The organism is Neobacillus sp. PVCKKU3, assembly GCF_058323225.1.
Map to the genome: position 1 here is coordinate 1 of NZ_JBLVQN010000034.1, position 57,671 is coordinate 57,671.

The window sequence follows — 57,671 nt, forward strand, 5'->3', positions numbered from 1 at the left end:
AGAAACATAATAAAAAAGACCTATCAAAGTTTATTTTTCCTTTGGTTTTGGTTGGTATCATAGTTCCAATATGTTATATATCCCTTTACAATTTCCTTCTTCATCTAAAAATGCAAAAATGCTTGTAGAGGTGTAAATACCTGCTACAAGCATATAAAGTAAAAAATCAAACTATCTTTGTACTATCTTCCGGTAAATATAATATGGAATATACGAGGCAAAAATAAAAACTAACGGCATAAGAGGTAAATTGTATCGATCGTAAGCAAAATAATAACTATTTAACAAAGTGAAATAACCTAAAATCAAGATAATAAATAAAATTTCTACCCTTGAATATCGCTCTTTGGTAAATGAAGTAAGCACTCCTACAAATCCAGCAAACAACATTATTTTACTTAGTTTATTTATAATATCCGCTTTTACACGAAATATTTCTATCCAATAAAATTGGGTTTCCCAAAGTATCCTCGGTTTTAATACAAACAAGCTATAAAGGAAGTCTTTTGGATTAGTGGTAACCCATTCCTTTATTCTTTCCTTTGCAACTTTTTCTTGTTCCTTCATATTATAATAACTATTTTCCCCTTTGGTTTTTTCATCAATCCTTTTTAAAATTGGATCTATAGGCTCATCGGGAAATCCTCTTCCCTGATAAGTACCTAACAATAGCGGATTCCCTGAGCCGCCAGATAAAGGGATAAATTCGTCAAATTGGATGTAATTTCTAATCCACCACGGGCCTAAAAGGACTAATAAAAGAATACTTGCGACCCCTACCTGTTTCAACATTAATTTCCAAGGGTATTTAATTACTAGTAAATAAACAAATAACAGTATTGGAAATAAGGCTATTGTAGGTCTAAGATACAAACATAAAAAATAAAAAAGTAACACTAAAGAAAAGGATTTCCAATCCCTTCCTTTACCCAATTTTATTGAAAAATAAATAAGAAATAATGACAAAGCAGTATAAGGTGACTCCGTTAGTAATAAATTATCTACTAATATTTGAGGAATAAATATAGCCAGTAAAAACGCTGCTGTCAGTCCCACCCAATCATTAAAAATTATTGCGCCTAGCTTAAATGTTCCATATATAGCAGCTAATCCAAACAAAATCATTGTAACTTTTGCAGCGTATAATCCAGCAAGACCTTTTCCAAATATGAAAAAAACACTCGCTAGTAGAAAGGTAAATCCTGGCATAATATGAACAGTTGGCACGTTAGGATCGTGATAAATTAACATAAATTTTTCTAATAATATATACGCACTTCTTTTATATCCCTCATCATCACTATTTAAGCTTAAATTAACACCATATTTGTATAATGCAAATAACCTGAGAGCAGCAGCTAAAATTAATATTCCACATAAGATAATAACCGTTCTTTTCTTTGATATAACAGATATCTCTTCCAAATAATTCACTCCTAATTAAATAAAAAAGGGTTCCTTGATTTATTTAGCTAATAAATATACTCCAAATAGAATGAAAACTAACCCAAAAATCTGGCTGATATTTACACTTTCCTTAAAAATAAAATAGGCCCCTATTATCCCAAATACATACGATAAACTTTGAGCTGGATAAGCGATACTTAGCGGTAATTTAGATAAAATAACCAGCCATACGCCTGTTGCTGCAACATACAAAATTCCCCCTAGAATAAAATAGGGGGATAAAATAACATGAATTATAGTGTTCATATTCCAAGTTATTATACCTGATACTGCAAATTTCCATAAAAACTGACCAGAAACTAATAAAACAACATTTAACCCTAATAAAATATATGGAATCATTTCCCTGTTTCCTTTTTATTTATTTCTTCCTTTAAAAGAGCAAATTCTTGAGCCAACGATACTAATTGTCGATTTAATTTTGCATTTCTTCTGGTCAAATCAAAAATCATTACTAAACTAAACAAGAATCCAAAAAGGAAAAGTAAAGAGGGCGCATAAAAAATCCCCAATTGTTTAGCCATCCAATTAATTAAACCAGAATTTAAACTTAAAATACCAATAACAATACACGTTCCAAACCATAGAAGTGAATCTTTTGTCTCTAATATTCCTCTTCTAACTGATTCAAATACAAATAAAAAAAGTAAGCAGATAATGACTAATGAAAATGGGATTACTTTCATTTTATTACTCCTTAACTAGTCTTTGAACTAGTATAGACAAAGTTACTTTCATCATGTAATAAACTGACTTTAATGGTGTGATAGAGCTAGTTCCCCCTTGACGTTCTTTCATATTCACGGAGACCTCTTGAACCTGTATACCTTTCCTATGCAAGTTTATTAATACTTCAGGTTCTGGGTAATCTCTGGGATACTGTTCAGCAAATTGCTCAATAACTCTTCTGTTTTTTGCTCTGAACCCAGATGTAGGGTCTGTAAATTTCTTCTTGGTCAGAAGAAATAGCAGCCATGTAAAATAATAAATTCCAATTCGTCTAGAAAGAGCTCCTTTATAATCCGTCTTTTTAACAAAACGTGAACCCACCACCAAATCAGCTTGCCCATTTAATATTGGTGATAGTAGTGTTTTTAGATCTAATTCATTATGTTGGCCATCAGCATCAAATTGAACAGCAATGTCGTAATTGTTTTGGAACGCATATTTATAACCCGTTTGCATTCCTCCTCCAATACCTAAATTGATTGGTAAATCAATAAGTATTACACCATATGATTCGACGATTTCTGCCGTGTGATCTTTTGAACCATCATTTACAACACAGATATCTAAAAAAGGGATTTCTTTCCGTACTCTCATTAGCTTTTCTAGAGTTTGTCCAATTGCTTCTTCCTCATTATAAGCTGGAACAATTATTAGTATTTTTTTTTCTGTGAAAATATTGTTTGACAAGAGGTATCCCTCCCCCTACATTTATTGTATCACTAAAGTATTATATATAAATGATATGGTTTATTCAATAAATAAAGGTCGTTTTCCTTTTCCCTAAGATTTGATAAATAGACTCTTTAAATTTCAACATCAATTCATTATATATTCTGTTATTATTCCAAAATTTTATTAAAAAAAATGAAATGACCATATTTTCAAAAGCTTCCATTCTAAAAATACCATAAAAAAAGGAACCGTATGGTTCCAATCTATTTTGATGGTAATTCGTCTCTAAATAATAATATTGCAAATATCGGTACTGTTCAAGTGCTGTTTGTGTCCATCCCGCCTGTTGCTGATAGTTTAAAGGAGGCAATTGGTGTATTCCATTATTCAATTTATCTTGTAAAAATGAATGCAAACCATTTCCATTAATTCCATTTTCTTTTAAAACATAAGGCATTAGAAATGATGAACCCAAGTTAATATTTTCTTTACCTTTATTTTTATAGTTATCCCAAATTAAAAATGGTGTAGAATACATTCTATCATGATTTTCAATGGTTTCAGATTTGTCATCATATCCTGTTTCATAATAGATTATTCTGTCATCCCCCAGCCATGGAAGATGATCTCCATACATGACTATCATCGTAGGCTCTTCGTTATTTTCGTAGAAATTAATTAATTTATTTAAAGCCTTATCTACTTCATTTATCTTATATGCATATTCCTCTAAAATATCAACATGCTCTTGGGGCAAGACGTTACTTGTCGCTTTTATATCGTGCCCATACCATAAAGCATACGGACCATGCAGTTCCATGGTAATACCCAGTACGAAATCCTTTCCCTTGGTTTCTTGAGTTCTTTGTATAATTTTATCAAATAACACGTAATCTTTTGGCACGCCAGGTACATCGTAAACGAACTCTACATTCTTCATTTTATCCGAAAACATCGTATAATCTATCCCCAATCGTGGATAAACATTTTCCCTGTTATAAAACCAGCCCACATTGTTATGCAAACCACTTGTTGTATATCCATATTTTTTCAATTGGTGAGCAACAGAATCCATGGGTTGATTCACATGGGAGGTAAACGGATGTGTTTCGTATGAGAATAGTTGAAGGCTCATACTAGTCAAAACTTCAAATTCTGTATTTGCTGTACCTGCCCCAAATACATTTACCCCTAATTTTCCGGAAGTAAAACGGTTTTGAAGTGAATGAAAAAACGGAATAGGGTCCTCACTGAAATTCACATTTGGAAGTGTCGTTGGATCAAAAAAAGCCTCTAATTGAAGAACTATTATATTTGGTTTAATCTGGTTGCTATTGGACCTTGAAACAAGACTATTTTGTTTTTTTTGATAATAAGTAATTAGTTCTTCAGTATTTTCTTTTGAATAACCTTTGGGTTTCTGTTGATGCATCATTGTTAGTTGAAGGAAATTCCCCATAACAAACCCGTTTGATTGTAAATTATGGAATGGAGTCCTTATTTTATTTGATACTCCAAATTTATTCCAAGTTTCATCATCATTAATATTACTTAAAATAAATAACGAAGAGACACAAGTAATTGAAATAATTAATCTCAAACCAAATGCCACTGATGACTTCCATTTAATTTTTAAAAATATAAAAAAGATTAATAAAAGAAAAATTCCCCCAATAACAAATAAGAGAATTTGCGTAGTATCAACATATTTTCCTGCCATATTCCAGGATTCTTTAATTAAATAAATATCCTGTGGAATTAATGGATCACTTCGCTTGTCCATTTTAATGGAACTTATATAACTGATACCAACTGATAATACAAATATAAAAGTAGAGATAATTAGATAAATTTTCTTTCTTAAAAAGAAGAAAACATTAAATAAAAGGAACAAAACTAAGGTTCCTGACCAAAAAGGACGATGGTTAAGATAATCCAGAGACATTTTATTGTCATACGGTATAGCAATCCACGTTAATATTATGTTAAGTATAAAGCAAATAAAAAAAGAAATTGATAATGTATATACAAATTTTATATATTTCAAAACCCTTTCCCCCGCATTTCATGTTGTATAATCACACTAATCTGAGAATTAAAAAGCGAAATTACCTCATACTTCCAATAGAGATTTTGATCTAACAGTGTATCTAATATCAAATCGTTTTACAATTATTGTAAACATTTTTAAATTAATTAGACAGATGATATATCTCCAACTCAAGGTAAGATGTTATTTCATTAAAATAAATAAGTCCTTTTTTATCTCATCCATTATTCTATTTAATGTAATATTCTCTTCAGTCAGGACTTTATCGTATGTTTTTTTTATAACAGAATAGAAATCTGGTTCAGTTACTTCAAATTTTTTCTGTAATTCTTTCATATTTAATTTCCTCCCTTTAAATAAAGCATTGTCTTTAAATGTTTCAGAAGCCTATTATTACTTCCTTTAAAAAGCAACATTGTCTTAAATATATAATAAAATATCCTAATATTACATTGGAAAATACCGACAACATCAATATTTTTTTGGTGAATTACTACCACATTAGAATATCCTTAGGAAATGAAAGATCTCCTTTTGACAAAGAAAAATCTGTTATATATAATTTTAAAAAGGAAATTCACCATAAAATTAATGACTGATTTTATAGCAGTGCAAATAGTATAGCTTATCTATGGTGAAATAAATAATAAAACCTTTTTATCCAAAAAAGAGGGGCCTAATTCTTAGGCCCCTCTCAGATTGTAGACAAAAGGCATTCCGAATAAGCCTATTCGGAATGCCTTTTCCATTTTTAAGCAATTTTTTATGTAATTACTCTTTAATTAGACCCCTACGGGGTCAATTTTATGCCATTTTCGGGCTACTCCAAGTCCAGTTTGCTAGTTTTTTTAAATTCATGGCAGCAAAAGTAAGCATCGCCTGCATGGACAATTTTTTAAGACCTCTTAAAGTCGTCCATCGCATACCATGCTTTTCTTTGGCATCAGCAAATACGCGCTCAATAGTTTCTTTGCGTTTTGCATATATAATTTTATTCTCTGGTGTATGACGAAGGTGATCAGCTTCCTCTAGATACCCCTCCCAAACATGCCGTTGAATCAACTTTTGATGATTTTGACTCTGGGTGCATTGGGATAATAAAGGGAAATCCTTACATTTACTCGGATTGGAGAAAAACTGACGATAACCTTCCTTAGTAGTCGTTCTATACTCTAGAATCTGTCCTTCCGGACATATGTAACAGTCAAAATATTCATCATATACATAGTCGTTTTTCCTTAAATAACCTTCTTTTGTACGAGGGCGAGTATAAGGTAAAGCTGGTTGAATATCATTTTCTATTAAGAATTGAGCAATAGCAGGTGTTTTATAGCCAGCGTCAGCAGCAACAGCATCAGGTTTTCCACAGTTTTCAATGACCTTTTCAAGAAGAGGTTCAAACATCGTACTATCATGAACATTACCTGGAGTTACAATCGTACCTAGAATAAATCCATGTCTATCAGCGGCTGCATGAAATGAATAAGCAAATTGCTTTGTACGCTCATCCTTTACATAGTAACCACTTTCTGGATCCGTGGTACTTTCTTTTATTTCCTTGTTCTCCTCTTTTTCAAATTTCTCTGGTGGAAAAGGCTTTTTACCATGGTCTTCTCTATCACTGTTGATTTCCTCATGAAGACGAGCTTCATAGGCCTTTGTTTCCTTACGAACCATTTTCTTTTCGAATTTACGTTTATTTGCACTTGCTTTAACATGTGTAGAATCAATAAATACATGTTCTGCACTAATTAACTTTTTATCGACTACTTCTTTTAAAATGCGATAGAAAATCTGTTCAAATAAATCTGTATCCTTAAAACGTCGTTCATAGTTTTTACCATAGGTAGAAAAGTGAGGCACTTTATCATGAAACCCAAAACCTAAGAACCAACGATAAGCAAGGTTCGTTTCAATTTCCTCAATAGTTTTGCGCATAGAGCGAATACCGAAGGTATATTGAATGAATGCCATCTTAATTAATACAACAGGGTCGATACTCGGGCGACCACGCTCAGATGAATACATATCCTCAACTAGTTTATATATAAATGTAAAATCAATAGCAGCTTCAATCTTGCGAACTAAGTGATTCTCAGGAACAAGCTGGTCTAAAGTAATCATTTCTAATTGATCTCGATTTACCTGTATATTTTTAGTTAGCATTTCATTATCACCTCTAAACTCAATATCTTAATTATACAAAAAAACTGCCGACAAAACCCTTTTTCTTAAGGATTTTGTCGACAGTCTGAAAGAGGGGCCTAATTCTTAGGCCCCTCTTTTTTTTATTATTTCTGGAAAACTTTAAAAAGTATTTTTGGGGTTTAGCTTTTGTTCAATAAAATGTATCAACTCTTCCCTCAAATCTTCATTCTGTAGCGCAAATTCAATTGTTGTTTGGATAAAACCAAGCTTCTCCCCTACATCATATCTATTACCATCAAACTCATATGCAAACACACGTTGTATCTGATTCAGTTTTTGGATGGAGTCCGTAAGCTGAATTTCCCCTCCTGCCCCTACTTCTTGTTTGTCAAGAAACATGAAAATCTCAGGAGTAAAAATATATCTTCCGATTATAGCTAAGTTGGAAGGTGCAGTACCTAGTTCCGGCTTTTCAACGAAGTTTTTTACTTGATATGAACGTCCTGCCTGTTCAATCGGATCAATTATACCGTATCGGTTGGTCTCATTATCCGGAACCCTTTTTACTCCAATAACAGAAGCATGGGTCCTATTATATTCCTGCATTAATTGTTTTAAGCAAGGAGTTTCAGCTTGAACAATATCATCTCCGAGCAATACTGCGAAAGGCTCATTCCCAATAAAATTTCTTGCACACCAAACTGCATGTCCTAGTCCCTTTGGTTCTTTTTGTCTAATGTAATGAATATCCGCCATTTTTGAAGGTTCCTGAACTTTGTCCAATAAGTCCAATTTGCCTTTATTAAGTAAAGTTTGTTCGAGTTCATATGCATAATCAAAGTGGTCCTCTATTGCCCTCTTACCTTTACCGGTTACAATAATAATATCTTCAATGCCGGATGCAACCGCTTCTTCAACTATGTATTGGATAGTTGGCTTATCAACAATTGGCAACATTTCTTTAGGCATAGCTTTGGTAGCTGGCAAAAATCTCGTTCCTAGGCCTGCAGCCGGTATAATGGCCTTTCTTACCTTTTGCATATTTATTTCACACCTTTCCTTCGAAATAATACTTGTCAAAAAGATTACCTTTTTTAATATATATTCCATTATATATCTTATAATTAATATTTAAAGCACAAAAACAACCTTTGCCCTTTGTTCATAACCGTACAAAATTACGAATGTGAATGAGTCTGTACCTGCTGCTTTCGTGTGAACGATAAAGTATATCAATAACTGTTTGTTTACATAAAAAAGACACCGAGCAAAGCCCGATGTCTCACTTAACCTATTATTTATGAATCCAAACTGCCCCAGCAGTGTTGTCCTTCGCTTCGCCAATGACTTGGACCTTGAGCGGGTACTGAGCAGGAACTTTAACCCCGGCATCAGGAATTACATTGTTAATGTAAGCCTTAGTGGAATCAAATTCCGTTACGCCTGGAAGGCCTTTGTAATCATAGATTCCGCGTGTTGGTGAGTTCACTGACCACGCAGGTGCCTGATCTAATGAGAACGCAGCATCCGCCACTTGGTAGCGAGTAGTTTGAGCGATGGAATCTTGACCCTTCAAGTTAAAAATAAGCGCTTCTGGATGAGAGTCTACTACGCTAAGGAAGCCTTCACCCGGGTGAACCCCGCCCCAGTTATCGGTAAATGTATCGTCACCATACCAAACTACTAAACCAGTATTATATTTTGCGTCTCGAGAGAATTGCAGTGCCTTATCGGAACCGGCATAGTTTCTCCACTCAAGATAATAGTAGTGAGGCTTTTTAATCCATCCGTCAGATACTTCGAAACCGTCTAGTGTTACTTGTGGTGTTCCTTCTGCATCATCGGAGAATGCCACGTTGCCATCTACTGTTAATTTAAGATTATCGATTGCGAAACCATCAGGAGCAAGGCCTCCATCGGTTACATATTCAAATACCAATTTGACTTTTTTATCGGCGAATTCACTTAAATCATAGGACTTGTCCACCCATTTACCTTGAGTAGATTCGAATGCCGAGCCGCCGCGTACCACGTCCGAGTTATCGCCAATTACATCGATTTCCTTTTCGGAACCATCATTGACAACAGCTGTTACGGTCAAATAATCGAAATCCGTTTCGACTTCATAGAAAGCTTTAAAGTCAAAACTTGCATCGCTTGCGTTTGTTAAATCAAATTCCGGTGTTTCCATTACCGTATCCAGGCTATCGCCTTTTGTGCTGTAATAGTATTTAGCGCCAAATTCAGGTGCAATTCCAGGAACCTTTTTGTTAGGAAGGTTTACTTTAACAATACCTGGGTTCTTAGATTTAGTAACACTCTGATCAATAACAGTCGCAAGACCATTTTGATCGATATCATCATAGTTTACTTCAGTAATATTCGCCCAGTTTCCGCCAATTGTTTTTTGATAGAATTCTTTCACTTGTGGCGAGAAGCTTGGCGGCTGTGTTCCGGCAATATGGCCGCTCCAGCTGCCTCCGCTCATAATCGACCATTGTGCAACCGTATCGCCATTGCCGGTATATTGTGTATCGTACTCATCGGGAGCCCCTAAGTCATGTCCATATTCGTGCGCGAATACGCCAACTGCTCCGTCTTCTGGCTCAATTGTATAATCATAAGCAGCCATTTTGCCGCCCCAATAATCCACAGAGGCTGCTGTATTGGCTACTGGATAAACTCCATTTAGTACCCAGCGATGTGACCAAATTGCACTGTCTCCAAGGGCCCCGCCGCCCGCTTCTTGACCGACCCCAGCATGCAGAACCATCAAGTGGTCAACCAAGCCGTCTGGCTCGTTTATATTTCCGTCACCATCAAGGTCATAGATATCTAAGTTGTCAAAATCCGCCAAGTTAATGCCTGATGCTACTGCTACATTCAAAGCATCCTTTACAAGACCGCGCGGGCCCTTTGTTCCAGTGGCATTATCATGACCGCCTGCAGGGTTGTCACTGCCGTAATCTGCAGCATTACCTGGTACTTGCAGCCAATCAGTAACAGTTCCCTTCACTGTATAACTGCCTCCGGATTGCTCTTCATAATATTGTTTGAAGGTTTTTACTTTATCTCCATTAAATAGGGTGAAATCTTCATCTCCAAACAGCATTTTTTCGTAATGCTCTTTGCTGAAATCGTCTGACCACATATATCCTGGTTCTTGCTCAATATTGTTGTGCTTGAAGTCAGCATAGTCTACTAAAAGCACAAGAACCTTATCTTCACGAACGTCCCCGTTATACGCTGACGGCTTGGCAGAGTCTACTTTAACTGCGCCGGTCGGCTTACCTTTTTTGAAGTTTTCGTGTCCTTTGTTAAGCTGTTTAGCTAGCTTGTCCTTTTGATTCGTTAAAAAGTCTTTTGCTTTTTTGTCCATTTCCTGCTGTTCTTTGGTTAAGGCTTTGTCTGCCTTGCCAGTCTTTTCGCCCTGCTTTTGCTTGATGTAGGCCTTTACAGCCTTGACCACTTCTTCAGAAGAGGCGTTCTTTGAAATCAGCCCACGCTCCTGTAAGGCTTTGGCGAGCCGGTCTTGATCAATGATGTTCAAGTCAACCGGAGCCGATTGGACCTCAGCCGCATAAGCTGGTTTGGCTGTAAATGGGGCTGCTTTTGTCCCAACAAACGGCGTTGCAAATAATGCCGACGCGGCTAACGTGGTCGCTGCGATGCTGGAAAATACCTTTAGACCGTAGTTCTTCTTCACTATGTATCCCCCCTAATAATAGACTCCTATTTTTATATTTTCAGAAGAGTCTGATAGAAATTTTATCATTGTGTCTGAATATTGTAAATAATATTAATATAATAATAATTCAAAAGTACTAGAAAAAAATTCCATAATAATTCGTAAAGTATGAAGTTTCCTTGTCATATCTATATTTGTAAAATTATTTTATTAAAACAGTTTAGGGAATTAATGGATTTTATCGTTACTTTTGTAGTAGGATGATAGTAATATAAATGGAAATTGGGGTGTTATCGTGCTGACTCCTGCCCAACAAAAAGTCAAACAAGAGCTGGAGGAACTGAGAGCAAATGGTTCTTACAGGGACCAACTGATGAACGAAAATCCCATTTCGCTTAAAACAAACTCACATAAAAACTGGATATTTGCAGCCCTCGGAATTATTCTACTAATATTGTTTTCTTCTATGTTAACGATGAATCTGGCAGGCCCAAAAGATGAAAAGATTATCTCCTATTTAAAAATAGAGCAAAGGTACCATAGGGAAAGTTCAACATTATTGGAGGATTGTCTGGAAAATAGAGCGTACAATCTTCAAGGCGCTAAAGCGAAGCAGAAAAATCTGATCACAATGTTAAAGGATTTGCAGCTTCCTTCGGGCTTTCGTGAATATAATCTGAATCAGCTTGGTGTTTATGAACAGCGCCTTTCTATTATCACGTATCTTGCTGAAACGAAAACGATCGACCCTGTCCTGTTTCAAAAATATTTAATCGAACTCGATGTTTTACAGGAATTGGCCAGAGAGAGCCTACAAAAGGCTTTCGACAGCGAAAAGATAAAATATCGTATACAGGATGATGGGTCGATTGAATATTGGATTAATGGGAAGTCTTACATTTACGAAGAATGAAGTGGACACCTAATTATATGGGGCTGCAAAAAAAGAGGTCACAGCGCTCTGTGACCTCTTTTTCTATTATTCTGCTAGTTGCGCCGCCTCAGTCTGTTCTAGCTGTGTTTGAATGCGTTTTTGCGCTGATTTTTCCATTAGGAATAAGATCATGTGTACAACCAGCAAGATCCCTGCAAAAAGTTCGACTGCATAATCGATGTAATACCATGACAGTGTCGCGGTGATGTCGTAGAGGGAGTGAACCAGCACGGTCAGCCACAGGTTTCGTGTCCATAAGAGGATGATTCCAAACAGAAACCCCATGTTGGCGAAGGTAACGATGGACCCTATTTTCACCGTCCATGCCTGCTCGGTATCAAGCGTGTGGTCAATGCCGAAAAAAAGCGAGGTCCAAAATAGAGCAACCATTAGAAAGACATCCCTCGATCCGCTCTCCCACCGTTTTGGAAAAAGCTTTTTGAAGACGGCAAGGAGAAGGATCATGTAGGCTAACCGCCAAACCTCCTCCAAACCGGCCAGGGCATCTGTATAAAGATCAGCGCCAATTGTATCGATTTTATCCATATAAGACCAAAATTTCGACTCTGTTGTTTCGACGGTTCCCTTCTCTTCCTCCGGGTAGGTTTGCGTTTCGGTATAGGTTTGCACATACTGATCATAATCAGAGTTAAAGTCATCGAAGGTCATACTTGAATAGATGTTGATGACGGTGCTGCCGAGAAAGAAAATCAAAAAAGCACCCGTAAATTGAAGTACCTTTTGCCGTTTGGTTTTACTTGGGGCCTGCTCCTGCGGGAGTACGAGCCTTCGGTGCAGCTTGATGCCAATAAAAAGTGAAGCGACCATCACCGCGTCATAAAGGGTTCCGGCGAGGTAACTGAAACGGTTGAGGTAGAGCAGGATTTCGGCTCCAAAGACCACAACCATCATACCGATTAACAGCTTGATTGAAATAGGTTTAGTTAAATTCGTTGTCATTATCAACGTCATTCCCTATAGGTTAATTTTGGGGGGATTTCAAATTTACTTACTCAATAAATGTACAGCCAGGAACCCTAAGCCATTTAATAAAAGCAAGAATACGAAACAGGCAATAATCCACTTCCATGTTCTTGTCATGCGATTTCCCCTTTTTATTGGTTACTTGAATTTAAGTTTAATAGAAATAATTTAACATATTGTTATGTGATAAGCATCAAAATATTCTTACCATTATCCGTAAGCCGTCCACACACCTCTGTAATCCCCCATTTTGAGGCACCAGAACCGTCCCCATGCATCACCCATTACTCGAAATTTGTCGACAAGACTTTTATTTTTTTAGACAAATATTTTATGTAAAATACGGCAGGGTTGGTAGAATATTATTATATAAAGAACGATTCGTATTTATTTATTGAACATTTTTTCGTTAATAGATTACAAGTAGGGGGTTACATAGATGTTGAAAAAGTGGATTTACATTTGTGCCGTGTTTGTTTTCATCCATAGTTCGGCGGGTGCTTACCGTGCTGAGGCTGCCACCCAGATAGAGCTTTCTTCAAGGATAGAAGGGGTACTGGTGGTTGATGTCAGCAAGTCAATGCTGTCTAGTGACCCGAATGGTCTTTCTAATGAAGCGATGAAAATGTTTGTGGATATGTCCTCTATTAAAGGGGATAAGATTGGCGTGATTGCCTACGGAAATGATGTCGAAAGCAAAAAGGGGCTCACGAAAATCCAAACGGAAACAGATAAGCAGGCAATCAAGAGTTTTATTGATTCGCTTGGTAAATACAATAACACCGATATATCCGTTGGAGTGGCAGAGGCCCTTAAATTTTTGGACACCGGCCATGAATCCGGCTATATCCCACTCATTGTCGTGCTCGCTGACGGCAACAATGATTTGGACAAAACCAAGCCGAAAACCAATCAGCAGGCTGATGAGCAGCTCGCCCAATCGGTAGTGGATGCGAAAGCGAAGGGCTATCCGATTTATGCGATTGGCTTAAACGCCGATGGCAAACTGAATAAACAGCTGCTGCAGAATATTGCTACCGGTACAAACGGGAAATTTTTCGAAACAAATAATGCCGCTGACCTGCCAGGTATTCTTAGTGAAATCTTTGCTGACCATTTAAAATTAAAAATGGTCCCAGTTAAAGATGTGACGGCAACAGAGGAGTTTCAGGATGTTCCGTTCACCGTTCCGAATGAAAATGTCCTGGAGGCTAATATTTCGCTAATTTCGAGTAAGCCGGTTGAGCTAAAGCTGGTTGACCCGTTAGGAAAAGAGGTCGCCATCCCTTCCGACAACTTCTCGTTAACGAAGTCAAAGAATTATTCAATGCTGAAATTGCTTAATCCCGTGCAAGGAAATTGGACTTTGAAGGTGAAAGGCTTCCCGCAGGACAAGGTGGATGTGAAGCTTGTCTTCAACAATGACCTGCAGCTAAAGCTCGCCCCGCTGGCAAAAAATATTAAAGCGGGCGATACCATGAAGATTGAAGCTTTCTTTGAGGATAACGGCAAAAAAGTCGTTAATAAGGATCTATATCCTACGCTTAAGGCTAGTCTTTTTGTAAAGGATTCAGCTTCAGGAAAAACTGAAGAAATCCCTCTAAAGGCTGGGGACAAAGGTTTTTTTTGCGAGTTTAAAGCCGGGGGCTCCTCCAGCTATGAAGTGACAGTGAGGGCTGAAGGCAACAGCTTTTTCCGTGAGACCAAGCCGCAAACGATGAAAGTCACAGGGGCCGGCGAAGTAAATCTAAAGCCTGTCGGCGGGCACGTGAAGGCAGCCATGATTGCGAAACCATTAACGTTACCATGGATTTATGCAATGACGGGTGCAGCGGCTATTCTGCTGTTGGTAGTGCTGGTCATCTCGTATCGAGCAAAAAAAAGGAAGAAAAACCGCGGGTTCAGCGGGCAACTAGTGGTAGAGGTAAAAGATGAAAATACAGGCGAAAGTACGGTACAAAAGGTGAAAAGACTAAAGGCGTTTAAGGGTGAGTTTCACTTACGGCAGCTCTTCAAGCTTGATCAGGAATTTTCCGAAACCGACCAAATTACCTTTGTACCTATCACGGACAATACCTTGCTGCTCCTCAACAAATCTAGTTGTATGATTGACATGGGCGGCGAGTTGATTGATGCCGAAACCGGCCACCGGCTTAGAAGGAATGACAAGCTTTGTATTCATTTGCCTGAATTGCATAAGGCTATTTATATTGAGAATGTAAGTTAAATAAGTAAACTCCTGGCCGCCGATTTGCGGACAGGAGTTTTTTTATTGTACGTTCGAATGCCTTTTTACTTTAACTCATTATAATATTTGCAATATTATGATAAAATAGTATCACTACAATTTTTCTATGGAGTGATAAAATTGCTATCCTTTATCTTGGTAGTGCTTGTCCTATTTCTTATTCCCGGTCCTGCCGTCCTGTTAACCGTCACACAGACTGCCAATGGCGGGCGAAAATCAGGGATCATCACAGGTGTAGGGATTGCTGTTGGGGACTTGATCCATACGGTTGCGGCGGTGCTTGGACTTTCGGCCATCTTAATGACCTCCGCCCTTGCCTTTGAGATTGTGAAATATTTAGGGGCAGCTTATCTGATTTTTATCGGGATTAAATCGTTTTTAGAAAAAGCAAAAAGTCATACCGAAGCTGTCACGGCGGCTAAACCAAGCTCGGCGGTCACGTCCTTCCGCCAGGCCCTGCTCATTGAACTGTTGAATCCGAAAACAGCGCTGTTTTTCTTGGCCTTTCTCCCGCAATTTGTTCATCACAACGGAACACCGGTTGTTTTGCAACTGCTTACTCTCGGACTCACCTTCGTATTAATGAGCATCTTGTATACAACGCTTTTGGCCTTTTTGACAAGCTCCATTGGGAAGCGTCTCTTTTCCAATCGCAACAGCCGATTTGCCCGCTGGCAGGGCAAAGTGGTTGGGACCATCTATATCGGCCTAGGATTGCAGCTGGTTTTGCAGAGCCAAAAATAACAAGGGGACAGCTGTCCCCTTGTTTTATCAAGAATTAGTGATTGGCGACTCCTAGATACCGAAAGCCAAGTTCCTCGATTTTGGTTTTATTGAGCATGTTTCTACCATCAAAGATGACCGGCTGTTTCATCAATGGCTTAAGGGCCGCCCAGTCTAAGGTTTTGTAGTCGTTCCAGTCGGTGCAAAGAATGACTGCGTCGGCGCCTTTCACAGTTTCCTCCACCTTCGAAAACTGTATTAATCCCGATGATTTTACGACGGGATCATGGACCTGAACCGCTGCCTGTTCCCCGCGCAGTTTTTCAATCATAATCAAACTCGGCGATTCCCGTGTATCGTCAGTATTAGCTTTAAAGGCTAATCCCAGCACGGCAATTGTTTTATTTTCCAAGTTCCCGCCCAACACCTGCCTGATTTTTTGCATAATATAAAGCTGTTGTTCGTCGTTTACTTGAACCACCTTTTCCAATATTGAAAGCGGTCTTCCCGTTTCTTTGGACGTTTGGATTAAGGCATTGACATCCTTAGGGAAGCAGGAGCCGCCGAAGCCCATTCCAGCACGGAGGAAATGCGGGCCAATCCGGTGGTCGAGGCCAATCCCTGTGGAAATATCATTGACGTTAATCCCTAGCGCATCACAAACCCGGGCTAACTCATTAATAAAGGAAATTTTCATGGCAAGGAAGGAATTGGCGGCATACTTGATCATTTCGGAGGCTTGCGGGTTGGTTTCAATGATAGGGCATTGAAAATCCTTATAAAGTTCGCGCATGACTGCTCTAGCTTTGTCACTTGAAGCACCAATAACGATCCGGTCAGGATTAAGTGCATCATGAAGGGCAGAACCCTCACGCAGGAATTCTGGATTAGATACGACGTCAAAAGGGATAGGAGCTGGCTGTTTCTCCTTAATCCAATTGGTGACGTTTTCAGCTGTACCCACGGGTACCGTACTTTTGGTCACAATCAACTTATAATGGTTCATATAGCGGCCGATAGTCCCTGCAACATTTTTTACAAAAGTGAGGTCAGCTTTTCCCTGGGTGCCCAATGGTGTGCCGACACATATAAAAATAACATCATTTTCTTTTACGGCTTTCTCGGTGTCAGTTGTAAAACGGATGTTTTGAGCGCTGACATGCTTGGTCAATAAATCCTCAAGGCCTGGCTCGTAGAAATACAGTTTACCCGCTTGCAGTGCGTTTATTTTTTGTTCATCGAGATCCAGGCCGGTTACTTGATGCCCCATTTTGCAAAAAATAAGTCCGGTCGTCGTCCCGACATAACCTGTTCCGACGATTAATATTTTCAAAACGGATGTAGTCCTCCTTTTTCACGAAAGGACTGAATAAGGCCCCCTAGGCAAATTCTTGGGTTGTCCCATTAATAGCCTTCAGCCGAGCCTTGTCCTCCCCTCTAATTAAGCTAGTATTAATCTATTCAGAAAATGATTTTAAGGAAGGTTGTTCTGCCTAGAGAAGAGGAAATGGGCAGTTGGTCTCAGACGGTTCTCATGCTTCAAACCGTCCCCAGTCCATTAGATCCACCCTTTTTGCTGGGCGATGGCCGCGGCTTCAGTGCGGTTTTTGGCGCCGAGTTTGTGGATGATTTCGGAGATGTAGTTGCGGACGGTGCCGGATGACAGGTAGAGTTCGGATGTGATTTCCTTCGTTGTTTTGCCTAACGCTGCCAACCTTAGAATCTCTTGTTCCCGTTCCGTTAACGGGTTTTCCTCACGGATGACATCCACTGCCAAATCGGGACTGAATACCCGTTTTCCTGCCATGACCTTACGAATCGAACCGGCCAAATCATCAATTTCTCCATCCTTAAGCAAGTAGCCATGAACGCCGATTTTTACCGCACGTTCGAAATATCCCGGGCGGGCAAAGGTAGTCAAAATGATAACTTTGCTTGGTGCTCCCAGCCCCACCAGCTGTTCCGCCACCTCCAGCCCATTCAACACTGGCATTTCAATATCCATTAAACAAACATCAGGTTTAAGCTTCACGATGGATGCGAGCGCCTCCTCCCCGTTCATCGCCTGGCCGATTACCTTCATGTCCGGCTCCAAATCCAGCAAGGAGCCAAGCGCACCTAAAAGCATCCGCTGGTCCTCTGCTATAAATAACGTAATCATACTGCCGCTCCCTCCCTTTTTATTATCGGAACGTTAATTTCCAACACTGTCCCATTGTGGTTGCGCAAAAACACAGAACCATCAATTAGCGCAAGCCTTTCTTCCATACCCTTCAGCCCATTTCCGAAGACGACCTTGGTGAGCGGAACGCCCATCCCGTCGTCGCAGACCACAGCCTCCAGCTTTTCCGCTGATAGATTAATAGATATCGAACAGTGTGTTGCCCGGCTGTGCTTGACCACGTTTGTCGCTGCCTCCTTTATGCACATGCTTATAATATTTTGGGTAAATGGAGGAATTCTTGAAAAATCAACATCTCCATCGTACTGATAAGTAATTCCTGCTGCCCGTAAAATCTGTTTGACTTCGAGCAGTTCTTCTGCAATGGCAATGGCTCTCATATCCGTCACAAGCTCCCGGACCTGCTTTAACGCTGCCCGTGAAGTGACCTCCATTTCTTTAGCCTCAGACCTGGCTCGTTCCGAATCAACAGCTATTAGGCGCTGGACAAGCTGGCTCTTGAGCGTCAGAAGTGACAACGTATGACCTAGAGTGTCGTGGAGGTCACGTGCAATCCGCACCCGCTCCTCGCGCTTCACCAGCTCTTCGATTCGCTGATTCGCCCGGTCCAGTTCCTGCTCGAGCTCCATCCGCCTGCTTAACGAGCGGATGCCAAATGGAGAAATCAGCATAATGATAAGAAAAGGGACAAAAAACAACAGCTCTGACGGTGTAAAAAATCGCTCCGTCCGTACCACATGGACAATGAAGGGAAAAATCTCAACAAATGCCAGACTCAGCAGCCCGAGCCGAAAGACCTTTTTATCACGGTACCAGCCAATAAAATTAGCCGTAAAGAACCCCAAAAAGACGTGATTGAGATTGTAAAACATCGTAAAGATAAACACGATTCCCAGCTGGATGGCCAGCCAGTAGGAGAAAGCTCTATTTTCCATTAAAAAATAAAGCTGCCGGTATGATACTAAAAAAAGCAGCACCATCCCATATCCGGCTAGCTGCTTCAATCCTGTTTCCTTCGTCAAATAATAAATGGGAAACCCGAAATAGACGAGAAACACATAGGGGAAAAGGCCGTATTTCCTTGGGAAAATGCTGAAGGAAGGTTTCATTGTTTATCACACCGCTTCTTGTTTTCTTCTAATATACTTCGATAGTAGCATGAACAGGGCCAAATAGGCGATAAGAATCAGAATATTTTTCCAATCCGGCATCCCGCCGCGGACAATCTCCCAGGCCCCGCTGCCGAAATTATAGGACGGAAGCCATTTTCCGATAGTTTGCATGATTTTTGGCATCACATCAAGCGGCATCCACAAGCCCCCGGAAACCGCAAGCACCATGTACAGCACATTGCTGATACCTGCCGCTGTTTCTACCTTTTTCATCAAGCCAATCAAGGTGCCAATCGCAAGGAATGGCAAGGAGGCCAGCAGAATCCACAACCCGCTCATGATCCATTCGAATGCCGTTAACGAAACCCCGTTAATTAGCGCACCTGCAATAAAAATAATTGTGATGGACACAGCATGAATCACGCTCTGCCCGACCATTTGCGCCGCAAAATAAACCGTATCGGGCAGCGGTGTCGTGCGGATGAACGTCGACCATCCTTGGGAACGCTCCTGCACCATGCGAATTCCGAGCGTCATCATCGACGAACCCATCACGCTGAACACCGTCATTGACATTAAATAATGCGCCTGCCACTCGGCTTTATTCGGAACATCAGCATTCACTAAATTTGTGAAAACATAATAGAAAATAATCGGCATCAGCAGCGACCAAAACACAAAATAGCGATTCCTCAGCACCCTGATGATTTCTGTTTTACATTGCATTTTAAAAGTCTTCATTTAGATGGCCTCCTTTGTTTCGCTGGTCAGCTGCTCAAACGCTTCCTCCAGCTTTCCTCGTTCAATTTGGATGTCACGTGCACCAATTTTTTCTTGAAAAAGCAGCTCAAGAATTCGATCCGTGTTATCCGTATGAATGTAGACACGGTTATTTTTTCGAAAAATATCATGGATTTCGATGTTAAGATATAGTTTTTCAAGTGATATTCCAGGGTCAACGACAAAGGAAACGGACTGTTTGGATATGCTTGCTTTAATTTGCGCTGGGGTTCCGTCGGCAGCAATCTCTCCGTCTTTAAACAATAAAATCCTGTCGGCCGTGTCATCCGCTTCCTGTAAGTAGTGTGTTGAAAAGATGATCGTTTTTCCTTGGTCCGCGAGTGTTCGGACCGTTTGCCAAAAGCGTTTCCTCGAGGTAATATCCATACCGACTGTCGGTTCGTCAAAAATAATCATCTCCGGGTTTCCCGCTAGGGCCAGTGCAAAGCTAAGCCGCCGTTTTTGACCTCCTGATAACTTTTCAGCCCTTGTTTTTAAATCCTGGTCGGTAAGGCCCGTCAGCTCAATCAGTTCCTTCATTGGCAGAGGCTGTGGATAATAGCTTCTGATTAACTCAAGGACTTCGCAAACTTTAAGACCCTGCATCACACTGACCTCCTGAAGCATCGTGCCGATTTTTTCTCGAACCTGCTTTTCTTGTGGAGGAAGATTGAACAACCGGACTTCGCCAGACGTGGGCTTAAGCAGTCCCAATATCATTGATATCGTCGTTGTCTTTCCGGCACCGTTCGGTCCAAGGATTGCAACCACTTCACCTTTTGTAATGGAAAAAGAAACATCCTTTACTGCCTTTTTATGTTGGAATGACTTTGTCACATTGGTTACAGTTAAAATTTCGTTCATTTATGAACACCTCCTGATTACTTGATTTCATTGTACGTTGAGGAGGCGTAGCTTTTTAGTAAGCATTGTCATCAAAATTAGGTGACAAATGTCATATTCTAAGAGGGGAAAAAATCAGACTGTCCACAGGGTTGTTTTACCTATCCATAGTTTATAAACAAGTTTTTAACAATATCCACAAGGTTATCAACAGATTTATACAGGTTATCCACGTTTTGACCCCAAAAAATATTTTTCTAAAAAGTCAAATACCCACAAATATACACTAGTTACCCACAATCAGCAAAGACTTATCCACAAGTTATACACGTTATGCACATAAAAATAGGAACTAGAAATTAGCTTCTAGTTCCAGGGGGTTTATTGCTTCTGTGACCGTATTTCGGGCGACTGTTTTTCTTGATTATTTTTTACAATCTCCCGAAGTTCCCCTTCATCTCCTTTTGCATTAATAATTTCAAAAATTTGATTCAAACCTTCGCTTGTTTCATCGTTTTTATTTTTCAAAAAAAGCGCCTCCTTTTATTAATAGAATTACCACTATCAGCTGAGAAATTAGTATTTACACCATATAAATATCACTTTGCTCACTCATTCACAAATTGTTCAAGAACACCCCTATTTTGAGTGACCAGCATCACTAGGAGCATTTCTAATAAAAGTAAAATGAAAGTGTAATCATTAATCAACCAAAAAAATTAGGAGTTCTAATGGAGGGAAGAAAAATGGGTAAGTTTACAAAAGTTGCAGCAATGGTCGTCACATCCGCTTTAATTCTTGGTGCTTGTGGGAAAGCTGATCTTTCAGTGGAAAAAAAGGTAGAGGCTCAGTCTGATCAGAAGCCGGCAGTTGAAGTATTCGCACCCCATAAAGACCTAAACCAAAAACCGACTCCGATTAAAATCGACCGAATTGGTGAGCATGAAGTCAATATTGAAATGACTGCCCAAATTACTGACATTGAAATCAATAAAGGCGAAATGTATAAGGCTTGGACATTTAACGGCGAAGCGCCTGGTCCAGTAATTGTTGTCAACCAAGGAGATAAAATTAATTTTACCTTAAAGAATATGGATCCATCCATCCCGCACAGCATGGACTTCCATGCCGTACATGCGGCACCTTCCGCTGATTTTGCGAATGTCATGCCGGATCATACTGGCAGCTTCAGCTATCCTGCTGACAATCCTGGCGTATTTATGTACCACTGCGGTACGAAGCCAGTGCTCGCTCATATTGCGAATGGGATGCATGGCATGATTATTGTGAAACCGAAGGAAGGCTACCCTACTGATTCTCAGGTGACACGCGAGTATGCGATTGTGCAAAACGAATGGTATAAATATAACAACCTTGACGACTTTACGAATGGGGTTCCTAAATACGTAGTCTTTTCCGCCAAGGCCCTTAAAGACGGTGACCCAAATACAAACGGTGCCGTTGGCTCCCTTGTTGACAAACCACTCCTTGCCAAGGTTGGTGACAGAGTGAGACTTTATGTCGACAACGTAGGTCCGAATGAGGTTTCTAGCTTCCATGTAGTCGGAACTGTTTTTGATGAGGTGTATATCGACGGAAATCCATTCAACCACATGAAAGGTATGCAAACCGTGCTTCTGCCAGCAAGTGGCGGCGCCGTGGTTGAGTTCACTGTAACAAAAGAAGGCAGCTATCCAATAGTAACCCACCAATTCAACCATGCTACCAAAGGAGCTGTAGCGGTTCTGAAGGTGACTAAAGACGGACATGATGATGGCAGCGCTGTAATGTCACACTAATATATGTATAGATGTAAAAAGAAATCGGCTGGGGAACAGCCGATTTCTTTTTGTCGTGGCGAGGAATGTGTCGAAAGATTCCTTGTCCCTCTGACATTTTTCATCTTATTTCACCTTAAGGATTTGCTATCTTAAAAGAAACCATTTTTCAGGTTATAGGATTTAGTTTAAATCCAATTTCAATCGCTTTGCTATTATGATAGATGGCTTTAATCTTCAACTTCCACCTTAGCTTCTCGCATAAACAATCCTGCTGTAGCAACTCATTATGTCGGTACAGATAGACATGATAATAGTATTTTCCCTTTTGCCATAATTTTAACACATGAAAACCTCCTCACTTGTCTTTACATAAACCGTTGGAGTATTCGTGTTCGGTAGCTGGCTAGCATCGTTGTTAAACATTAGCCCCTATAGCTTTGCGTCACCATTTTTCAATAGCTTTGCCGTTTCGTACGATTTATGTGTTTGTAAACAGCATAAATAACCTAATTTAAAATGAAAAGAGTCTTGGGTACTAATTTTTTTGAAAATTCACATAAGATTAGTCTACTGACAATATGATCATGCCTTTGTTTATAGGAAAAAGGGCCTCGTTGCTAGTGGGGCTTATTTTTATAAGCATGTTTAAAAGTGGCTTTATTGTGTCCATGCTGTTATCAAATTCATTTTTTAAAAAGGAAGTTTGCGATGGTAAAAATATTTTCTGTGATAACTAGTTTGATGCTTCTCATCTTCCCTTTAACCGGCTGCATGGGGAAAAGCTTTTTTTCCCAGGACGATAAAGGTGTAACGCAGACCGAATCTGATGGTAAGAACAACTCCTCATCTGCTGCCTCTAAGAAAAAGTCGGAACACCGTGAGGAGCAGGTGCAAGAGGTTTTCAACCCAGAAAGTATTCCTGTGCTTGTAAATCAGTACAATATCTTACCTGAAAACTATCAACCTGAGGATTTAGTGTATCCAAGCATCCCGTTTATTTCTAATAAAAAAGCGGAAAAACAAAAAATGCGAAAGGAAGCGGCTGCGGCTATCGAAAAATTATTTGCCGCTGCCGAAGAACAGGGCATCAGTCTTGCCGGAGTTTCGGCCTATCGATCATATACCGCACAAAAGGCGTTGTTCAATTATTACGTCAATCAAGATGGCATTAAAAAAGCGAAAATGTATAGTGCCGAGCCTGGGACAAGCGAGCATGAAACGGGTCTTGCCATTGATGTGACGGCCGGGAACGGAAAATGCCCTGCGGAGGATTGCTTTGCGGGAACGGTGGAGGCCAAGTGGCTCGCGAACCATGCAGACGAGTATGGCTTCATTATCCGCTACCCGAAAGGAAAAGAATCCATCACCGGCTACAAATACGAACCATGGCACCTTCGTTATGTTAGTAAAGCCATCGCCAAGGTTATAAACAAACATGGGATTACCCTAGAGGAATACTATGATGCGGTACCGGTGAATAATTGACACAGGTCTAGGGCTGCGGACAACAGATTTTGGGGTTGTGGGTTGACTCATGAAACGGGGTTGGGCGAGTAAAGCCTATCTTCCGACGAGTAAAACCTCATTTCGAGCGAGTAACTTTTAAAAAGGTATTATTAAGATCTCATGTCTTTTTTTGCGACGATTCTCAGAGCGGTTTAAGGGCAAATTTTGTCTTACAAAAAAATAGCCCCCGCATCCTGAACGTGTCCTTTGCGGGGGCATTTCTTATTTTCCTTTGATTTCAAGGAGCTTAAGTTTTAAGTCGTTTTCCATCGTGGCAAGTTCCTGCTCGGCAATCCGGCGTTTGTGGCGGCCTTCCTCCTGGATTCTCAGCGTCTCCTCCAGTGTGGAGATCAGGTTTTCCTGTGTTTTCTTGAGCGTTTCGATATCGACAAGTCCGCGCTCGTTTTCTTTGGCCGTTTCAATTGTATTTGTTTTCAGCATTTCAGCATTTTTTAGTAGAAGTTCGTTAGTAGTTTTGGATACCTGCTTCTGAGCCTCGACCGCATGGCGCTGGCGGATGAGTGTCAGTGCAATCGCCACTTGGTTTTTCCATAACGGAATGGCTGTGACAATGGAAGATTGAATTTTTTCCACTAATGCCTGGTTTGTGTTTTGAATCAGGCGAATTTGCGGTGCACTTTGAATCGTGATTTCCCTGCTTAGCTTCAAATCATGGAGACGTTTATCGAGCCGGTCCGCAAATTGAATCATATCGTTGACCTCTTGAAACTTCATTTGGTCATTGGTGGATTCTGCCTCTCTTTTTAGCTGAGGGATTGTCTTTTCGTGCATTTCCTCAAGCTTTATTTCACCGGCCGCAATATAGACATTGAGGGCATGAAAATATTCCTTATTCGTTTCGTAAAGCTGTTCGAGCAGCTTAATATCGGATAACAGCACGTTTTTGCTGCGCTCCAGCTTCACGCTGATGCGGTCAATTTGTGCTCCCGTTTTCTGATATTTGGACAGAACTTCCTGAAGCGAGCTGGAGATTTTTCCAAACATCCGTCCAAAAAAGGACGGCTTGCTATCCTTTAGCTCGTCCGGATTCACTTCGTTGAGGCGCTTCATTAAATCGCTAATGATTTCGCCAATTTCACCGACGTCCTTTTGCTGAACATGCTCAAGCATCGCGTGAGAAAACGAAAGCAACTTTCCTTGTGCCTGTGTCCCGTACTGAATCATCGCCTGATGGTTGGTCGGGTCAATTTGTTCAGCAAGCTGATAAGCTTTGGCACGGTGCTCCTCCGGAATAACATCGATAAGTTTTGGCGGTCTTGGGGCTTCTCCAGGCTGCTGGACCACCGGGCTTTTCGCAGGCTGAAGCCCGTCGCCAAACGGGTCAGCGAGAATGTCATTTAAAAAATCACCTTTTTGCAATGGATTATTTTCGGTCATTTTAACCACCTATTTTCTTCAGGAAATTTGGCTTCTTTTTGTTTTTTGATCGTATGTTTGGCAACATCAATTTCAAAATTTAAATGGTCCACGTCATCTGAGACAACATGATATAAATCTTCCTCTAGTACCTTGGTAAGTTCATTCAAGGTCTGTCTTGTTTCAATCAAAGATTGATTAATTTCCAAACTCTTTTTCGGCTGAGCGGATAGAAAGTTGTATTTTTCCGTCAGCTCGATGACTGAGTCCAGGTGAGAAAAATAAAATGGCTCGGCCTGATAAAAACGTTTTGGCTCTTTGATAGCCATCTTTTGAATCTTTTTGGTGATACGAAGAATATCAATTCTTTGCTTTACAGACGATAGGTCGCGAATGCTGAATAGCGATTTATTTAAGCGGCGGATTTTTTTCTGGGCATCCGCTAAATTTTTCCGAATATAACGGTATTCCCTCCATGACAGCTGGTGTTTTTTCAAAAACGTTGAAGTCATGATTGGCCCAAGGATTAAATGGGTTAGAACTCCTGCGACAATCGCAATACCAATCGATGGCAGAAAGTTTATGTTCATAAAGAAAAAGCTGACAAAGCCCGCAATAATGGTAACAGGTACAGCCACAAACGAGCGGAGAATTAACGAAAGAATGGGATTCATTTTAATCGACTCCTGACTTTTCATCACTTCTATTAATACGTATGAAAGAAGTGAATGTTTCATTATTAAATGAATTGCCAACAAATGAAAGTTATTTCCATCTATTAATTCCACAATACATGAAAAAACTCCTGCCCGCTATAGACTTGAATCGCAAACAAACTACGACCTGAGACCTATTTTTTGAGGAAGCGGGTGGTGGTTTTATTTATGCTTGGTATAGTTCCGTCTGGGTCAAAGAAGAAAGTAAATGGCTTGTTGTGAGGGTGTCAATGCAGATGGGCCGCTTTCTACAAGAAAATAGGAATAAGCCACCTTGCCTGCACAATAGAGACAAGGTGGCTAAAAGTTCAAAACCTATAAAAGTTATAGCAGGTTTAAATCTTACTCAATAAATGTCCACGCGTGGAGCCTGACACGTTTTTATTCAATACCAAAATCCCCTGGTCTTTCCACTTGTTTTCCAAAGTGGTAGAGGATTGCTTGGACGATGCGCCCAGAGGCGATGCCGTCGCCGTAAGGGTTTGAGGCTTTAGCCATTTGGTCGTGTGCGGCCGAATCCGTAAGCAGTTCGTCAGCCATTCCGAAGATGGTTTCTTCATCGGTGCCCGCGAGCTTCAGCGTGCCGGCGGCAATCCCTTCTGGACGTTCGGTTGTATCCCTTAGTACAAGAACCGGAACACCTAACGATGGTGCTTCCTCTTGAACACCTCCGGAATCAGTAAGAATCAAATATGCCCGCGAGGCAAAGTTGTGGAAATCAATGACATCCAACGGTTCAATCAAATGAATTCGGTCATTGTCTCCCAAGATTCGACCGGCAATCTCGCGAACAACCGGATTCATATGTACTGGGTAAACGACCTGGACATCATCGTGCTTTTCAACTAAACGGCGGATGGCATTGAACATGTTCTCCATTGGTTTACCAGTGTTTTCGCGACGGTGGGCTGTCATAAGCACCAATCTATCTTTGCCAAGTCTCTCTAATACAGGATGCGAATATTGGCTTTTAACGGTCGTCTTTAACGCATCAATAGCGGTATTACCTGTTATAAAAATAGCTTCTTCCTTCTTGTTTTCCACTAAAAGATTCTGCTTGGACTGAACCGTTGGCGAAAAATGAAGATCAGCCAAAACACCTGTCAGCTGCCGGTTCATTTCTTCAGGGTAAGGTGAATATTTGTTGTGCGTTCGAAGCCCCGCCTCCACATGACCAATTGGAATCTGATGATAAAAAGCTGCTAAACTTGCCACGAACGTTGTCGATGTATCGCCGTGAACCAGCACGATATCAGGTTTAACATCGGCTAAAACTTGGTCAAGGCCTTCCAAGGCCCGGGTGGTCACACCTATCAACGATTGTCTTTCTTTCATTATATTTAAATCATAATCAGGCGTGATTTCAAAAATATTCAAAACTTGGTCCAGCATTTCACGGTGCTGCGCTGTCACTGTCACAATTGACTTGATTTGCTCCGGATGCTTTTCCAGCTCCTTCACGAGCGGCGCCATTTTGATTGCTTCAGGCCTTGTCCCAAACACTGTCATAACCTTTAATTGCTTTTCCATAATGACCTCCATTGTCTGTTCTATAAAGCATTATACCCTTTAAATATTTTTTTGAAAAATTATTGCTAGTTGGCACTAAATCCATTATAACAAAATGCCCCTTGAAATTAAGCCCGCCCTTTCTAACAGCCTTCAAAGTCCAATTTTCAGGTACAAATTCCCATTAATCCTCCACCGAATATATTGCCATTGTTGGTTTTTCAAAAATTCCGAATATAGAGGTGAATCATGCATTGAAGAAGAGGGCCCTATTTACCATTCCGATTAGCTTACTGCTGATTGCGGCGATCGTCGCTTCCTTTGTCCTGATCAACATCAAGCCTGCCAAAGGGAATGTATCGCAAGCCCAAAGGCTGAATGAATACACGAAGCCTGCTGTGGTGCGAATTATTGACTATGCATTGGTTGGGTGGCAGTTTAATGACTACAACCCTGAAGTCGAAGCAGTTTTGGAACAGTTAAAATATCAAACGCTTATCGGTGGATCGGGTTCTGGTGCGATTATTAGCTCTGACGGCTATATCGTTACCAATGCCCATGTCGTCGAATATGGAAAAATGGCAGACCAAGAGGTGGCCGATGCAGCCTTCGAGCAGCTGGTGACCATCATGGCGGACCACTTCCAGGTTGATTACAATACTGCTTATAATTATTTAGTCGCCTATACTCAGTATACGGAGATTAAGCGCGTCACAAAGGTTATTTTACCAGGCGGAGATGTTCTCGATGGGGAAATTAAGAGCTACGGTGCGCCGATTAACCAAGGGAAGGACGCCGCCGTCGTAAAAATAGAGGGAAAGAACCTGCCGACCATCCCGCTTGGTGACTCTAGCGAAGTCCAAAACCAGGATAATATTTGGGTAAGCGGGTATCCTGCCGCTGCCGATTCGGACCTTTTGTCACCTGATTCATCTCTCGTTTCCACCATGAATGCCGGGCAAATTTCCGCGACTGACAAAAAGACCGACCAAGGAAGTCCGGTAATTCAAATTAACGCCGCGGCTACACACGGAAATAGCGGCGGACCTGTCATTAACGAAAAAGGGCAAATTATTGGGCTTCTGACATTCCGTGGCGATACGGTCAACGGTCAAGAGGTGCAGGGCTTTAACTTTGCCGTACCGGTCAATACCGTCAAAGAATTTGTGAACCAAGCCGGTGTCAGAAATACGAAGAGCGAAACGAATCGGCTTTATAAAGAGGGCCTTGAACTGTATTGGGGCGGCTACTACAAACATGCCTTGGAAAAATTCGAAGCAGTCCAACGGATTTATCCAAATCACTCGGAAATAAAGGAGTATATCGGCAATTCTGAGGAAAAAATGAGCAAGAGCAAGATGCTCTGGTCCGATTATGCCACCTTCTTCTATATTGGTGACGGTGTAGCCGGTCTGCTAGTTCTGATTCTTTTGGTGTTCACCTTTGCCGGCGGTTCGAAAAATAGTGCGGCCGCGGCTGTGCTTCCGGCCGCTGGACCGAGTGCGAATATAGGTGGGCAGGGCTCTACGCCGACTGTGCCGCAGGCGCCAACAGCACCAGAAATGAATTTAAACGACCTGAATAAGGACGGCAAGGTGGATATCCACGACCTTCTGATTGCCCTGCAGGAGCAGCAGAAAAAACAAAATAAAGATGATAATGGGGAGTAAACACCTAGTCTAGTAGAAAACTGCTGACAGGGGATACAGTTTTATAAAACTGTATCCCCTTTTATTATGGTAAAAAACCAGGAATCTGTCCTATTATTTTAATCTCCATGAAACTATTAATATATCGTAATTGGATTTTTTTTCTAATGATGATAATATATTGCTAACACTTAACCCACATCACTATCAACTCACTATGAAACTAAATTGGAGGTCCATTATATGGAGGTTCACTCGAGGAAAAGCAGGAAATGGATAAAAGCCGCGGGTATTATTCTCTTACTAGTTTTTGTTGCAGCCGGAGTTTATGGGTATATGGTTTATCACTCACTCAAAGAGGCTGTAGTTACCATGCACCAGCCGGTTAAACGAACCGTGCCGGAAAAACGGGAACAGCCAGTTGCTTTGGAAAAAAAGGAGCCATTTTCTGTGTTAATGCTCGGTGTTGATGAACGAAAAGGGGACAAAGGCCGTTCCGACACGATAATCGTATTGGCAGTTAATCCAAATACCAATTCTGTTAAAATGCTCAGCATTCCGCGGGATACCCGGACCGAGATTGTTGGAAAAGGAACAGAGGATAAAATTAACCATGCCTATGCTTTTGGCGGAATTCCCATGTCCATGGCTACCGTCGAAGGATTTCTTGATATTCCAATTGATTACTATATGCAGATCAATATGGAAGGCTTTCAGGATATTGTCGATGCGGTTGGAGGTGTCAAAGTCTATAATGATTTTGATTTTTCCCAAGGGGATTTCCACTTTCCTATAGGAGAAATAAACCTTAATGGCGAGCAGGCTTTAAATTTTTCAAGAATGAGGTATGAGGACCCCCGTGGTGATTTTGGCCGGCAATTAAGACAGCGTCAGATCATTAAAGGAGTAATTGATGAAGGCATGAGCCTAACAAGCCTGACAAATTTCTCCTCCATTTTTGAAGCAATTGGAAAAAACATAAAAACGAACCTAACCTTCGATCAAATGGCAGACATCCAAAAAAATTATAAAGACGCAGGAAAAACGATTCAGCAAATGGAAATCAAAGAAACCGGGGCAATGATCAATAAAATTTACTATGGACTGGTCTCACCAGAAGAAAAGACAAGAATCCAAACCGAACTAAAGAAACAATTGGAATTACAATAAAGAAATACAGCAGAAACACCCGACTGGCTAAATGGGCAACTTACCCCATTTAGCCAGTTTTTTTGATGCATGGGGACGGTTCTTCTGCCTCACAAAAGGAAACATTTCTGGGTTCGCGCATATAAAAATATAACTGTTTTTATGTTATTTTGAAAAGAAAGAAAAACATCGAGAAAGATAAATTTGTTTTTATAAAGGGAGGAAAAAAGGTGACTCAAAATCTGCTACTGGCCTTTGGGTTAACTTTATTTGCCGGCCTTGCCACTGGGATTGGCAGCATACTTGCATTTTTCACCTCGCACACGAATACAAAGTTTCTTTCGGTCACCCTTGGATTCTCCGCGGGTGTCATGATTTATGTGTCCATGATTGAGATTTTTGCGAAGGCAAAAACGGCACTAGTGGATGCCATGGGACCCGTTCCTGGCAACTGGCTGACCGTCGGCGGCTTCTTTGCGGGGATGCTTTTGATTGCCAGCATCGATAAATTTATTCCAAAGCAAAGCAACCCGCATGAACTTCGGACGGTCGAGGATATGTCCGGTTCTGGAGGGGCAGTTGCAGCAGCCGGAAAGAAACCAGACTTACTAAAAATGGGGACATTCACGGCCCTTGCGATTGGCATTCATAACTTTCCAGAAGGGATTGCTACCTTTACCTCTGCCCTCCAGGATCCAAAGCTCGGAATCGCCATTGCTGTGGCCATTGCCATTCATAACATTCCTGAGGGAATTGCGGTTTCTGTTCCGGTCTATTTTGCCACCGGCGATAAAAAAAGAGCGTTTAAGTTGTCCTTTCTTTCGGGGCTGTCTGAGCCGATTGGGGCACTAGCTGCTTACCTATTCTTAATGCCCTTTCTGAACGATATTATGTTTGGGGTTATCTTTGCCGCCGTAGCCGGGATTATGGTATTCATTTCCCTTGATGAGCTGCTGCCAGCCGCCAAAAGGTATGATGAAGCACACCTGTCCATCTATGGGTTGATTGGCGGGATGGCTGTAATGGCGATTAGCCTGCTTTTGTTTATATAGATATATAGGGTTCGGTTCCTTGAGACCGAACCCTATTAACATTTTAAGCACATATCCGCTTTAAATAAATCTCCGTCCAAACAATAGATACATATTATAATATTAAAAAGTACATGTATAGGCAGTGATGACAATGGTCTGGTTGTATTATCTTGTTTCTTATATCGTTGGTAATATCATGTTCGGCTACTTGGTGTCCATGTTGTTGAAAGGGCAAGACATCCGGGAGCAGGGCAGCGGGAATGTCGGAGCAAGGAATGCTGGGCGTGTTTATGGAAAAAAGGCCTTTGTTCTAACTTTTCTGGGTGACGCTTTGAAAGGGGCAGCAGTGGTACTTGCCGGGCGGTATTTGCTGCAATTTTCGGAGACGGTTCAATTGTTAGGTCTGGTGTTTGTCATTGTTGGCCATCTCAAGCCGGTTTTCCTTAAGTTCAAAGGCGGTATGGGAATTTCGACCTTTATCGGCGGAATGATTGCGTTCGAACCTCTGACAGCACCCGTAATTGTTCTCGCATTTCTCGTACTCTATCCTTTTTTAAAAAGCTTCACTTTCGCAGGCTTGGGGTCGTTCCTTTTTATTCCTGTGTTCTTGGTATTCAAAATAGATAATTGGGTTATACCTGCTATTGTATTAGGCGTTATTTTTCTACTAATCCTGGTCCATATAGAAAACATTAAGGAGAGGATTAAATGAAAACTCGCCGATTGGCGAGTCCGATAGGACGAAGACAGAGGCGTAGTTGAATTTATACTTTCTTATTAGCTAAAAAATAGTTCATCATTTCAATTTCCCGTTGTTCAAGCGAATAGCTTCTGCGATGCTTTGGTCGGTGATGCAGGGGCTTCTTTCGAGGTCGGAGATAGTCCGGGCGAGGCGAATGATTTTGATTTGGGCTCGGTTGCTGAGCCCCTTTTTGTTTAATAGATTATTTAGGGTTCGCTGCTGCCCCTCTGTCAGCGGGCTTGTTTTCATAAGAGTCTCATATGGAACCCTGCTGTTGCAAATCTGCTTTCCATAACGGTTATACTGCCTTAGCCGTGCCTCCTCAACTCTTTTACGTACCGCCTCTGAGGCTTCTTCCATCTTCCTCTCCGCCGCTTCAAAATCAACCGGTCCCAAGCTAAGGTGAATATCAAACCGGTCACGAAGCGGGCCAGATAGCTTGTTTTGATAAAAATGAACCTGCTTTGGCGAACACGTACAATAATGAGTGTTTGACCCAGCGTATCCGCATGGACAGGGATTCATCGCCGCAATCAAAATAAACGAAGCAGGATAGGTAATCGTTGCATGCGTCCGGCTGATCGTAATTTGGCCATTCTCAAGCGGTTGCCGCAGCATGTCCAATGTCTTTTTCGAAAATTCTCCGATTTCATCTAAAAACAAAACGCCGCGGTGGGCTAATGAAATTTCCCCTGGCTTTGGATACTGGCCGCCTCCAATAATGGAAACGCCCGATGCGGAATGGTGAGGATTGCGAAACGGCGGCACCTTCGACTGAGGATGGTCTACCCTGCCCAACTGATATAGGCTCATGACTTCAAGCTGTGCTTCTTTCGTTAGCGCCGGCAATATGGAAGGAAAGCTCCACGCCAGAAGGCTTTTCCCGCAGCCTGGAGGACCCGTCATCAGCACATGATGCTCTCCGGCAGCCGCAATTTCCAAGGCATGCTTGGCTTTTTCATGGCCGATAACCTGTCGAAGATCCATATAATCTAAATCACCATTACCAGTCTCATCAATTATTTTCGAAAAAGCGGACGGCTGCCACTGACCAGATAAATGCCCAATTACATCCTGCAATGAATCAACATAAATAAGTTCTATGCCTTCCAAGTCAAGAAGTGGAAGCCGTTCATCCAACGGTATGTAGAGCCTTCGCAGCCCAAGCTTCTTTGCTGCAAGAATGGCAGGCAGCAATCCATCGACAGACTGAACCGCTCCGTCCAGCGATAGCGCCCCAATAAAGCCCACTTCCTTCGGAACTGAAACCTCTAACTCATGAAGGCTCATCAACAACCCAATTACCATCGGCAGGTCAAACATCGCCCCCATTTTCTTTTGATCGGCCGGTGAAAGATTGACTGTGATTTTTTGCCCATGAAAGGTGTAACCCAAAGAACGTAGTGCCGCCATGATCCGTTCCTTCGATTCCTTCACAGCCGCATCCGGCAGGCCGACAATTTTAAAGGAATCATTCCCGATATAGGTGCTGACCTCGACATTCACCCGATAACCTTCCATACCTTTTAAACCAACACTTGTTACGCATGCCCACATGACTTGCCCTCCTCTGCCAAAGTAGATTTTTCCTTTTTTTAAGGCTCAGTTATTATTCATTGTTGATTTTCGTGTAGGTATGATAATTCATAGGCGGAGAAATTCCGGCTATTATATAGAGAGATTGCACATGAAGCAGATATAAGCGGAGAAATTCCGGTTAACTGCTCTAAATAAGACAAAATTTAATGAATTGGATAATATAAACGGAAAATCTTCCTTTATTTTCAAGGAAATAGGGGTATTTCCCAATTTAAACGGAATTTTTCCGTTTATTTTCAAACACAGTGAAATCAACATTAAGTTTTAACAGAGCTTTTTTTAAAGAAAATTTATCCGTACAATCGGTTTTTAGTTAATTTTGATAGTGTTCTAAAAACGGGTCAGGTAAATAGGATTTGATGGGCTGTGCATCTATAATGAGGGTTTTTCAGCGGAAATGTAGGACTTGTAGCTGCTCCATGGACACGCGCCTTCCGTGCCATTTTTATCACTCCTCCATTTTTCGTTATGAGTTGACCTTTTTATTATACAAGTATTTTCTTGGATAGTTTTGGTTTCTAAAAAATGTAACAAAAAGTTCAAGTCTCCGTTGTAAACTGTTCGTAATACATAAAAAGTCCTACTTGAAAATAATTATTTTATAAGGGGGGATATTTCTGAATGCAATAAGATTGCTTCAAAGGCTGGTTGGTGCAGCACTCTTGATTTTGGGTATTTACCTTATTTTTGGAACGCAAGAGTTCTTTGGGACCATATTGATTATCTTGGCTTTATTAATTTTTCCAAGCATTAAGAAAGAAAAATCCTCTGGCCATCACCATGATGATAGAGATTATTTACATGATACCGCTAATGATAACGATAATAATTATGGCAGTTCCGACAGTGGAGGCGATTCAGGTGGCAGTGGGGACTAATCATGTTCCATCTAGCAAAATGTCCCCGGTAAGGAAACTGCTTACCGGGGACATTTTTCATTTTCTTTTTGAAAAAAAGTACAAAAACCACACCGCATGATTCTGTTCGTCCGCTGCTGCCCTTCGAAAAACCTCTCTAATAAATGGATCGTTAGCGGTATCGGAAATTTCCATATAAAAATCGACTGTTTTCTGTTCATCCACCAACGCAATCTCCAGCCCATTCACGTAATTACCGGGACATTCCTCGATAATTTTCGGCTGCGGAGGCTGCCCCGTTAGTCTTCGGTATATTTCCACAAACTGCTGATAATGTTTGATTTCATCCTGGCGAATTTCCAGGATTCGCTCTCGCTCTCCCTTGTTAGAAGCCAAATTGGCCAGCTTGGCATAACAATCAATGGCACTGTACTCCCCATTGATCGCCCTTTCCACTTCACCTATCAATTTATTGCCTTGCCGGTTTATCGCGTCAAGGTAATTTGAATAAGGATACATAGAAAAAACCTCCCACCCATTCTTATGTAATATCCTATGGGTGGAGGGGGGATTGGTGAATGGTTATCATAGCTTAGCAACTTCAACTTAAAAAAGCCAAGGAAATTTGCGGTGTTATTTCTACAAAATTTCCTGGGAAAACTGCAAGATTCGACGCCTAGGGATGACTTTTTTGGCGCTTCTTGGCTGGGCGCCCGCAGTTAGTTGAGAGCAAGTTGGCTCTGTCGAGAGTATTTATCCTTTATGCGAGAGTAAACCGGCTTTATCCGAGAGTATTTGATCCCTATCCGAGAGTATTTGATCCCTATCCGAGAGTAACCGTCGTTTATTCGAGAGTAACAGGACTTAACGACAATTAAAGTAGGTTATCCGACAGTTACGGTCCCTTATCCGACAGTAAACAGGACTTATCCGACAGTTACATTCCTGCAACTGTCAATTAAAGCTGCTTACTCCATCTCATGTAGGGTAATTCGGAATACCGCTCCGCCCAGTTCCCCATTACACGCCACAATTGAGCCGCCGTGCCCTTCAACAATGGCTTTGGTAATGGCCAAACCGATTCCCGAGCCGCCAGCATCACCACTGTAAAAGCGCTGGAATACTTTTTCAACCTCGCCGTGTGCAAAGCCTGGGCCGTCGTCACGGACTTCCATCACTAGCGTTAATGTCCTTCCATAATCCTCCCCCATAAAAGCCGCTTTCACTCGCACCTCCGATTCGGCATAACGAATGGCATTCCCAAGTAAATTTATCAACGCGCGCTTCAGTTTTTCCTGGTCTACCTTCATGATTCCCGAAGACCCGGTTTCCACCTCAATCCTTACACCCCGCTGATCCGCAAGGGCCGCAACGCTTTCAACCGCCTCCTGAATCAGCTGCTCAAGCGGCCACTCTTGAAATTTAAAGCAGTCCTCCACATTCTCCAGCTTCGCCAAATACGTAATGCCCTCCACAATCCGCTTAAGGCGCTGGCTTTCGGCGATGATGACGTTCAGGCTTTTGTTTACGTCCTTGCCCTTCACCACGCCATCCAAAATTCCCTCGGCGTTTCCCTGAATCGCCATCAACGGTGTCTTCAACTCATGCGAGGCATTTTGAAAAAACACTTTTTGCTCCTCATCATACTGTTTAAGCTTGCGCGATAAGGCGTTGAAGCTGTCGGCCAATTCTCCAATTTCATCCCCTGAATTTAACCTGATTTCCTGGTCCCGGCCTCTAAGCGAGAAATTTTTCATATGCTCCGTTAAGTTTCTGAGCGGCCTTGTTAAACCTTTTTGAAAAATAAACCCTAATACAACCGCAATCACGGCGGATATCAACAAACTGAACAACTGGGATCGTCGCATCAAACGATTTACCTTCTGCACTTCATCAAGTCTCGCCACAAGGGTCACGTATCCAATCGTTTTCCCATTTTCCGAAGTGACAGCCAGCGTTTCCGAGACAAAGTTCCAGCCAGGATCCTTACTTTCCCCCAGGACATCGTCCAAAGAAACCCCTCTTAAATCCGAATAAATAATGTCCCGATCCCTCGTCCAAATTATCATTTTCGAAGACATTAACCGCTCCGTTACCGCCAGTGCCCGGCGGTTCATTAGTTTTTCACGAACTGCTTCGCTTGAAAAAGAAGACCTGCTTAGCACCTGGCTGATTACTTTCGCTTCCTTCTTAAGCTGCACCTCCGTTTCCTTCAGCAAGTACCGCTGCGATAGGAAATGAAATGTAAAGCTAGTAATCAAAAAAATGCTGATAATTAATATAAAATACGATAATAACAACTTTGATCCAATTTTCATCCTACTCATCCAGCCTGTACCCATAGCCCCAGATTGTGGATAGCTCCACGGAAGATTGGTGTTGATCTAATTTCTTACGGATCCGTTTAACCAAGTCGTCAATCAGTCGACCGTCTCCTGCATATTCGTAACCCCAAATAAACTCAAGAAGTTCATCCCGGGTAAATGGCTTTCCTTTTTTCCGGGCCAGAAACACAAACAGTTCATATTCCTTTGTAGTCATCTTGATTTCCTGCCCGTCTTTTTCTATGTATCTTCTTTCGGGGTCTATCGTGACGTCCCGGATACTTAATGTTTGCTTTGTTACGATGGCCATTGATTTTTCCAGCCGTTTGAAAATATTCTTCATCCGTACTATTAGTTCTCTTGGACTGAATGGCTTCGTTAAATAGTCATCCCCGCCAAGCTCAAGCCCGAGAATTCGGTCGAATTCGCCGTCCCGTGCCGAGACAAAAATAATCGGTACATCACTGGCGGAGCGGATTTTTTTACAAAGCTCAAGTCCGTCGAGATGCGGCATCATGATATCAATCACCAGCAAATCAGGGTTCAGCCGCAACATCTCCTCATAGACTTGACGGCCGTCGGAAAACAGCGTTACCTTGTAGCCTTCATTTTCAATATATTTTTGTAAAATGTCTTGGATATTCTGCTCATCATCCACAACAAAAACATGCTTCATCGTACGGTTCACCTCACTTTTCAATTATATAATAAAGAAGGGACAGCGAAATACACCATCCCTTTTACCTTTATTGAAAAATGGCTATTAATTTGTCCAGCTCGGCGGCAATTTGCTTTAATTTTTCATTCACTTGCTGCTGGGTGGCAATTACCTCTTTAAAGGCCTCACTTCCATTGCCATTTTTCACAGCATCCTTTAAGGATTTCCGGTCGCTTCGGCCATCCTTCATAAGAGTTTTTAATTCCTTGTTCATTGATTTTAATTGCCGCTTTACATCCTTGGCCTGCTGAAACTTCTCTTTATTGCCGTTATTTTTAGCTTCCAGCACCAAGTCCAACAGCTGGTCCTTTTGATCAACGATTTGTGACCTCAGGCTCAGTCGTTCCTTTCGTTGCTGGTTGATTTGATGAATTTGGTCTTTATACTGGCTGGCCAGCTCAAGCTTCTTGCCAAGGTGACCGCCTGAGGCTTTCGTTTCCACTGATTTCGGATTGCTGGCGGCTGCAGAAACGCTTTGGATTCCATAAGCGCCTCCTAAAAGCGTGAGGGCGGCAACACCTGCAATTAGAGTCTTTTTCATTTTCTAACACTCCTTTACTTGTTTCTAATCTAAGTATAGACAAAGGGTTCGGGATAATTTTGGGAGAACTGTGTGAAAAGTGTGTGAAAATGGGCCAAGGCTCTTTTTTTAAAAAAACACCCACCGTTGATGTAAATCACATACTTATTTTGACTGATAATTTAAACTATTTAAAAACTGTGAAATCAGGTGAATATTTTGTTGAAGGAAGTTTTTAAAGTAGATTCGTTTATGGAGACGCTTCATGAACTAGGAGTGGAATGTGTTTTTGGCTGTCATAATGAGGGGGTTTTACCTGCTGAACATTCGGATATACGCTGCATACAACTGCGGCATGAACAGGCGGCCGTTCACGCTGCCGACGGTTATGCCCGCGCTACTGGTAAGCCCGGAGTAGTCCTGATGACAACGGCCGCCGGGGTAACAAGCGGAATCACCGGAATTGCAACCGCCTATAGTGATTCTGTCCCGATCGTTGTTATTGCCGGGCCATTTTCAGCTAATCTATTAAACGGGGAATCCGCCAAAGAATTAGATATCGCTGGAATTACGATGCCGATTACCAAGTATTCTTTTAAAACTGGGGCGGGGCAGCTGCAAGATGTACTTGATAACGCCCTAAAGCTTGCCGTTGAGGGACGCCCCGGGCCGGTCTTGGTGGAGTTGACTACCAAAAGTGTGACGATGGGCGCCGAACGGATGAGCCATAGCCGCGCACCAAGAGGCGAAAGGACTAATGAAGCGGGCAGGAAATCTATTAATCATGCGAAGGAATTAATTGAAAACGCCAGGAAGCCGGTGCTTTTTGTCGGCGGCGGGGTAATTGCTTCGGGGGCTGCCAGCCATTTACGGGAAATCGCCGAGCGCTCGCGGATTCCGGTTGTTAGTTCAATGCTCGGGATTGGTGCGATGGATACGGGGAACCCGCTGTTTTTAGGGATGCTTGGGATGCACGGAACGTATGCCGCCAACAAAGCGGTGCACCACTGTGACCTGCTCATCTCGATTGGAGTTCGGTTTAGCGACCGCGTAACGGGTAAGGTGAGCGGCTTTTCGCCAAAGTCGAAAAAAATTCACGTGGACATAGACCCGGCCGAGATCAATAAAATCATTTCCGCAGACCTGCCGATTGTCAAAGACGCCGCTGAGTTCCTTTTTCAATTAAAAGAGGAACTGGATTATGAACAAATCAGGGCAAACGGCGAAATTTGGGTAAATGAGGCGGCGGATTGGAAGCGGACGGTGCCGCGTTTTGAGAAGTCGAAGAGCGTTTTGAGCCCGCAGACGGTGATTCGCACGCTGGACGAGTTTTCTAGAGAGGACACAGTAGTGGTGACGGATGTCGGGCAGCACCAGATTTGGACGACGCATCATTATCAGTTTACGAGACCGCGCACGTTGGTGACGTCAGGCGGGCTGGGCACGATGGGGTACGGACTGCCGGCGGCGATTGGGGCGGCTGCTGGGGTGGCAGGTACTGCAGCTGAGGTCTCCGGGGCCGAGCGTTCGCGTTCTGGGACACCCGTTTTGTGTGTTTCCGGTGACGGCAGCTTTCAAATGAATCTGCAGGAGCTAATTACGGCTGTCAGGTACCGCCTGCCAATCAAGATCGCGATTTTGAATAACGGTTATTTGGGCATGGTTCGCCAGTGGCAGGAGTTGTTCTATCATGGCCGCTATTCCTCTGTAAAAATCGGCTCGCCGAATTTTGCAGGAGTGGCCGAGGCCTATGGTGTGCCAGGGTATCGGGCTCGAACCGAGGAGGACGCAAGGCGGATTATAGCGGAGGCTATGCGTCTGGATGGACCGGCGCTGATGGAGTTTGACGTGGTTGAGGAAGAGAATGTCTACCCGATGGTTCCGCCAAACCACAGTAATCATCAGCTGATTTTGTCGCGGTGAGGATGGATGTCATTGGACGTCTTTTTATCCAATGACATCCCAGCCCTAAAATGACCTGAGTATGTTTCGCTCTCCTCTTTCTCGATTCGTGACAATCAAGCACCTTCTGCGATAGTATTAATCTATAAAGCTCTTTAAAGGAGAATGCTTATGCCTTCCTACGAAAATCTCCCGCGAGACGGGATTTTTCATGCGGTTTGCCCGCTTGACTGTCCAGACCAGTGCGGGCTGTTGCTTCATAAACAGGATGGAAAAATTGTCAAGGTCGAGGGCGACCCGGAGCACCCCGTGACAAAAGGGCACATTTGCAATAAGGTTCGGAACATGGCGGAACGGATTCATGACGAAAAACGCCTGCAATATCCGCTAAAGCGCGTTGGGGCTAAGGGCGAGGGACGTTTCGCCCGCATTAGCTGGGACGAAGCGCTGAGCACCATCACGAACCACTGGAAGGAACTGATTCAAACGGACGGGCCGGAGAACATTCTTCCCTATAGCTTTTACGGAAATATGGGGCGGCTCGCTGCTGAAGGCATGGACCGCCGCTTTTGGAACAGGCTTGGTGCATCAAGGATTGACCGGACCATCTGCAACTCAGCCGGAGCGGTCGGCTACAAGTATACAATGGGCGGCAGCTTTGGCATTGACCCTGAGGAGACAATTCACACGAAATTGTTCATTTTCTGGGGCATCAATGCGGTGAGCACGAACATGCACCAGGTGGCCTTGGCGCAAAAGGCACGCCGCGAAAATGGCGCCAAGATTGTCGTCATCGATGTCCATAAAAACCAGACTGGAAGATTGGCAGATTGGTTTATTCCGATTTTGCCGGGAACGGACAGCGCCCTAGCCCTCGGAATCATGCACATTTTGTTTAACGAAAACATGGTCGATGATGATTTTTTGAAAAAATATACGGTTGGGTACGAGGAACTGCGGGAGCATGTGAAGCAATATGACCCGATGGCGGTTTCGGAAATTACCGGGGTTCCCGTTGACGATATCTATAGATTGGCACGAATGTATGGGACAACATCGCCTTCTTTTATTCGGATTGGCAACGGCCCGCAGCACCACGATAATGGCGGCATGTTTGTCCGGACGGTTTCCTGCCTGCCGGCGCTGACTGGCCAGTGGCTGGTGAAGGGCGGCGGCGCCATCAAAGGCAATTCGGGATTCTTGGCCCATAATGCAGCAAGGCTGCAGCGGCCTGATTTTTTGAAAAATAATAACACACGCAGTGTGAACATGAATTTGCTTGGCGATGCCTTGCTGACGCTTGACCCACCGGTGAATTCTCTATATGTATACGGATCTAACCCGGCGGTTGTGGCTCCTTCAAGCAAGAAGGTGCGTGAAGGGCTTGCCCGTGAAGACTTGTTTACTGTCGTGCACGATTTATTTTTAACAGAAACGGCCAAGTATGCGGATATCGTACTTCCTGCGACATCGTCGTTCGAAAACACCGATTTCTATACTTCGTACTGGCATCATTTTGTGCAGCTGCAGCAGCCGGTCATCGAACCGTTCGGCGAGGCTAAGTCAAATGTCGAGGTGTTCCGACTGCTCGCTGAGCGAATGGGCTTTACGGATACGGCGTTTACTGAGACGGAAACGGAAATGATTAGGGGTGCGCTCGATAACCCGCAGAATCCTTATTTGAGCGGTGTGAGCTACGAGTTTCTGGCAGAGCGCCATTATATGAAGGCGAATGTTTTGCCGTTATTCCCGGGCAGGCTGCCGACACCAAGTGGGAAAATCGAATTATATTCAGAGCGGATGAAGAAGGACGGGTACCCGCCCCTGCCAACCTACGTGCCATTAGTGGACGAAGGCGAGGAGTTTCCGTTTCAATTTGTCCCGGGTCCGAACCATAATTTCTTGAACACGACTTTTTCAAATAATGAAAGGCACATTTCTTTAGAAAAAGAGCCGCGACTTTTTCTAAATTGGGAGGATGCATCGCGGCTGGGGATTGAAGATGGTGGGCAGGTCCGGGTCTGGAATCATCGCGGCGAGATTGAGCTGAAAGCCGCTGTCGGGGACAGCGTTCTTCCGGGAGTCGTTGTGACCCAGGGTTTATGGGCAGATGAAACAGGGATATCGGACGCAACGGTAAAAACAGAAACAAAGCACCTAGTAAACATCCTCACTCCCGACCGAATTGCCGATATGGGCGGCGGCGCCACCTTCTTCTCCGGCCGGGTAGCAGTCGAAAAACTACAATGAGCTGTAAAAACATACAAAATGTCCGCCAGCGTGAACAGAACGCCAATTTGTCCACGCTGGGTGCCTGACACACCATATTAGACTCTACATTACACTTTCTGAAAATTATGATAAAATGTACGAGCAGGTATCTTATTTAGGAGGTAGTTTGATGGCGAGGATCCCATATGTGGAGTATGAACAGGCAACGGATGAGACGAAGCAGATGTACAAAAGGCTAGAGAATATGAATGGGCAGGTTGTGAATATTTATAAGCTTCTCGGCAACCATCCAAAGGCGTTGCAGGGATTAATGGGCATGAGCTTGGCAACATACCGTTCAGGGGAATTAGAGCCCCAAATGGCGGAGCTGGTTTATCTCTATACCTCCGCGCTGAACCAATGTCACTACTGAATACCTACCCATATTATGCTCGGTCGGAGCGTAGGTTTATCGAAGGAAAAAGTAGAGCAGCTGCGTCAATGGCGAGACAGTTCGGTATATAACGATAAAGAAAGGCTGATTTTGGAATATACAGAGGCATTGGTGAAGGACATCCGAATATCCGATGAATTGTATAAGCGTGTTGCTGAGCAATTTTCACCGAAACAAATCATCGATATCTGTTTTACCAGTGGGATATCAGGCATTATCAACCGCATCCATGGGACATTTCAAACCGAGGTCGATGAATTAACCCAAAACCATGAATTCGTGAAGGAAAGCCAGGATGCTCTAAAGGCAAATTCTAACTCCTAAATAGCCAACTGAATTTACATTACCAAAAACATAAAAAGGAAGTATCCCAACTTCTAAAGAATGAGGATGCTTCCTTTTTTTTAAAATACTTTTAATCATGGAGCAACCAAATGAAAATGTTACGGATTGTATATGCAGATTTTTAATGGAGGTCTTATAACTGAAGATGTATTTTAAGTTTCGCCAGCTCCCGTTCATTTCTAGCTGCCTTTTCCCAAATATGGTCCTGGTCTGCCTGCATGTCGGTTAGCTTAGCGTGAATTTCCGCGAATTGTTTTTGGTTTTCGGCACGCATTTCCGAGAGTACTGCTTCAATCCCTTGCTGTTCACTACGCAATTCTGACAGTTCTGCTTTTATTCCTTGCTGTTCCCCTCGTAATTCCGACAGTTCCGTTTTTATTCCTTGCTGTTCCCCTCGTAATTCCGACAGTTCCGTTTTAATCCCGCCCACCATTCCAATTAAATTAGAAAGCATTTCCTCTAACCTGTCTAATCGTTTCTCATCCATCACAATCACCTCCCTTTTTTAAAAAAAATTATACTCCTATATCCTTTTCATTACTATGCCAAAAACAGTAAACCTGTCGAAATATCACCTATCAGACATTATTTTGTCAGTGTCCACGCGCAGTGCCTGACCTCTACATAAACCTCTATCCTGCCTTGTACCCTTTCCCCATCATTTCGTGAACGTTGTGGACGGTGACGTAGGCGTTTGGGTCGATGTCAGCGATGATGTTTTTAAGTTGGACGATTTCTTGTTTGTTGATGACGATGTAGAGGACTTCTTTTTTCTGGCCGGTGTAGCCGCCATATCCCTCGAGGACGGTGAGACCGCGTGACATTTTTTCTGTGATACCAGCTAAAACCTCTTCCGGCAAATTGGAAATAATTAACACAGCTACCCGTTCATCGAGCCCTTCGACAATGAAATCAATCGCCTTCGCCCCGACGTACACAATCAGCAGTGTGAACATCGCTTTTTCCAAGCCGATGATGAAAATTGAGCCCGCCACGACGACAATGTCAATGATGAGCATCGCTTTTCCCATGCTCCAGCCAAAAAATTGATTCGCCAGTCTTGCCAAAATTGTCGTGCCTCCGGATGTTCCTCCCGCTCGAAAAATGAAGCCCAAGCCCGCTCCCACCAGCAATCCAGCAAACAACGAGGCAAGCAGGGTATCTTCCGTTAGCTTTTTTCCAATATCCTCTGTTAAAAATAAAAACCCTGAACAGGCTGCAAGCGAAACTAGTGTATAAACAAAAGCTCTTTTATCAAAAAATTTATATCCTATTAAAATTAGTACGGCATTTAATACGAAGTTCACAACACCTGGCGACCAGCCAAACAAATAGTGAGCCACTATCGTGATCCCTAAAATGCCGCCTTCGGAGAGATGGTTTGGGATCGTAAAATAATTCACCCCTATCGCAAAAATAAGGGCACCGAGAAAAATATATAGCATATCCTTTGCGGTTTTTTTCATCACAATTGCCGTCCTTTGCATAAGTACTTTCTAATAGAATACAACAAATTCTCGTAAATGTTTATGAGAAATAGATATTTACCCTTTAGGTACTTTTAGACCTATGACTTCCTTCCCTTACGAAACTTGGAAAAGTTTTTTATGATGAAAAAGCTTAGGTGAAAAATAAGGAAGGACTGCCTAAAAAAGGACATAAATTCCTAATTAAGAACATATTTCTTATACGTCGCTATTTTTGTCCTTCAATAAGAACAAAATGGTGCATAGACTTTTTTTAGGGGGGATTTCATTTTTCCTGAAGTAAACTGATAGATTACTAGGAGGGCGACTTGGTTGAAAAAGAGAAAAATAACTAAAGCAAAGAAATTTTTATCCACAGCACTTGCCGTTTCACTTGTTACCGTTCCATTTTTTCCAACGGTAAAAGCTGGTGCGGCAGCCCCGAAGAACAGCAATGCTAATCCAAAAGTAGAACTGCGTCTAATGGAAACGACCGATCTGCATACCAATCTACTTAACTATGACTATTACAAAAATGCAGAATACTTAAAGGTTGGACTGGCAAGTACTGCCGCACTTGTAAAGGATGCCCGTAAAGAAGTAGAAAACAGTCTTTTGGTCGATAACGGTGACTTGATTCAAGGGACTCCGCTCGGTACCTACTATGCAAAAATAGAACCGTTAAAGGATGGCCAGGTTCACCCGGTCTTCAAAGCGATGAACCAAATGGGCTATGACATGGCTACCTTAGGTAATCACGAATTCAACTACGGGCTTGATTTTTTAGATGAAGCTTACGATGATGCGAATTTCCCGTTTGTTAACGCCAACGTTTATGTCGATGACCATGACAATAATCCGGAGAATGACGTCAACAAATTTACTCCTTATAGAATTATCAACAAAAAAGTCGTTGATGAGCAAGGCAAGAAGCATGTAATTAAGGTTGGCTTTATCGGCTTTGTACCTCCGCAAATCAATGATTGGGACAAGGCCAATCTAGATGGCAAGGTTATTACGAAAAATATCGTGGACACTGCCAAGAAATTTATTCCGCAAATGCGCGAAGAAGGTGCTGATGTCATTATCGCAATGACGCACTCCGGATTCAGCGGAAACAAGGCCAACACAGAAGATGTTATCTATGCGTTAAGCGAAGTTCCTGGAATTGATGCAATTACCTTTTCGCATACGCATAAGTTGTTCCCTGCAAAGGATCTTAAGTCTTTAGATGGATTGTTCAAAGGTCCCGACGGTAACCCGCTTCCTGGTGTGGATAATGTCAAAGGGACCATCAACGGAGTTCCGGCGGTTCAAGCCGGTTATGGCGGCGGTTCATTAGGAATTATCGACCTTGACCTTGTAAAAGAAAAGGGCAAGTGGAAGGTAGGAGATTCGCAATCTCAAACACGTGAAATCTATTCGCCAACCCAGGTTAAACCAGTTCAATCCATCGTGGATGCGCTTAAAGCAGACCATGAAGCAACCATTAAATACGTCAACACCCCAATTGGAAAAACTACAGATGATATTTATAGCTACTTTGCGCTTGTACAAGATGATCCATCTATTCAGGTGGTGACAAATGCGCAAAAATGGTTTGCGGAAAAATATATTGCTAACAACAAACCAGAGCTTCAAAACCTTCCTATCCTTTCCGTTGGCGCACCATTCAAAGCGGGACGGAACGGAGTAGCGGAGTATACAGAAATTCAAAAAGGTGATTTGACAATCCGTAGTGCAGGTGACTTATATCTTTATGACAATACGTTAAAAGCCGTAAAGGTCAAAGGTTCAGTTGTAAAAGAATGGATTGAAATGTCTGCAGGTAAATTTAATACAATCGATCCTACAAATACTGCTCCGCAAGAATTATTAAATTCAAAGTTCGCGGTCTATAACTTTGACGTTATTGATGGAGTAAACTATCAAATCGATGTAACTGCACCTGCGAAATACGACCCATCGGGAAATGTAATTAATCCAGAGTCAAGCCGTGTAGTAAACCTTACCTATAACGGACAGCCAGTTGACCCAAACCAAGACTTTATCGTCGTAACTAATAACTATCGTGCTGGCGGCGGTGGTAATTTCCCTGGACTGAAGAATGCAGAGCTTGTTATTGACTCCGCAGATGAAAACCGTCAAGTGTTAATGGATTATATCTCTGAAATGCAAGAAATCACACCAACAGCTGATAATAACTGGTCAATCGCTCCAATTTCCGGAAATGTCGATGTAACCTTTACATCATCTCCAGAAGCTGAAAAATATACGACGGACGGCGGTAATATTTCGTACACTGGAGTAACAGATTCAAACGGCTTTGGGATTTTCAAACTAGATATTGGCGGCGCACCTGTAAAAGTACAGCTCCTAGGCTTAAACGATTTACATGGCCAGCTTGATACAGATACAAAAATTGGTGACAGACTTGCTGGAAGCATGGAATATACAGCCGCAGCGATTCGTCAGCGAGAAGCAACAAACAAAAACACCCTTCTTGTTAACGCCGGTGACATGATTGGCGGCAGCCCGCTGATTTCAGCCTTATTCCAAGATGAACCAACTGTTGAAGTTATGGAGTCTTTGGGCATGGATGTGGGAGCGCTCGGGAACCATGAATTCGATGAAGGAATTGCCGAATTACAGCGGATGATGAATGGCGGCGAGCATCCAGGAGGAAAGGGTACTGCCGGCTATGATGGAATGAACTTCCCTGTTGTAGCAGCCAACGCTTTTGATAAATCAACAGGGGAATTGATTACAGGGAAACCCTATGTGATTAAAGAAGTTGGCGGGAAGAAGATTGGTTTCATCGGAGTCATTACGCAAGAAACTCCGGACATGATAGTAACCAAAGGAAATGAAAACCTACAAATTACCGATGAAGCAGAAGCTATTAATAAGTACACGGCTGAATTGAAAGCACTGGGTATTAAAGCAATTGTTGTTCTTGCCCATAATCCTACTGCCCAAAACGGCTATGTCGATGGATTTGATGCTTCCAGGATTGCAGAAAATGTAGATGATGAAGTAGATGTGATCTTTGCTGCTCATAACCATGTTTATAACAATAAAGTAGTCGATAACAAACTAATCGTTCAAGCCTATTCCTACGGATCTGCTTTTTCTGATGTGGATCTAGAGCTTGATCTTGACACAGGTGACATCATCAACAAGCAAGCAGAGATTGTTACCGTTTTTCAAGACCAGTACACACCTGACCCTGCTGTTTCAGCGATTATGAAAAAGTATGAGGATAAGGTGGCACCGATGAAAGCCGAGGTGGTCGGGAATTCGTTGACTAGTTTGGAAAAGGCGTACCCTTCTGCTGCAGATGTGATTGGTGACAACGGGCTAGGCAACCTTATTGCCGATGGCATGAAAGCGGCAATGGGATCAGACTTCGCGTTAATGAACGGCGGCGGTGTCCGTGCCAATCTTGATGCTGGAGAAGTAACGTTCGGAGATTTATTTGCGATTCAGCCATTTGGAAATGTGTTAAACAAAGTAAATTTAAGCGGTGCGGATTTAGAAACGGTTTTGAACAACCAAATTACTGACCGCGGCCTTGACTTTCATATTGCTGGGTTTAAGTACACCTTCACTTATGACCCTGTATCAAAAACTGGTAAAGTCGTGGATATATTCCTGCCGGACGGAAGCAAAATTGATCCGAACAAAGAGTATTCCGTGGTCGTAAACAATTACATGTACGGTAATGCGAAATACGGAATTGGCGCTCTTTCAACAGACCTTGAGGTAGGTCCAGAGGATTTAGAGGCAACCGTTGAATTTGTTAAATCCCTGCCAAAACCATTTGAATATAAGGCTGAGGGACGGATTCAAAAAGTGACACAATAATTGTTTTTTTAGATTAGCAAAGCAGTCTGACCTCGGGTTAGACTGCTTTTTTTACGCCTCACTACGTAATAGCGAGGTTTTACTACATAAAATGGATTTCTAACCGCAAAATTTTAATGTCTCACTACAAAATCCTTTGCCCTCACGACATTTTTTGGAATTATCATCCAATAAAAGCCCTTTGCCTACATTAAAAAGAATTAATTTGTTAAATCAATCGAATACTTCGCAAACCCACCACCCAATGGCCCAATGTATTGAATATTTTTGAATAGCTTCGCATAGTCCTGCGCTCTTTGCGAGGACTCAAACACAGGGACCACTGTGCCCTGGAATTTTGCAATAGACCAGTTCTGGTCCGCAGACGGGTTAATCGTTTTGTTTTCACGAATGTAGTTTGTAATGATTTGGCGACTTTCATCCGGCGACTGAAGAACGACTTCACCCTGGCTGACTCCCGGGAAGGTTTTGCTGGATGCCCGGTAGTTGTTTGTCGCCACAATGAACTTCTGGTCAGCAGTAACCGGCCTACCCTGATACATTAGGTTCACGATTCGGCTGGAGTCTGGATTAATCAGCTTCCCGTTATAATCATATTTTGCAGGCTTGGTCACATCCACCTGGTACTGAACCCCGTCAATGATATCAAAATTATAGGACCGGAAATCTGGATTAATCAGCTGCTGCTCGCCTCCCGCTGCCGGATTCAAATGATTGAATTGCCCCGCACTCATTTCAAGCCAATCCTTTAGCTGAGCCCCATTCACTAACACAGCGTGAAGCGTATTTGGATACAAATATAAGTCAGCGACATTTTTAATTGCCAGTGTTCCTTCTGGGATATCCGTGTAATAGCTAGACCCGCCGCGTCCGCCGGCTTTAAAGGGTGCTGCCGCCGAAAGGACCGGAATGCCTGCAAATTTGCTGTAGGTTGGATCCTTTAATTTTTCAACCAAATACTCCGTTTGCGCATTATTGACGATTTGCACGGACGGGTCGTCCTGGACAAGAGCAAAATAACTGAAAATCGGTGCGGTAGTCTCGCCAATTGGCTGGTTGACGTAATCAATCGTACCGATATGTTCCGGTAAGATTTCTTTCATTAACGCTTCGTCAGTTGCCACAAGAGAATTGCCTTTTTCATCGGCAATCGGCCTGAGCGTGCTCGTGCCGCCTGCGACTGCCCATTTTCCACGAATTTTTTGCAACTTAAGGTCAATGACACCCAAATGGCTTCCGAACGAACCCGCCATTACGACTGGTTTACCGTAGATAGTTCCTTTTTCAAGATTTGTATTTGGCAAATTCGCATAGAGCGGACCCGGGAATAAGTTATGCGAATGGCCGGTAAATACGGCGTCAATGCCCCTGATTTGTGTTAAGTAGTAGGCTGCATTTTCCATGTCAGGTGAATAGGGTTCAGCGCTGATTCCGGTGTGGGCAAGTGCAACAATCACGTCTGCCCCCTTCTTTTTCATTTCCGGGACCAATTTTTTCGCCGATTCTACAATCGATTTGGTGGTTACCTTGCCCTCTAAATTAGCTTTATCCCATTCCATGATTTGCGGCGGCACAAAGCCAATGACTCCGACTTTAATGACGTGGTTTTGCCCTTCATCATCGATTACCTTTTTATTAAAAATTACATAAGGTTCAAAATAGTGTTTGCCAGTTGTTGCATCATAAACATTAGCGTTGACGACTGGCATTTTCGCCCCTTCCAAGGCGCGGGTTAAAAAGTCGAGCCCGTAATTAAATTCGTGGTTTCCAACAGTAATCGCATCGTATCCTAGCATATTAAAGGCTCTCGTGACCGGATGAACGTCACCATCTTTTAACCCTCTTACCTTTGCGACATAATCACCCAGCGGATTCCCTTGGATATTATCGCCGTTGTCAAAAAGCAATGAGTTTTTAACCTCGCTCCGGGCTTGTTTAATTAAGGAAGACGTCTTTACCAGCCCTACCTTGTTATCTTCTTTTGTCTGGTAATAATCATAGTTTGCTAAAAAAACATGCAAATCGGTGGTTTCAAGCAGGCGTAACTGAACCGTAGGATCCTCCCTTACCGCGGTGGCTAATTTCGGAAAAATATGACCTGTGAGCTGCCCGGCTATCAATAGCAACAAGACAGCCACAAACGTTATCCTCTTCATTAAAGAAAAATCCTCCCCTTACCTGTCAAAAAATCATACAAACAAAAATAGTATTTGTAGAATGATTTAGAATATGAATTAAAATGGAGAAATTTTCAGGGGAACCAGGGCCATCAGCAAGCTAAGCGAGTATAAAATAAATTCCTAAAGACCAAAATGGGGGCTAGAGGAGGCACTTTTATGAGAGTTTTACTAATCCTACTTTGTGCGGGAGCCATTTTTGTCTCTACGTGTACATATAGCTTTGATCAATTCATACGATTTGGGGAGATTCAGTTTGAGTGGGACCTTCATCCAAACTTATCTGTGTTCTTGGAGCCATTGCCATCCCACCTTAGCGGTGATTTTCTGCTTCAAAAAGTGGGGCATTTCAGCGCATTCTTCATCCTGACATTGCTGCTCCAATCACGGTTTCAAGCTAAAGGGGTGGCGCTGATTCTGGCCATTTCCTACGGGGTATTCACGGAGATTCTACAATTATACTTTACCCGCGATGGCAGACTGTTTGATATCGGGTTTGATTCCGCCGGCGTTTTGCTGGCATTGGCTGTAAGTGCTACATGGGGACGGTTCTCGCGTACCATCGACAATGATGCATGAGAACCGTCACCATGCATCAAAAAAAGGACCGCTCTAAAAGACAATTCTGTCTGATAAAGCAGTCCTTTTTTAAATTATTTACCTGAGTTGTTTTTTGGAACAGTTACAGTAGCAGTTCCTGTTGCGGTATTGCCTGCCTTATCTGTTGCTACATAGGTAATAGTATAAATACGGCCATTGCCATTACCGTTTCTTTCGGCACGAAGGCTGAATGCTGTATCCTCTGTACCATACGAAGTATCTTGGATATCATTCGGTACGGCATTTTCCTCATTAATCGTGATTGATTTTAAAACCACTGAATCGATTCCTGAAGTCACATCATCGGAATTCAGGGATGCTTTTATATCGACCATTTTATGATTTGGAGACCAAAGAATCGGCTGGTCGACCGACACCGTTAATGTTGGTGCTGTTTTATCAATCTTTACTTCTACCGACTTGACGTCTTCGATATTTCCCTTGACGTCTTTGCTGCGGTAATCCAGAGTATGAACTCCGTCAGAAGACAATTGAATCGGCTCGGTGTAATCCGTCCATTCTCCGCCATTTAAACGGTATTGGGTCGACTTAACACCTGACATATCATCACTGGCTGTTAATCTGATAGTAACATCAGATTGATACCAGCCGTTTTTGCCGGTTTGTTCTTTCGGATTCACTGTTGTCGTCGTTACTGGAGCAGTAACATCCGGAGTCCCAATTAATTCCTTCGTATTTCGAACACGAATCCGTTCACCTTGGGCAAATGCGCCGGAAAGCCCGACTGCCTCGAGCGTGTCACCAACTTGAAGTGCCGGAACCGGACCGCTTTGGTTTACGATGTAACCGTCGGTAAACACTAACACATCACCGGAGCCGTCGTTTACGAAATAAGAATTATCATCAAACTTACCTGTTACCAAGCCTTTAACCTTCACAAGTAGCCCCTGATTAGCATCCGAGGTTGCTTCACCAGTTTGAACCGTTTTTGGCTGGACAGGCTCGCTTGTTCCAATTTTTATAACATCTTGGGCGAAGCTACCAAATTCAAGCTCTTTGTTGTTCTCAAAGGTCTTGATGTGGCCATACACACGAACCCTATCGCCCTCAATTAAAGTTCCATCCGGCACTTCCTGGAAGGCCATGATTCCGCCAGTATCATCCTGTAAATAGAATGCATCGAAGAATACCCCTGCACCTGTGGTTACCGTTCCTTCAACCACAACCTCAGTCCCGTCTTCCAGTTCTCTAGCATCACCCAGCTTTGTAATAACAGTGCCACGGTCTGCTAACCAGTTAATAGAGTTCAGAGCTACTTCGTCATTTCCCTTTGGATTGTAGGACTCATCCATTTGCTTATCATTCATGAAGTTCATACCGGATACAATAATTCTACCTTTTCCGATTACTTCTGAAGCAATCGCTGGAATGGTTGAACCTCCTTGATTATCAGAAACACTGTCGTAAACGTAGTTGCCTGATGCAATACTGCCCTGGTATGTGGTTTCATTACCCTTTGCAATAATTGTTACTGTCTCACTATCCGTTAACGGCTGATGGCCTACCTTTTCCAAACTTGAACCGCTGTAGTATTCAAGCGTGTCGGCACGGTCCGTGATATAGTTGGAAACTGGCTCTAAGTGCAGACGGACGGAAAATTTGGACTTAAGCGGATCAGACCAGAAGTTTCCTTCTTTTGTATCGTCGTTTATGCCATCATTATTAATTTGAATCGTTGAACCCATTTGTTCAAGCAAGTCATTATTAATGTTCGTATCGTTTTTAAAATTACTCTTATCCGTTAATAACAAGGAACCGCCATTACTTACAAAATCAGCAACGACTTTATTTTCATCGGCTGATAAATCCACCTGCGGATGGGTTAATACCAATACTTTTACATCCTTTAACGTATCAGCAGTTAACGGCTGTTTATTTTCAACGACCGTATACCCTTCACGCTGGACCATTTTTGTAAACGCAGTGAAGTTATTTTTATAAGTACCGGGATCTGTTGATGTGTTTTCATTCTTATGAGCCGCATCAATCATCACCGTGATACCCAGTGATTGTTTAATCGTTACCGCCTTGCTGAATTGGTTGTCCTCCGGACTGTCGCCTGTTGGCGTATCGACCACAGCAATCAGCGTATGATTTCCGGCAACTGGGTTGTCCCATGTCGCAGTTGCTTTTCCAACACCTTTAGAGGCTAGGGAACCAATTGTTGCTTCACCGATAAGATTACTGCTCACAACTTCATCGTAATAAAACTTAACAGTTAAGTTAGAAAGTGCTGTTTTACCAAGATTGCTGATGCCTGCCTCCAATGTTGCCGGGTTGCCAGATACAATTGATCCACCTGCCACATCCAATCCACTTACACGGACATCGACATCTTGTTCCTTCGTCCAAATTGGCGCGGAGTAAATTTGCTCCCCGTCCATTTGCGTAACTTTTACAACAAACCACTGCTGACCGCCAGTAACGTTAACTTCCGGGTTCCATGAAAAGTCTTTCGTCATCGGCTCATAAGTATCGACTACTTTTGAGCCATTTGTAATGAGTTCGACTTTTTTCACGCGGTCGTCAGACTTATAATCTGACGGCAAGAAGTTATATTCCGCGATGGAATTCGATTCAGTCACTGAGTCTGACCCTTTAATATCAAACTTTAGCGATTTGCTGTTCACAACTGAACCCATGTATTGGCCGTTTGCTAGCATATCTAATTTAAAGTTTGGATCCTCTTCCATATAAACGCGCATGTTCCGCATAGAATGCAATAAGGAATTTTGTGATAAATCACTTGCGACGATAACGGTTCTCTTCAAAGTTTGGCCCCATGTACCTTCATGGTTGTCCTCGCCATAGGTCGGTGCGATATGCCAGCCCAAATCAAGGGCGCTGAAGAATTTTTTCTCGGCATTCGCATAGCCGTAGTGTCCTGAACCGTTCCCTACCTCAAGCATGGTAAATAGTTTATCTACTTTTTGATCATAAGGCATAAAGTTATTAAAGGCATTGGCAGACATATCAGGATGGTTAAATTGGGCAGCAATATTGTCATAGGTTAATACCCATGCATAATACTGGTTTAAATCCTGATATTTTCCGCCATTCATTTTTCGATCGATAAAATTATCTGTCCCAAACACGTTGGAGTGACCCCATGTGGTGGTCGTCATTTCGAAAGCAGGAAAGACAACATAATCGTCTTTTGTGTATTGGGTAGCAAGGTCCTTAGTCAGCTTCCACTGGTTGCCGCCTGTTCTTTCAGGCATTCCATTTGGTTGAACAGTGTCTTGACCAACCAATTCCGGATCAATATCGTGGGAGTGGTCTGAGAAGGCAAACCAATCATACCCATGGGCCTTGCCGGCTTTAAGAGCATCTTCAGGTGTACCGGCTCCATCATGGGAAATATTCGTATGGTTATGGGTTGTTCCGCGATAATGTTCCCCGCCAGTGAATGGTTTTGCCACTGTAAATGACCAAGAAGCCGTGCTTTGGTATCCCTTCGTGTCGTATGCTTCGACCGTAATCGTATGGGTACCGATTGCCAGTGGTTCTGCCAGCTCCAACTGCAATGGATTAACCGATGTTTTAACGAAAGATGTGATATCGCTGCCATCCAATTTTACCAACAGTTTTGAAAAATTAATCCCGCTCGGATCTTCCAATTGGAAGCTGATATCCGGAGTGGTTGTTTCAACAATGGCATTATTGTTCGGTTCAAACCCGGAAATTTCCGGACCTTGAGTATCGGTTTCGACATTGACAGCAAATGGTGATGCAGAGGACCCAGCCGTCTTCACTTCGGATGAATTTCTCGCTTCTATATAGTAACTGAAGCCTTCAAGCGGCAAATTAGCAGCATTCAGGACAGCACTGTATTGATCCTGATCGCCTTTGACCATTGGCAGGGAATGGTATTCAGTTTCCGATTGTCCTTTATAGAAAACAGTCACCGTCTCGGCCCCAGGTGCTGTAGCAATAAACTGGGTGCCAGTTCCTCTATAGGCCGTTGTGATTTGGTCGTGCTGCAAGGATAGAGCGAAATATTCTTGTACATCATTTGCATTTCGCGGAAAAACTTGATAGCCGCTTGTATATGGACTTGTCGAGTCATACTGGCCCGCAATTCCGGTAAATGTATAAGTGCTATCCTTTTTAATTGTATCGGCAACATTAATGCCGGTTGTTTGCATTACTCTTACCAATGTGCTTTTTCCTGCGTCATCAGTAATTGTAATATTGGAACCTCCACCGCTTGGAGTCGCTGGAACATCGGTTACTTTTCCTCTAACCTGTATTAGAGTTCCTTCGATAGGTTCTGCTGTATTATAGTTATTTAGGACCGCCAGTTTTTTGATAAAATTTGTCGGTACTGTATGGCCGCTGCTGAGCACTTCGATGCTGGATGGCTTGATTTCGGTTAAGCCCCGATAAAATAGGACCTGTCCCGTCACTTTTACCTTGCTTCCGACTGTGACTTCCTGTGAGGAACCAAAAATATTGATACCGCCAGTAGCATCTTGGATGTAGAACGTATCTGTGCCTACTACGTTATTGGCGACTGTTACAATTCCTTCGACAGTGACGGTTTGGTTTAGTAGATTAGGTTGTCCGGTACTGTTGTTATCACGGACATTTTTAATATAGATAGAGCCTTCGGAAATCGGGTCCGGTGTGACAAGTGTCGGTTCAATTGGTGAACTTGAGCTTTGCGGATTTGGATCGGCCAACACAAAATCATTGACATTATCATTTGTGTCCCAGCCATTTCCGTTTCCTGCTCCCTCGGTTGTTGGGTTAGAGCTGTCGTTTGCTAGCCTTTCAGCAGATTTTGTTGCTGATGGCGGCTGGGTTGGGCCGTTTCCTTCTTTATCATTGGCGCCTCCGTAACCGACAAAGTCAACAACATTGGCATCTGATGAGCCGGAAACAGCTGAGGTAGTTTTAGCTAACGCTACCTTCCCGTCTGATCCACCCATGGCAATTCCACCATCTTTAATATCAGGGTTAGGAAGATCTACGGTGCCGCTACTGCCCGGTTTTTCTTGGACTAAATAGTACCCATGTGCCTTAATAACACCTTTTAGCGTTGTCATTGCGCTTGCGCTAGTACTGAATGAGCCGCCTTTTGCAGCATACTGAACAGACCAGCCCTCAAGGCTGATATCTTGATCTGTTGGGTTGTACAATTCAATAAAATCGTTTTTGTACGTGGCCCCGCTGTTGCCGCCCCCGCCATACACTTCACTTATAACCACATTTCCAAACTGAGCCGCCTCAGCATGAATCGTGTTAAAAGTAAAGTTAGGCAGGAATGACCCTCCCACCATTAGGGCAGAAAGTCCGATACTCCCCCATTTTTTCACACGATTACTTCGCATGGTTTTCCCCCTCGTTTTTTTCTCTTACAATTTAAATCTATCACGAAATATATAAAAAGAATATTGAAATTACTAGATTGATTTTTGGAAAATTACCCCTTTCATTGCAAAAAAATGCGATATTTTTCGGTAATTTTCTTATAATAGTAATGACACCGTTCAGGAGGAATTTAAGAAGTGGAGAATTTTTTAAAAAATAGGTTTGGAGTATTGCTTTTACTATTTCTGTTTACCATGCCTGGCTTAGGATATGCTCACGCGTTAAGCGCCGCATTTACTACTATTAACCTAGGCCAGGACGAAACAGAGTTAGTTTATTCGATTGATACGCTATCCGTCATTGAAGGAGTCGGTGGTGACAAGAATGATGACAGCACCCTGAGTAAAGACGAACTTAAAAACATTGAATTTAGGCTGGAAGAGTGGGTCATGGATAGTCTCATTGTGGAAGCGGATGGGAAGCAGCAAAAGGGGAAACTGACTGGTTTAAAGCTGGAACAAAAGGGGGAAAAGGAAGTCGTCACGCTGAGATTTACGTATCCAGTGTTCCAGGTCGGCACCACAGTTAAGTTGGTGGACGGGATTTTTTATCAGGGACAAAACGCTGCCTACTATAATAACTTCTTATCGGTTAACTACAACGGCCAAGTCAGTGAAGCGGTCTTGCACGGAAAGGACCGCGAATGGGCGATGCTGCTGGCGGAAACCCAACAGCTACAGCAACAGGATGGACAGGAAGCGCCCGAGACTTCAGGTATTAAGTCTGGGAGCCATTCGTCATGGTTTTCTTTCTTTACTTTAGGTATGGAACATATCCTGACAGGCTACGACCACCTTTTATTCCTATTTGCCCTGTTGTTGCGAAAGCAAACCTTTAAACAATACGCCGCAATTGTGACATCATTTACTCTTGCCCACAGCATCACGCTTAGTCTGGCTGTTTTAGGGTTTGTGACGCTGCCTTCCCGGTTCGTCGAGGCCGTGATTGCCTTCAGCATTTGTTATGTAGCGATTGAAAACATTATCCGCAAAGATATCAAGCGCCGCTGGGGCATCACTTTCCTGTTTGGTTTAATCCACGGGCTTGGGTTTGCTTCGATTTTAAAGGAAATGAATATTCCAAAAAGCAGTTTGGCAGCGGCACTCGTTAATTTTAATATCGGCATCGAGGTTGTCCAGCTGGGGATTGTACTGCTACTTCTGCCATTGCTGACTTATATTTTCAAACTCAAAGCTTCTGACAAAATCATC

General features: G+C 42.5%; 46 protein-coding genes and 1 riboswitch (1 of these 47 running past the window's edge). Of the genes, 17 read left to right on the forward strand and 29 right to left on the reverse strand.

From position 1 onward, the window contains the following. Nucleotides 1-171: 171 nt before the first annotated feature. From ACNQGS_RS20530 to ACNQGS_RS20570, 9 genes are all read right to left on the reverse strand, one after another. Entirely contained in the window at nt 172-1,425 is a 1,254-nt protein-coding gene (locus tag ACNQGS_RS20530; RefSeq protein ID WP_491488983.1) for an ArnT family glycosyltransferase, read from the reverse strand. 39 nt (nt 1,426-1,464) lie between these two features. Next, nucleotides 1,465-1,809 carry an EamA family transporter gene (locus ACNQGS_RS20535; protein WP_491488984.1) on the reverse strand — a complete coding sequence of 115 codons (345 nt, stop codon included), beginning with the start codon at nt 1,807-1,809 and terminating at the stop codon, nt 1,465-1,467. Further along, nucleotides 1,806-2,153 carry a DUF2304 domain-containing protein gene (locus ACNQGS_RS20540; protein ID WP_491488985.1) on the reverse strand — a complete coding sequence of 116 codons (348 nt, stop codon included), beginning with the start codon at nt 2,151-2,153 and terminating at the stop codon, nt 1,806-1,808. The genes ACNQGS_RS20535 and ACNQGS_RS20540 overlap by 4 nt, the downstream gene beginning before the upstream one ends. Before the next feature lie 4 nt (nt 2,154-2,157). Then, nucleotides 2,158-2,883: a glycosyltransferase family 2 protein gene (locus ACNQGS_RS20545; RefSeq protein WP_491488986.1), complete on the reverse strand. Its 726-nt coding sequence runs from the start codon at nt 2,881-2,883 to the stop codon at nt 2,158-2,160. Nucleotides 2,884-2,947: 64 nt separating this feature from the next. Then, entirely contained in the window at nt 2,948-4,915 is a 1,968-nt protein-coding gene (locus tag ACNQGS_RS20550) for an LTA synthase family protein (RefSeq protein ID WP_491488987.1), read from the reverse strand. 186 nt (nt 4,916-5,101) lie between these two features. Beyond that, nucleotides 5,102-5,254, reverse strand: a complete 153-nt coding sequence (locus ACNQGS_RS20555; RefSeq protein ID WP_491488988.1) for a YwzD family small protein — start codon at nt 5,252-5,254, stop codon at nt 5,102-5,104. A 468-nt stretch (nt 5,255-5,722) separates the two neighbouring features. Further along, entirely contained in the window at nt 5,723-7,084 is a 1,362-nt protein-coding gene (locus ACNQGS_RS20560) for an IS1182 family transposase (RefSeq protein WP_491488989.1), read from the reverse strand. 141 nt (nt 7,085-7,225) lie between these two features. Beyond that, nucleotides 7,226-8,107 carry a UTP--glucose-1-phosphate uridylyltransferase GalU gene (gene galU / locus ACNQGS_RS20565; protein WP_491488990.1) on the reverse strand — a complete coding sequence of 294 codons (882 nt, stop codon included), beginning with the start codon at nt 8,105-8,107 and terminating at the stop codon, nt 7,226-7,228. A gap of 253 nt (nt 8,108-8,360) precedes the next feature. Then, on the reverse strand, nt 8,361-10,772 hold the full coding sequence (locus tag ACNQGS_RS20570) for an immune inhibitor A domain-containing protein (RefSeq protein ID WP_491488991.1): 2,412 nt from the start codon (nt 10,770-10,772) through the stop codon (nt 8,361-8,363). Between the two features lie 277 nt (nt 10,773-11,049). Between ACNQGS_RS20570 and ACNQGS_RS20575 the strand changes: the two genes are divergently transcribed. Beyond that, on the forward strand, nt 11,050-11,667 hold the full coding sequence (locus tag ACNQGS_RS20575) for a hypothetical protein (RefSeq protein ID WP_491488992.1): 618 nt from the start codon (nt 11,050-11,052) through the stop codon (nt 11,665-11,667). Between the two features lie 66 nt (nt 11,668-11,733). Here the strand turns inward: ACNQGS_RS20575 and ACNQGS_RS20580 are convergent, their stop codons facing one another. Next, nucleotides 11,734-12,660, reverse strand: a complete 927-nt coding sequence (locus ACNQGS_RS20580) for a CPBP family glutamic-type intramembrane protease (RefSeq protein ID WP_491488993.1) — start codon at nt 12,658-12,660, stop codon at nt 11,734-11,736. 451 nt (nt 12,661-13,111) lie between these two features. Here ACNQGS_RS20580 and ACNQGS_RS20585 point away from each other — a divergent pair, with 451 nt between their 5' ends. Further along, nucleotides 13,112-14,899, forward strand: a complete 1,788-nt coding sequence (locus ACNQGS_RS20585) for a vWA domain-containing protein (protein WP_491488994.1) — start codon at nt 13,112-13,114, stop codon at nt 14,897-14,899. 141 nt (nt 14,900-15,040) lie between these two features. Continuing rightward, the gene (locus ACNQGS_RS20590) at nt 15,041-15,664 is read left to right on the forward strand and encodes a LysE family translocator (RefSeq protein ID WP_491488995.1); all 624 of its coding nucleotides are present in this window, start codon (nt 15,041-15,043) and stop codon (nt 15,662-15,664) included. A gap of 34 nt (nt 15,665-15,698) precedes the next feature. Here the strand turns inward: ACNQGS_RS20590 and ACNQGS_RS20595 are convergent, their stop codons facing one another. The 6 genes from ACNQGS_RS20595 to ACNQGS_RS20620 form a co-directional block, all read right to left on the reverse strand. After that, nucleotides 15,699-16,976, reverse strand: a complete 1,278-nt coding sequence (locus ACNQGS_RS20595; RefSeq protein ID WP_491488996.1) for a UDP-glucose dehydrogenase family protein — start codon at nt 16,974-16,976, stop codon at nt 15,699-15,701. A 225-nt stretch (nt 16,977-17,201) separates the two neighbouring features. Next, on the reverse strand, nt 17,202-17,804 hold the full coding sequence (locus tag ACNQGS_RS20600) for a response regulator (protein WP_491488997.1): 603 nt from the start codon (nt 17,802-17,804) through the stop codon (nt 17,202-17,204). Continuing rightward, the gene (locus ACNQGS_RS20605; protein ID WP_491488998.1) at nt 17,801-18,934 is read right to left on the reverse strand and encodes a sensor histidine kinase; all 1,134 of its coding nucleotides are present in this window, start codon (nt 18,932-18,934) and stop codon (nt 17,801-17,803) included. Before ACNQGS_RS20605 ends, ACNQGS_RS20600 begins: the two co-directional genes overlap by 4 nt. 6 nt (nt 18,935-18,940) lie before the next feature. Continuing rightward, nucleotides 18,941-19,678, reverse strand: a complete 738-nt coding sequence (locus ACNQGS_RS20610) for an ABC transporter permease (protein WP_491489000.1) — start codon at nt 19,676-19,678, stop codon at nt 18,941-18,943. After that, the gene (locus ACNQGS_RS20615; protein ID WP_491489002.1) at nt 19,679-20,581 is read right to left on the reverse strand and encodes an ABC transporter ATP-binding protein; all 903 of its coding nucleotides are present in this window, start codon (nt 20,579-20,581) and stop codon (nt 19,679-19,681) included. Nucleotides 20,582-20,941: 360 nt separating this feature from the next. Further along, complete coding sequence (locus ACNQGS_RS20620) at nt 20,942-21,088, reverse strand: hypothetical protein (RefSeq protein WP_464491616.1); 147 nt, start codon at nt 21,086-21,088, stop codon at nt 20,942-20,944. 245 nt (nt 21,089-21,333) lie between these two features. On the opposite strand from ACNQGS_RS20620, the gene ACNQGS_RS20625 reads away from it, so the two are divergent. Then, the gene (locus ACNQGS_RS20625; RefSeq protein ID WP_491489036.1) at nt 21,334-22,359 is read left to right on the forward strand and encodes a multicopper oxidase domain-containing protein; all 1,026 of its coding nucleotides are present in this window, start codon (nt 21,334-21,336) and stop codon (nt 22,357-22,359) included. Nucleotides 22,360-22,507: 148 nt separating this feature from the next. On the opposite strand, the gene ACNQGS_RS20630 is transcribed toward ACNQGS_RS20625, so the two are convergent. Next, the gene (locus ACNQGS_RS20630) at nt 22,508-22,684 is read right to left on the reverse strand and encodes a hypothetical protein (protein ID WP_491489003.1); all 177 of its coding nucleotides are present in this window, start codon (nt 22,682-22,684) and stop codon (nt 22,508-22,510) included. A 48-nt stretch (nt 22,685-22,732) separates the two neighbouring features. After that, nucleotides 22,733-22,817, reverse strand: a riboswitch (cyclic di-GMP riboswitch). Nucleotides 22,818-23,049: 232 nt separating this feature from the next. Here ACNQGS_RS20630 and ACNQGS_RS20635 point away from each other — a divergent pair. Then, a complete protein-coding gene (locus tag ACNQGS_RS20635) occupies nt 23,050-23,826 on the forward strand; it encodes a M15 family metallopeptidase (RefSeq protein ID WP_491489004.1) in 777 nt (258 codons plus the stop codon). A gap of 243 nt (nt 23,827-24,069) precedes the next feature. On the opposite strand, the gene ACNQGS_RS20640 is transcribed toward ACNQGS_RS20635, so the two are convergent. The 3 genes from ACNQGS_RS20640 to wecB form a co-directional block, all read right to left on the reverse strand. Beyond that, nucleotides 24,070-25,245: a toxic anion resistance protein gene (locus tag ACNQGS_RS20640; protein WP_491489005.1), complete on the reverse strand. Its 1,176-nt coding sequence runs from the start codon at nt 25,243-25,245 to the stop codon at nt 24,070-24,072. Then, nucleotides 25,242-25,898 (reverse strand): 5-bromo-4-chloroindolyl phosphate hydrolysis family protein, encoded by a 657-nt coding sequence (locus tag ACNQGS_RS20645; RefSeq protein WP_491489006.1) that lies wholly within the window; start codon nt 25,896-25,898, stop codon nt 25,242-25,244. Before ACNQGS_RS20645 ends, ACNQGS_RS20640 begins: the two co-directional genes overlap by 4 nt. 423 nt (nt 25,899-26,321) lie before the next feature. After that, the gene (gene wecB / locus ACNQGS_RS20650) at nt 26,322-27,470 is read right to left on the reverse strand and encodes a non-hydrolyzing UDP-N-acetylglucosamine 2-epimerase (protein WP_491489007.1); all 1,149 of its coding nucleotides are present in this window, start codon (nt 27,468-27,470) and stop codon (nt 26,322-26,324) included. A gap of 233 nt (nt 27,471-27,703) precedes the next feature. Between wecB and ACNQGS_RS20655 the strand changes: the two genes are divergently transcribed. The 4 genes from ACNQGS_RS20655 (at nt 27,704) to ACNQGS_RS20670 (ending at nt 31,993) form a co-directional block, all read left to right on the forward strand. Beyond that, a complete protein-coding gene (locus ACNQGS_RS20655; protein WP_491489008.1) occupies nt 27,704-29,119 on the forward strand; it encodes a S1C family serine protease in 1,416 nt (471 codons plus the stop codon). A 222-nt stretch (nt 29,120-29,341) separates the two neighbouring features. Beyond that, nucleotides 29,342-30,268, forward strand: a complete 927-nt coding sequence (locus ACNQGS_RS20660) for an LCP family glycopolymer transferase (protein ID WP_491489009.1) — start codon at nt 29,342-29,344, stop codon at nt 30,266-30,268. Nucleotides 30,269-30,477: 209 nt separating this feature from the next. Further along, nucleotides 30,478-31,299 (forward strand): zinc transporter ZupT, encoded by an 822-nt coding sequence (zupT, locus tag ACNQGS_RS20665; protein ID WP_491489010.1) that lies wholly within the window; start codon nt 30,478-30,480, stop codon nt 31,297-31,299. Nucleotides 31,300-31,432: 133 nt separating this feature from the next. Next, a complete protein-coding gene (locus tag ACNQGS_RS20670; RefSeq protein ID WP_491489011.1) occupies nt 31,433-31,993 on the forward strand; it encodes a glycerol-3-phosphate acyltransferase in 561 nt (186 codons plus the stop codon). 84 nt (nt 31,994-32,077) lie between these two features. On the opposite strand, the gene ACNQGS_RS20675 is transcribed toward ACNQGS_RS20670, so the two are convergent. Further along, the gene (locus tag ACNQGS_RS20675) at nt 32,078-33,580 is read right to left on the reverse strand and encodes a YifB family Mg chelatase-like AAA ATPase (RefSeq protein ID WP_491489012.1); all 1,503 of its coding nucleotides are present in this window, start codon (nt 33,578-33,580) and stop codon (nt 32,078-32,080) included. A 674-nt stretch (nt 33,581-34,254) separates the two neighbouring features. Between ACNQGS_RS20675 and ACNQGS_RS20680 the strand changes: the two genes are divergently transcribed. Further along, complete coding sequence (locus ACNQGS_RS20680; RefSeq protein ID WP_491489013.1) at nt 34,255-34,500, forward strand: hypothetical protein; 246 nt, start codon at nt 34,255-34,257, stop codon at nt 34,498-34,500. A gap of 57 nt (nt 34,501-34,557) precedes the next feature. On the opposite strand, the gene ACNQGS_RS20685 is transcribed toward ACNQGS_RS20680, so the two are convergent. From ACNQGS_RS20685 to ACNQGS_RS20700, 4 genes are all read right to left on the reverse strand, one after another. Continuing rightward, a complete protein-coding gene (locus ACNQGS_RS20685; protein ID WP_491489014.1) occupies nt 34,558-34,998 on the reverse strand; it encodes a ferritin-like domain-containing protein in 441 nt (146 codons plus the stop codon). A 449-nt stretch (nt 34,999-35,447) separates the two neighbouring features. Continuing rightward, on the reverse strand, nt 35,448-36,797 hold the full coding sequence (locus tag ACNQGS_RS20690; protein ID WP_491489015.1) for a sensor histidine kinase: 1,350 nt from the start codon (nt 36,795-36,797) through the stop codon (nt 35,448-35,450). A gap of 1 nt (nt 36,798) precedes the next feature. Then, complete coding sequence (locus ACNQGS_RS20695) at nt 36,799-37,479, reverse strand: response regulator transcription factor (protein WP_491489016.1); 681 nt, start codon at nt 37,477-37,479, stop codon at nt 36,799-36,801. Nucleotides 37,480-37,549: 70 nt separating this feature from the next. Then, a complete protein-coding gene (locus ACNQGS_RS20700) occupies nt 37,550-38,062 on the reverse strand; it encodes a hypothetical protein (protein ID WP_491489017.1) in 513 nt (170 codons plus the stop codon). 201 nt (nt 38,063-38,263) lie between these two features. Here ACNQGS_RS20700 and ilvB point away from each other — a divergent pair, with 201 nt between their 5' ends. The 4 genes from ilvB (at nt 38,264) to ACNQGS_RS20720 (ending at nt 42,932) form a co-directional block, all read left to right on the forward strand. After that, a complete protein-coding gene (gene ilvB / locus ACNQGS_RS20705) occupies nt 38,264-39,964 on the forward strand; it encodes a biosynthetic-type acetolactate synthase large subunit (protein WP_491489018.1) in 1,701 nt (566 codons plus the stop codon). Nucleotides 39,965-40,114: 150 nt separating this feature from the next. Continuing rightward, the gene (locus tag ACNQGS_RS20710) at nt 40,115-42,193 is read left to right on the forward strand and encodes a molybdopterin-containing oxidoreductase family protein (RefSeq protein WP_491489019.1); all 2,079 of its coding nucleotides are present in this window, start codon (nt 40,115-40,117) and stop codon (nt 42,191-42,193) included. A 151-nt stretch (nt 42,194-42,344) separates the two neighbouring features. Continuing rightward, nucleotides 42,345-42,587, forward strand: a complete 243-nt coding sequence (locus ACNQGS_RS20715; protein ID WP_378583387.1) for a carboxymuconolactone decarboxylase family protein — start codon at nt 42,345-42,347, stop codon at nt 42,585-42,587. 15 nt (nt 42,588-42,602) lie between these two features. After that, a complete protein-coding gene (locus ACNQGS_RS20720; RefSeq protein WP_491489020.1) occupies nt 42,603-42,932 on the forward strand; it encodes a carboxymuconolactone decarboxylase family protein in 330 nt (109 codons plus the stop codon). Between the two features lie 154 nt (nt 42,933-43,086). Here the strand turns inward: ACNQGS_RS20720 and ACNQGS_RS20725 are convergent, their stop codons facing one another. Together ACNQGS_RS20725 and ACNQGS_RS20730 are read right to left on the reverse strand one after the other, a co-directional pair. Beyond that, nucleotides 43,087-43,440, reverse strand: a complete 354-nt coding sequence (locus ACNQGS_RS20725) for a hypothetical protein (protein ID WP_491489021.1) — start codon at nt 43,438-43,440, stop codon at nt 43,087-43,089. A gap of 145 nt (nt 43,441-43,585) precedes the next feature. Beyond that, nucleotides 43,586-44,422 (reverse strand): YitT family protein, encoded by an 837-nt coding sequence (locus tag ACNQGS_RS20730; RefSeq protein WP_491489037.1) that lies wholly within the window; start codon nt 44,420-44,422, stop codon nt 43,586-43,588. A 330-nt stretch (nt 44,423-44,752) separates the two neighbouring features. Between ACNQGS_RS20730 and ACNQGS_RS20735 the strand changes: the two genes are divergently transcribed. Beyond that, nucleotides 44,753-48,286 carry a bifunctional 2',3'-cyclic-nucleotide 2'-phosphodiesterase/3'-nucleotidase gene (locus ACNQGS_RS20735; RefSeq protein WP_491489022.1) on the forward strand — a complete coding sequence of 1,178 codons (3,534 nt, stop codon included), beginning with the start codon at nt 44,753-44,755 and terminating at the stop codon, nt 48,284-48,286. A gap of 200 nt (nt 48,287-48,486) precedes the next feature. On the opposite strand, the gene ACNQGS_RS20740 is transcribed toward ACNQGS_RS20735, so the two are convergent. Continuing rightward, complete coding sequence (locus ACNQGS_RS20740; RefSeq protein WP_491489023.1) at nt 48,487-50,442, reverse strand: bifunctional 2',3'-cyclic-nucleotide 2'-phosphodiesterase/3'-nucleotidase; 1,956 nt, start codon at nt 50,440-50,442, stop codon at nt 48,487-48,489. Between the two features lie 180 nt (nt 50,443-50,622). Between ACNQGS_RS20740 and ACNQGS_RS20745 the strand changes: the two genes are divergently transcribed. Continuing rightward, nucleotides 50,623-51,042, forward strand: a complete 420-nt coding sequence (locus ACNQGS_RS20745; protein WP_491489024.1) for a VanZ family protein — start codon at nt 50,623-50,625, stop codon at nt 51,040-51,042. Nucleotides 51,043-51,116: 74 nt separating this feature from the next. Here ACNQGS_RS20745 and ACNQGS_RS20750 read toward each other — a convergent pair whose 3' ends face one another. Continuing rightward, nucleotides 51,117-56,420 carry a DUF4350 domain-containing protein gene (locus tag ACNQGS_RS20750; RefSeq protein WP_491489025.1) on the reverse strand — a complete coding sequence of 1,768 codons (5,304 nt, stop codon included), beginning with the start codon at nt 56,418-56,420 and terminating at the stop codon, nt 51,117-51,119. Nucleotides 56,421-56,597: 177 nt separating this feature from the next. On the opposite strand from ACNQGS_RS20750, the gene ACNQGS_RS20755 reads away from it, so the two are divergent. Beyond that, nucleotides 56,598-57,671, forward strand: the 5' portion of a protein-coding gene (locus ACNQGS_RS20755) for a HupE/UreJ family protein (RefSeq protein ID WP_491489026.1). 66 nt of this gene lie beyond the right edge of the window; the window shows 1,074 of its 1,140 coding nt (coding positions 1-1,074); its start codon is at nt 56,598-56,600; its stop codon lies off the right edge, out of view.

Bases quoted from the DNA above. Each gene is read 5' to 3' on its own strand.
- ACNQGS_RS20535 (WP_491488984.1), bottom strand. From the start codon at position 1,809: ATGATTCCATATATTTTATTAGGGTTAAATGTTGTTTTATTAGTTTCT.
- ACNQGS_RS20540 (WP_491488985.1), bottom strand. From the start codon at position 2,153: ATGAAAGTAATCCCATTTTCATTAGTCATTATCTGCTTACTTTTTTTA.
- ACNQGS_RS20555 (WP_491488988.1), bottom strand. From the start codon at position 5,254: ATGAAAGAATTACAGAAAAAATTTGAAGTAACTGAACCAGATTTCTAT.
- ACNQGS_RS20560 (WP_491488989.1), bottom strand. From the start codon at position 7,084: ATGCTAACTAAAAATATACAGGTAAATCGAGATCAATTAGAAATGATT.
- galU (WP_491488990.1), bottom strand. From the start codon at position 8,107: ATGCAAAAGGTAAGAAAGGCCATTATACCGGCTGCAGGCCTAGGAACG.
- ACNQGS_RS20580 (WP_491488993.1), bottom strand. From the start codon at position 12,660: ATGACGTTGATAATGACAACGAATTTAACTAAACCTATTTCAATCAAG.
- ACNQGS_RS20585 (WP_491488994.1), top strand. From the start codon at position 13,112: ATGTTGAAAAAGTGGATTTACATTTGTGCCGTGTTTGTTTTCATCCAT.
- ACNQGS_RS20600 (WP_491488997.1), bottom strand. From the start codon at position 17,804: ATGATTACGTTATTTATAGCAGAGGACCAGCGGATGCTTTTAGGTGCG.
- ACNQGS_RS20605 (WP_491488998.1), bottom strand. From the start codon at position 18,934: ATGAAACCTTCCTTCAGCATTTTCCCAAGGAAATACGGCCTTTTCCCC.
- ACNQGS_RS20610 (WP_491489000.1), bottom strand. From the start codon at position 19,678: ATGAAGACTTTTAAAATGCAATGTAAAACAGAAATCATCAGGGTGCTG.
- ACNQGS_RS20615 (WP_491489002.1), bottom strand. From the start codon at position 20,581: ATGAACGAAATTTTAACTGTAACCAATGTGACAAAGTCATTCCAACAT.
- ACNQGS_RS20625 (WP_491489036.1), top strand. From the start codon at position 21,334: ATGGTCGTCACATCCGCTTTAATTCTTGGTGCTTGTGGGAAAGCTGAT.
- ACNQGS_RS20635 (WP_491489004.1), top strand. From the start codon at position 23,050: ATGGTAAAAATATTTTCTGTGATAACTAGTTTGATGCTTCTCATCTTC.
- ACNQGS_RS20640 (WP_491489005.1), bottom strand. From the start codon at position 25,245: ATGACCGAAAATAATCCATTGCAAAAAGGTGATTTTTTAAATGACATT.
- ACNQGS_RS20645 (WP_491489006.1), bottom strand. From the start codon at position 25,898: ATGAATCCCATTCTTTCGTTAATTCTCCGCTCGTTTGTGGCTGTACCT.
- wecB (WP_491489007.1), bottom strand. From the start codon at position 27,470: ATGGAAAAGCAATTAAAGGTTATGACAGTGTTTGGGACAAGGCCTGAA.
- ACNQGS_RS20660 (WP_491489009.1), top strand. From the start codon at position 29,342: ATGGAGGTTCACTCGAGGAAAAGCAGGAAATGGATAAAAGCCGCGGGT.
- ACNQGS_RS20670 (WP_491489011.1), top strand. From the start codon at position 31,433: ATGGTCTGGTTGTATTATCTTGTTTCTTATATCGTTGGTAATATCATG.
- ACNQGS_RS20675 (WP_491489012.1), bottom strand. From the start codon at position 33,580: ATGTGGGCATGCGTAACAAGTGTTGGTTTAAAAGGTATGGAAGGTTAT.
- ACNQGS_RS20685 (WP_491489014.1), bottom strand. From the start codon at position 34,998: ATGTATCCTTATTCAAATTACCTTGACGCGATAAACCGGCAAGGCAAT.
- ACNQGS_RS20690 (WP_491489015.1), bottom strand. From the start codon at position 36,797: ATGAAAATTGGATCAAAGTTGTTATTATCGTATTTTATATTAATTATC.
- ACNQGS_RS20695 (WP_491489016.1), bottom strand. From the start codon at position 37,479: ATGAAGCATGTTTTTGTTGTGGATGATGAGCAGAATATCCAAGACATT.
- ACNQGS_RS20700 (WP_491489017.1), bottom strand. From the start codon at position 38,062: ATGAAAAAGACTCTAATTGCAGGTGTTGCCGCCCTCACGCTTTTAGGA.
- ACNQGS_RS20710 (WP_491489019.1), top strand. From the start codon at position 40,115: ATGCCTTCCTACGAAAATCTCCCGCGAGACGGGATTTTTCATGCGGTT.
- ACNQGS_RS20715 (WP_378583387.1), top strand. From the start codon at position 42,345: ATGGCGAGGATCCCATATGTGGAGTATGAACAGGCAACGGATGAGACG.
- ACNQGS_RS20720 (WP_491489020.1), top strand. From the start codon at position 42,603: ATGCTCGGTCGGAGCGTAGGTTTATCGAAGGAAAAAGTAGAGCAGCTG.
- ACNQGS_RS20725 (WP_491489021.1), bottom strand. From the start codon at position 43,440: ATGGATGAGAAACGATTAGACAGGTTAGAGGAAATGCTTTCTAATTTA.
- ACNQGS_RS20740 (WP_491489023.1), bottom strand. From the start codon at position 50,442: ATGAAGAGGATAACGTTTGTGGCTGTCTTGTTGCTATTGATAGCCGGG.
- ACNQGS_RS20745 (WP_491489024.1), top strand. From the start codon at position 50,623: ATGAGAGTTTTACTAATCCTACTTTGTGCGGGAGCCATTTTTGTCTCT.
- ACNQGS_RS20750 (WP_491489025.1), bottom strand. From the start codon at position 56,420: ATGCGAAGTAATCGTGTGAAAAAATGGGGGAGTATCGGACTTTCTGCC.